Here is a 57,671-nt window from a genome sequence, read left to right on the forward strand (position 1 = left end):
GGCCTTCCTGCGGGCGTCAGTTTTCCTTTCCGGCGTCCGGGGCCGAGGCGATGCGGACCGCGCACACTTTGAACTCCGGGATCTTGGAGACCGGGTCCAGCTTGGCATTGGTCAGGCGGTTGGCGGCGGCTTCGGCAAAGTGGAAGGGGATAAAGACCGTCCCTTTGCCCATGCGCCGGCTGACCTTGACCCGTGCGGTGATCTCGCCCCGGCGGGAGGTGACCGTTGCCATGGTTCCGTCGGCAAGGCCCAGGGCCTTGGCATCGCTTCCCTCCATCTCCACGAAGCATTCCGGTGAGCGTTCGTTGAGCCCCTTGGATTTTCGGGTCATGGTGCCGGTGTGGTAGTGGTAGAGGACCCGTCCGGTGGTCAGGGCCAGGGGGTAGTCCTCATCGGTGACCTCGGCAGGCGGTGTCCAGGCGATGGCGTGGAAGGTGCCTTTGCCCTTGGCAAAGGTGCCCACGTGGAGCCGGGGCGTGCCGGGGTGGTCGGCCGTGGGGCAGGGCCAGGGGATGCCTTCGTCTTCAATGCGGGGGTAGGAGAGGCCGGAAAAGCTGGGGGTGACGGCGGCCAGCTCAGTAAAGATGGCTTCGGCTGAAGTGAACCCCATGTCGGTTCCCATGCGCCGGGCGATGTCGCAGACGATCTCCCAGTCCGTGGAGACCCCGTCGGGACCGTCCACGGCTTTTCGAACCCGCTGCACGCGTCGCTCGGTGTTGGTGAAGGTGCCTTCCTTTTCTGCAAAGCACAGGGCCGGCAGGACCACGTCGGCTGCCCGGGCGGTTTCGGACATGAAGATGTCCTGAACCACGAGGAACTCCAGGCTGCTGAAGCCTTTTTCCGTGTGGTTGAGGTCGGCTTCGGAGACCAGGGGGTTCTCGCCGATGACGTAAAGGGCCTTGAGTTTTCCGTTGATGGCCGCATCCACCATGTCTGTGGCGGTGAGGCCGGGGGTGCGGGAGAGGCCGGTAACGCCCCAGGCTTTTTCCATGGTTTGGGCATGGGCCTCTTCATGGACCTTTCTGTAGCCGGGGTAGACGTCGGGCAGGCCCCCCATGTCGCAGGCGCCCTGGACGTTGTTCTGTCCGCGCAGGGGGTTGACCCCGCCGCCTTCGATGCCCACGTTGCCGCAGACCATGGCCAGGTTGGCCAGGGCTTTCACGGCATCGGTGCCGTTGATGTGCTGGGTGATGCCCATGCAGTACAGGATGGACCCCTTTTCCGCTCCGGCGTAGAGCCGCGCCGCGGCAATCAGGGTCTCTTCGGGGATGCCAGTGATTTTGCGTACGTACCCGGGCGTGAAGGGGGCCACGGATTTTGCCATGGCGTCAAAGCCTTCGGTGCGTTCCAGGATATAGCGTTTGTCCTGAAGCCCTTCTTCAAGGATCACGTGGATCATCCCGTTGATCCAGGCAATATCGCCACCGGGCCTGGGGGCCATCTTGAGGTGGGCGTGCTTTTTCAGGGTGATTTCCCGGGGGTCTGCCACGATGAGCTTTTTCCCGCCGAACTTGGCGGCCCGTTTGATGGCCGCTGAGATGACGGGGTGGGTCTCCGTGGTGTTGGAGCCCGTTACAAGGATGACATCCGCCTTCTCGATATCCGAGATGGGGTTTGTCATGGCACCGCTGCCGAAGGAGGCGGCCAGACCGGCCACCGTGGAGCTGTGTCACAACCGTGCGCAGTGATCGACGTTGTTTGTTTTCAGCACCGTGCGGGTGAATTTCTGGGCCACGTAGTTCTCTTCGTTGGTGACACGGGCCGAAGTGAGGACCCCCACGGCATCGGCATGGACGCCTGCGATTTCTTTGAGGCGTCGGGCCGTAAGGTCCAGGGCCTCCCCCCAGGAGGCTTCCCGGAACGAGCCGTTCTCTTTGATGAGGGGGGTGGTGAGACGGCGATCCGAAGCGATGAAGTCAAACGCGTAGCGTCCTTTGACGCAGAGGCTCCCGAAGTTGGGGGCGGCCTCTTCGCAGCCGGAGACATGCCAGACCCTGTTGCTTTTGACATGCAGGTTCATCTGGCAGCCCACCCCGCAGTAGGAGCAGGTGGTCCTGACGGGCTCGGTTTCGGAGATGCGCGGCACCATGCGGGCGTCCCTGGGGACCAGGGCCGCCACGGGACAGACCTGGACGCACTCACCGCAGAACACGCAGTCCGAATCCTTCAGGGGCAGATCGCCCTTGGTGATGATTTTGGTCTGGGCGCCCCGGTAGCCGAAGTCGATGGCTTCGTTAACCTGGACCTCGTTGCAGACCTGGACACAGCGCCCGCAGAGGATACACTTTGAAAAATCCCGGAGGATGAACGGGTTCACCGCCTCCATGGGGTAGGTGACGCCGGTGTCTTTGAATGAGGCGCCTTTGACCTTGTAACGGAAGGCGAGTTCCTGGAGACGGCAGCTGCCGGAGGAGGGACAGACCAGGCAGTCGTCGTGACGTCCCGAGGAGAGCATCAGCTCAATGGTCATGCGCCGGGAGCGGATGATCTCGGGGGTCTCGGTGCGTACCGTCATTCCGTCTTCCACCGGGACGGTGCAGGCGGTGAGGAGGGTACGGGCACCCGCCACGTCCACCATGCAGATCCGACAGGCCCCGGTGGGCATACTCCCCTTGAGGTGGCAGAGGGTGGGGATATCAATGTGGTTACGCTTTGCAACGTCCAGAATGGTTTCCCCATCGGTAAAGGGAAGGCTTTTGTCGTCGATGACGATTCTCTTCTCTTTGTGTTCCATCTCCAAAATCTCACCTTCTGTTATGCATTAGTCGATGGCGTCAAAGGGGCATTTGTCGTAGCAGCTCATGCACTGCACGCATTTGCCTGTATCAATGACGGCCACCTCTTTTTTCTGCCAGGCAATGGCGTCGGCCGGGCAGGCTTTGTAACAGAGACCGCATTTCTTGCATTTGTCGGGGTCCACGGTGAACTTGAGGAGGGCCTGGCAGGTTTTGGCCGGGCAGCGTTTTTCGAAGATGTGGGCCTTGTACTCGTCCATGAAGAAACGCATGGTGGAGAGCACGGGGTTGGCGGCGGTCTGGCCGAGGCCGCAGAGGGCCGAGTTGCTGGCCACTTCGCTGAGCTCTTCCAGGGACTTGAGGTCGCTCTCCTCTCCTTTACCTTCGCAGATTCTTTCTAAGATCTCAAGGATCCGGCGGGTGCCCTCCCGGCAGGGGGTGCACTTGCCGCAGGACTCCTCCTGGATGAAATCCATGAAGAAGCGGGCCATGTCCACCATGCAGGTGCGGTCGTCCATGACGATGGCGCCGCCGGAACCCATGATGGCACCGACCTTGGCGATCTCTTCATAGTCGATGGGGGTGTCCAGGTGCTGTTCGGGAACACATCCGCCGGAGGGGCCTCCCAGCTGCACCGCCTTGAACTTTCGTTTTTTGGGGATGCCGCCGCCTATATCGTAGACCAGGGTGCGGATGGGAAGGCCCATGGGCACCTCCACGAGGCCGATGTTGTTGACATCGCCGGAGAGGGCAAACACCTTGGTCCCCTTGCTTTTTTCCGTCCCCACCGAGGCGTACCATTCGCCGCCCTTGAGGATGATCTGGGGCACGTTGGCAAAGGTCTCCACGTTGTTCAGGATCGTGGGCTTGTCCCAGAGGCCTTTCTGGGCGGGGAAGGGGGGACGGGGCCTCGGCATGCCGCGCTTGCCTTCAATGGAGCGCATGAGGGCGGTCTCTTCGCCGCAGACAAAGGCGCCTGCGCCCTGGTAGATCTCGATGTCGAAGTTGAAGCCCGACCCCAGGATGTCGTCGCCCAGCAGGCCGTACTCTTTGGCCTGGGCAATGGCGATTTCAAGGCGGCGGATGGCCAGCTGGTATTCGGTGCGGCAGTAGATGTAGCCTTTGGTGGCGCCGATGGCCTTGGCCGCGATGGTCATCCCTTCAAGGACCACGTGGGGGTCGGATTCCAGGATGCTTCGGTCCATGAAGGCGCCGGGGTCCCCTTCGTCGGCGTTGCAGAGGACGTATTTTTCATCCCCGATGCTGGAGTGGGCGAATTTCCATTTGAGGCCCGTGGGGAAACCGGCACCACCGCGGCCCCTGAGGCCTGAGGAGAGCATCTCTTCGATGATCTCTTCGGATTTCATTTCATTTAAGGCCTTGGCCGATCCGAAGTAGCCTTCCCGGGCGATGTACTCGTCGATGACCTCCGGGTCGATGGCCCCTTTGTTTTTCATGGCCCGGTAGACCTGATTGGAGAAGAACGGGATGTCGTCGATATGGGGGATCTTCTCTTTGCTCATGTGCTCTTTGAAGAAGAGACGGGGGACGGGGCGGCCTTTGAGGAAGTGCTCCTCCACCAGTTCTGGAACATCGTCAACGGACAGTTTCTGGTAAAAAATGCCTTCGGGCTGAACCAGCATCACGGGGCCCACGGCGCAGAAGCCGTTGCAGCCGGTCTCCACCACTTTTATTTCATCTGCGAGCCCGCGGTTGATCAGCTCGGCGTTGAGCGCTTCCTGGAAAGGCTTGCTGCCGGTGGCGTGGCATCCCGTGCCGCCGCACAGCATCAGCTGCATTCTTGTTTTACTCATCTCTTTCTCCTGGGTTGGAATCGCTTGTAAAGGCTTCGAAGGCCGCCTGGCTGTCAGCCTTCACGGTATGGATGACATGTGTGTCATGCTGTTTAATGGGTGTGGCCTGTCCGGTGCCGGATTCCGCATCGGCAGGCCCGTGGCCACGGCGTGTTTACTGGTATTCCTCCAGGATGCCCGTGACATCTTTGGGATCGACGTTGCCGTGTATGTCCTCATTGACGATCATGACCGGGGCCAGGCCGCAGGCACCCAGGCAGCGGACGCCCTCCAGGGTGAAGCGGCGGTCCTCCATGGTCTCGCCTTCGGACAGGCCGTATTTGTTGCCGATGTGGTTCATGACCTCTTTGATGCCCTTGACATAACAGGCCGTGCCGGTGCAGGCCTTGATGATGTTTCGTCCTTTGGGCTTCAGAGAGAAAAGTGAGTAAAAGGTTGCCACACCGAAGACCTGGCTTGACGCCAGTCCCAGGCCCTGGGCGATGTAATCAAGAAGGATGGGGGGAAGGTAGCCGACGGTATCCTGACAAAGGCGCAGGACAGTGATGAGCGAACCGGGAACGGCGCTGTTTTCATCAATGATGGTGTCGATGCGGGGCCACATCTCAGCGGTGATATCCGGATGCTCGGGATGGTGATCCATAGCCATGGGCAAGTCTCCAAGCCGAAGAACCGTGCTCTTCGATTACGTGTGATTTAGTAGGGTTGTCGTATCGTGACTGTGGTTTATGACATGAACGCTGTTTAGGGCATTCGGTGTCATTGATTATGTATCATTAAAGATGAATAATTGCTTGCCGGGGAGAATGCAAGGGAAAATTCGAATTGGCATTAGAAATTGAATACCTTCCAGGTAATTACTTTCCATTGACAGTGGTAGGTCAATGAAATATAGCATGAAAGGTCATTCTTCAGGATTTGCTGCATCTAACCGTCTTTTTTTTCGCTCTATTTGTGACCGATTCGATGATCATGCCAGGGGGGATTTTTTCCTCTGTGCCGGTTTGACCTTGACATCCGTTTCAGGGTAGAACGGCGTTTAATGTGGACATCCCGGTTTATCGGGGTGGCCGCCACGACAGATCAACCGGGGTCGAAAGATGAAACTTGCTGATATCGTCAATGTGCTGGATGCCAAGCTGCTTGCAGGAGAGCAGCATCTGGACAGGGAGTTTGAGATCTGCAGAGGCAGCGACCTCATGAGCGACATCCTGGCCTATTTTGCCGATGGGGGCGTTGTGCTGACGGGTCTTCCCACCTTGCAGGCGGTGCGCACCGCTGCGGTCTCCGGTGTGGGCGGGCTTGTGTTTGTCCGTGGCAAGCAGCCATCTGGGGACGTGGTTGCCCTTGCTCGCAAAGAGGAAATTCCCTTGATGATGACCAGCCTTTCCATGTTCGTGGCCTGTGGCAGGCTTTACTCCAGCGGCATGGCGGGTCACAACGGGGAGCGGTAGATCACCGGTACCAGGGGGCAAGGCACAGGGCCTGTTTCAGAACGGGCTGCCCGCCTTGTCCCTGCACGTGGTTCCAGGGTGTGTGTCATAGATGAAGGCTTTTTTGGAGTTGTGCAACTATGGATCGACTCAGGCGGACCTATCCGGTGCGGCATGGGGATTTTAACCACGCCGGCGAAGCGTCCATTCATGTGAAGAACACGTTGAAGTCTCTGAATTTTCGCCCGGAGCTGGTCAGGCGGGTCTCCATCTGCGGCTACGAGGCGGAGATGAACCTGGTGATGCACGGGGGCGACGGGGTGTTGTCGGTGGTGATCTCTCCCCAGGAAATCCGGCTGGATGTGGAAGATTCGGGGCCGGGGATCGAGAACACCGAGCTGGCCATGCAGGAGGGATACTCCACGGCCAGTGACGAGTATCGTGAGATGGGATTCGGCGCAGGTATGGGGCTGCCCAACATGAGGCGGAACTCCGATGACCTTGTGGTGGACTCTTCCCCGGGACAGGGTACGGCGGTGACCATGCGGTTCACCGTCGGCGGAGGGGGATGATGCACATCGAACATGACGGGGCCGGCTGCTACGTCAGCTTCGATACGGCGTTGTGCGACGGGTGCACGCGGTGCGTCAGGGGGTGCCCCACCAAGGCCCTGCGCGTTCGGAAAGGCAAGGTCGTACACAAGCAGGAGGCGTGCATCGGGTGCGGCAACTGTCTGCGCATCTGCCCCATGGGCGTCGTGCGTGCCGCCACCACCGAGCTGTCCCAACTGAAAAAGAGCCGCATCTCTGTGGCCCTGGTGACTCCCATTCTTTACGCCCAGTTTCCCGGCGTCCTCCCCAAAGACATCTTAAAAGGCCTCAAGCGCCTGGGATTCCATCATACCGTGGACATGTCCTATTTTTTTGAGATGTTCCAGTTTGCCACGGAAGAGTTTATCCGCCAGAACCGCCGGACCCAAGAGGCCCCCTGGCCCCTGATTTCGCCCGTCTGCCCCGTGGTGCTGCGATTGATCCAGACCCGGTTCCCGAGCCTTATTCCCCACATTCACCCCATCAAGCGGCCCGTGGCTCTCATGGCCAAGAAGGTGACCCGCATCCTGAGCAAGCACTACGGGGTCAACGAGGGCTTTATCAGCATGGTCTACATCAACCCCTGTCCCACCAAAAAAGGGGACAACCCCTCTACGCCGGATCAGAGCTTTACCAATGGCGGCCCATACGCTATGGGTATTTGTGATATCTATTCCCGGTTGGCCAAGGAGGTGGAGCATGTGCGAAACATCGAGGCCATCCCCATGGCCTTTGCCAGCTACGAATTTGAGCAGTGCACCTCAGGGGACGGCCTTCTCTGGGGCATGAGCGGCGGAGAAACCGTTGCCTCCGATATTGAAAAATCCCTGTCCGTTTCCGGTCTTGACGAAACGGTGAGCATGCTTGAGAAAATCGAGATGGGACTCTTCCGCGATACGGAGTATATCGAGCTTCGTGCCTGCACCGAAGGGTGCCTCGGCGGGGCCCTGACGGCCATCGACAAGTACCTTGCAAAGAGTGCCAGCCAGCGGATGATCACCCTTCTGGGCACGGGCAAGCGCCTCAACCGGGATCGCATCAACCGGCTTTACGAAAAAGAGTGGTTTTTTTCCAAGCGGGCGGAGCAGGGCGGCTTTGAAGGCGATGGGTTTGCAAGCACCCCCTTTACCATTGAAGAGATGCGAAAAATCGACGGGCTGATCCAGCTGATCAACGGCCGGGACTGCGCCGCCTGCGGTGCCCCGGACTGTCGCACCTTTGCCGAGGACGTGGTGCGTGGAGAGGCCCCCGTGGAAGCCTGCCTGCTCCTTCGGGCCAGGGGGCTGTCCGGGGAACAGGTGATGACATTTATCAACAGCAAGGAGTGCGGGCATGCGTGTCAGGGACTTGGTTGAACGATACGGCCTGGAAGTGGAAGCCGGAGAAACAGGGCTGGACCGGGAAGTCCGGTTCGGGTACTGCGGAGATCTTTTAAGTGAAGTGATTGCCCATGCGGGCCAGGCCTCGGTCTGGATTACCGTGCAGGGGCACCAGAATATCGTGGCCGTGGCCGTTCTCCGCGAGTTTGCGGCGGTGGTCATCGCCTCGGGGAACCGCCCCGACAAAGAGACCTGCGCCAAGGCAGAAGCCGAAGGCATTCCACTTCTCACCTGGAAGGGCAATGCCTATGAGCTGGCCGGTCAACTCTACGGCGAGGGGCTCGGCTGCCCATGAAGCGCCTTACCGCCGACCTGCATATCCACACCTGCCTGTCGCCCTGCGGGGATCTCTCCATGGACCCCAGACGGGTGGTGGAGATGGCCCTTGGGGCCGGTCTCGACCTCATCGCCGTTTGTGACCACAACAGCACGGGCAACTGTGCTGCCGTGATGCAGGCCGCCGAAGGGTGTGCCCTTTGTGTCCTTCCCGGGTGCGAGCTCTGTACGGCCGAAGAGATTCATGTGGTGGCGCTCTTTGAAACCCTGACGGCGGCCCGAGACTTTCAGGGGTACATAGATGCCCACCTGGCGGGGAGCAACACCCCGGAGGTGTTCGGGTACCAGATCGAAGCCGATGCCGACGGCCAGTTTACGGCAGAGTGCACCGATTTTCTCATCGGCGCCCTGGACCAGGGGGTGAACGAGGTGGTGGCGGCGGTGCGGCACACGGGAGGGCTTGTGATCTGTGCCCATATTGATCGCCCCAGCTTTTCCGTGATTTCCCAGCTTGGCTTTATGCCGCCGGATCTTGTCCCCGATGCCGTGGAGGTGACCCTGGCCGGCATCCACGGAGACTTTCCCTTGTCCCATGCCGCCGGGTTCCCGGTGATCACCGCCTCGGATGCTCATTTCCCCGAGGATGTGGGGCGCTGGACCACCCTGTTTGACATGGACGCGCCGGTGTTTGCCGAACTGGCCATGGCCCTTCGCGGCGAGGGCGGCCGTGGCGTTGCGGGGTATGGGGAGAACATCGCCTCCGGCTCTTCGAGGAGGACGGCGTGAAGGAAATTTCCCTGCATATCCTGGACGTGGTGGAAAACGGCATCGCCGCAGAGGCAGACCTTATTACGCTCATCGTGGATGAAGCGGTGGATCGCAATGTGCTTTCCCTCACCATCTCAGACAACGGCAAAGGCCTGTCACCGGAACAGCAGGCCAAGGTGGCGGATCCCTTTTTCACCTCCCGCACCACCCGTCGTGTGGGCATGGGGCTTTCGCTCCTGAAGGCGGCTGCCGAACGGTGTGGCGGTGGGTTTTCCTTTACATCCGAAGAAGGAAAAGGCTCCCGGGTCTTCTGCTCTTTTTTGCATGACCATATCGATCGGGCCCCTTTGGGGGATATGGCCATGACCATGGAGGTGCTCATGGCAGGGTACCCGGAGGTGGATTTTCTCTATTGCCATCTGTACAATGGGCGTGAATTTGAGTTTGACACCCGAAAGATCCGACAGGAACTCGAAGGGGTTCCCTTAAGCGAGCCCGCCGTGCTCAGGCACCTGAAAGCGGGCATCGAAGAAGAGTTGGAAAAGATCAGGACGTAGAAGATAGGTGATAGGTGATGGAAAAAAACGGGCACGTCCACCATGTGGCCCCATCACCCATGACCTATATTCTATGACCTATGTCCCAAATAACCTGACTTATCTATAACCCCCGATTATCCGATGGGAAGGAGACGTTGATATGGCAAAGCTCTCTGTGGCAGATCTCAAAGCACTTAAAGAAAAGGTAGCCAAAGATATTTCACTCCGTGAGGGAAAGGCCAGGGTGCTTGTGACCGTTCACATGGGGACCTGCGGCATCGCATCCGGTGCCCGGGCCGTCATGGACGCTCTGATGGAAGAGATGGAAGCTGCGGATCGCAGCGATATTCGCGTGATGGCCGCGGGCTGCCTGGGCATGTGCAGCAGCGAGCCCAATGTGACCGTGGAGATCGACGGCGAGCCCCCTGTGGCGTATCAGTTTATGGATGCCAACAAGATGCGCCAGGTGTTCAAGCGCCACGTTATTCTGGGGGAGGTGCAGCCCGATTTCGCCATGGCGACCATGTAGCCCCAGGGCATGGGTGCCTGCGGCAGCCGGAGGTCTTGCGCAGCAGTTTTGGAAGACCCGTCATTAAGGCGGCAGGGCCGAGTGGGCCCCTGTCGCCTTTTTTTGGGTGTCTGAACAAAGATTTTCCATGGTGCTGCCTGTCCCTTGTGTGAGATGATGCGATATATGATTGACGGGGACGTGCCTTTGGACTCAACCCGGAGGAGACAAACAAGGTGCCGGGCAAGACAAGAGGAGAAACGGACGCGATGAATATCATTGAAAAATCACTGGCCATTGCACTGACCGCATACAGCGGTCGGCAGGATCAGGCCGGAGGGCCTCCATTCTTCATCCCCTTCGGGTCATGGCGAGGATGACCACGGAGGATGAAATGGCCGCAGCCCTTCTTCATCAGGTGGTTGAAGGGTCGACATATACGTCAAAGGGCCTGATGGAGGCAGGGATTCCCTCCCATGTGGTGGGGGCCGTGGAGTGCCTCAGCCGGGTGGAAGGGGAAAGCGACGAGAATTTCATTTCCCGGGTCCAGTCCAACCCCCTGGCCACGGCCGTCATGATCGCCGACCTGAAGGACCACATGGATCTTCAGAGGTTCAACCGCCTGGGGGATGAGGAACTTGCCCATGTGGCCGGGTATCACAAGGCCTGGAAGCAGCTCACCCAGTCATAAGGGACCGCAATCCACCAGGCTGTTGACCTGGCAGCGACCCCCTGCCGACCATTGAAAATGACCCTTTCAATGGTCGCCCCACCCCTTTCCCCCATCGTCAGAATTCTTCTTTGGTTTTTCAATGTGCCAGTGTTCCAGATCCGTTCCATAAACTTAAAGCCCATTCGGCCTGCCTGGGCGGCTGCGCCCAAAAACATTCAGGCTGTGCGGTTCATCAGCTCTTCAAGGATGGTATGAGAACACCGCTGGTGACCCTTTATCTGTACGATGGAGCGCAGCGACTCTATCACCTATGACCTACCACCTGTTTTCTATGGCCTTCTTTTCCCTATTTCATCTTGTAGGTAAAGGCGATCATCATCTGGTTTCTGTCTTCCATCTGCAGGGCTGCCTCAAGGCCGGCGCAATCGAGGTTTGCATTGATGGCCTCTTTGGTCATGCGGATCCCCATGGGATTTTTCTCACCCATGATGGTGGCCAGCTCCATGGCGGTATCTATCATGGACTCTTTGGGGACCACCCGGGAGGCAAAACCCAGGGAAAGGGCGGTGGTGGCGTCCATCCAGTTGCCGGTGAGAAGGTACTCATAGGCCCTTCCTGCCCCGATGAGCCGGGGCAGGAAATAGCTTGAGGCCATGTCCGCCCCGCCCAGGCCGATGTTGATGTAGGCTGCTGAGAACCGGGCATTTTCACAGAGTATCCGGATGTCCGAGGCCATGGCCAGGGAAAAGCCGATGCCCGCGGCCGCCCCGTGAACGCAGGTGATGATGGGCTGGGGGATGCGGCGCATGGCAAGGAACAACCGGCTCATGCGGGCCTGGGCGTCGTAGGCTTTGACAGGGCTCATCTTGAAGATTTCCGGGGCGTAGGCCGCGGTGTCGAGGCCCGCGCAAAAACCCCTGGACTCTCCTCCGTCGATGATGATGGCCGTGGTCTCCTCATCGTATCGGCGTTCCGCTAAAAAGGCCTCAAAGGCCAGGACCATCTCCAGGTCAAAGGCGTTGTATTTGTCCGGCCTGTTCAGGGTAAGGCGGCCGATGCGTCCTTCTTTTCTATAGATAAATGGCTTCATGGGGGCTCTCCTTTCTGGGGTCGTTTGATACATCGAGAAAAACCAGGCTCACAGGGTCAAAGCGCATTCGCAACCAGCTTTCAAGGTGGCTCACCTTGCCGCCGGAGGCAGCCAAGTTAAAGATGCCTCCGGCGGCCCTGCCGGGGGCCAAACTTTTAAAAAGTTTGACAAACAGGTCTTAAGCAAGCCTTCCCAGGCTCCGCCGAAATAATTTCCATTTTTTCACATTAGAAAAGTTTTTTGCGGAGCTTTTTTTTCAAAAAAGCGACCCGCCGGAGGCAAACTGAATAGTTACAAAAAGCTTAATAAACAGGTTTTAAAAACAGATTCGGCTTAATCTGAATCAATAGCGAATGTGATTTTCCCTGAGGAACGAAGGGAAAAGCGCATTCGCAACCAGCTTTCGAGGTGGCACACCTCGCCGCCGGAGGCATTGTTTTTACTGAGTCCTCTTGATCCTGCGATTCATCCGAACGTTAACCATAGAAGGCCTTCTTTTTTAGTCCGTAAAACAATCCACCTCGGTTTGAAGGCTCAGGGGCGGCTGGGCCAGGGTCACCGACAGCGGCCCGATTTTCGGGAGTTCGTGGCTGAAATAGTAGCGTCCCACAGCCAGCTTTCCTTCGTAGAAGGCGCGGTCTGACTTCCGGATGGTTTGCGCGGCGAGTTTTTCGGAGGCGACCGCCATCTGGGCCAGCCATTGCCAGGCGACGGTCACAAGGCCGAAGAGCTCAAGGTAGAGGGTGGCGTTGGCAAGGAAGGCCTCCGGACCTTTTTCCATGGCCACGTTCCCCAGGGTCATGGTGGTGGCGGCCAGAGTGTCTCTGGCCTCGGCCAGGGCTTTGGTCATCGCCCGGAGCTCAGGGTGGCCCTTGGCCTTTTCCATGGTGCTCTCCATCTCCCGGTCGAGAAGCTGAAGGGCCTTGCCGTTATTCATCACCACCTTTCTGCCAAGAAGGTCCATGCCTTGGATGCCCGTGGTCCCTTCGTGGATGGCGTGGATCCGCATGTCCCTGAAGTGCTGCTCCACGGGGAAATCTTCGCAGTACCCGTACCCTCCGAAGCACTGGATGCTTGCGCTGGTGGAGAGGATGCCCATTTCAGCGGGGAAGGTCTTGGCCACGGGGGTGAGGAGCTCCAGAAGGAGTTTGCAGTCGGCTTGTTCTTCATCGGGTGCAGAGTGCATGCGGTCCTCGTACCGGCTGCATTGAAGGATGAGGGAGAGGGCCCCTTCGGAGACGGCACGCTGGAACAGGAGCATGCGTTTGACATCTTGGTGTTCGATGATGGGGATGGGCGCTCCCCCGGGGCCGTCGGTGAGGCGGCGGCCCTGTCTGCGGTTTTTGGCGTAGTCGAGGGAGGCATGGTAGGCCGCCGTGGCAATGGCCGTGGCCCCTATGCCAACCTCCAGCCGGGCTCCGTTCATCATCTGGAACATATAGGAGAGGCCCCGGTTGGGTTCGCCCACGAGGTGCCCCGTGCAGTCGTCCTTGTCGCCCAGGGAGAGGGCGGTGATGGGCGCCCCCCGGTATCCCATTTTGTGGAAGACCTGGGTGACGGTGACATCGTTTGACACGAGCTCGTCCTTGCCGTTTTTCCTCAGCTTGGGCACGGCAAACAGGGAGATCCCCTTGACGCCCGCCGGGGCACCGTCGATGCGGGCCAGCATGAGGTGCACCACGTTGTCCACCCCGTCATGGTCCCCCGCGGAGATGAAAATTTTTTCTCCCTTGATGCGGTAGGTGCCGTCTGCCTGCGGGGTGGCGGCGGTGGTGAGGTCGCCCAGGGAGGTCCCTGCTTCAGGTTCGGTGAGGGCCATGGTGCCCTGCCATCGTCCCTCCAGCATGGGGAGGAGAAATTGTTTGTGTAAGTCCTCCGAGCCAAAGGTGAAGATAAGATTTGCCGCGCCCGTGGTGAGCCCGGAGTACACAGACGCCGAATAGTTGGCCGAGGCGAACACAAAGCAGACCGCATGCAGCAGGCTTGGCGGCATGTTGTCCCCGCCCCACTCTTCGGGGAAAATGGCAGAAATCCAGCCGTCTTTTCCCAGGGTGGCGAGGATGGATCGCACATCTTTGTGCACGGCAACGGTGCCGTTTATCAGCTCAGGCGGGTTTCGGTCCATCTCTTCGAAGATGGGATGCAGGGCCTTTTTGGCAAAATCAAAGGCGGCATCCAGGACCATGTCCATGGATTTGCGGGAGTGTCCGTTGACGGGGGAGCCCGGGGGAAGGGACTCCGTGCCCACAACCTCGTGGAGGGTGAATTTCAGGTTGCGCATACTCATGAATTTGTCTGCCATGATGAGCCTCTGTGTCTTGGGTTGATTTTCTCCGGTAGAACTCCGGCGGCATGGTCGTGAAGAGCAACTTGTATGCCAGTTTCAAGAGCTCCTGTTTTGGGGCACAGTGTGATTCCGTCTGGTGAATATCCGCGATATGTAGTAGTCCTTTTCTTTGGTATGTAGAACATCCACTGTATTTCGCGGGAGCGCCCATGACACAGGACGAGAGCAGACTGATTCGGGATATCACCCAGTGCCTTTACAGCAGCCTTGAGATCGAAAAATCGCTGCATGAAACCCTCCTTTTACTCAAAGAGTATTTGCCCCTGGATCTGGTCCACGTGTTTGTGCTGGACACCTCCGCCCAGACCTTGCGGTACCTTGCCGAAGCCACGGTGAAGCGCGGGACCCTCATTGACGAGAGGATTCAGCTCTCCTGGGACCATTTCAAAGAGATCCGGGACTAGGCCCACGGGGACGTCCGGATTCTGGAGAGTTCGGAGAGCCCGATGCTCAAGAGTATCCACGCCCATTTCCTCGGTCATGTGGAAAAGCCGCTGTATTCGAGGAAAAATGATTTTTCCGTCATGACCATGGGCTTTGATATCGTTCCGCCCCTGGTGGGAGGGTTTGGGATGGTTGTGGGTGGAGACCACGCCTACGGGGCCTCACACCTCAACTGGATAAACCTCATCCGGCGCCCCTTGATCGGTGCGGTGCTGAACCTTCTGCACCACCGGGACCTGGTGTGCGAGAACGAGCGCCTCTCCTCCGAAAAAAAGCAGCTGGAGCATCGCCTGGGCCATGACGGTGACGGTCGGATCATCGGCACCGATTCCGGGCTCAGGGAGGTGTCGGCCATGATCCATCAGGTGGCGACCCTGGACAGTCCTGTCCTGATCCTTGGAGAGACCGGTACCGGAAAAGAGGTGGTGGCCAATGCCATCCACAGGGCTTCCGGGCGGAGCAAGGGCCCCATGATCCGCGTGAACTGCGGTGCCATTGCCGAAGGCCTTTTGGACAGCGAGCTTTTTGGCCACGAGAAAGGGGCATTCACCGGAGCCACCCGCCTGAAACGAGGCTATTTCGAGCAGGCCGATGGGGGCACCATTTTTCTGGATGAGATCGGGGAACTCCCCCCGGCTGCCCAGGTCAAGCTGCTGAGGGTGCTTCAGACCCTGGAGTTCAATCGGGTGGGGGGCAGCTGGCCTGTGTCCGTTGATGTGCGCGTGGTGGTGGCCACCAACCGGGACCTTTTTGCCATGGTCAAAGAGAAGCGCTTCCGTGAGGATCTCTGGTTCCGACTCAACGTTTTTCCCATCCGGGTGCCGCCCCTGAGGGCCAGGATGCAGGATATTTCTGCCCTGGCCTCGTATTTCGTGGGCCGAAAGTCGCGGGAACTGAACATGGAGCCTCCCCCCGAGGTCACCGATTCGGCCGTGCGCCAGCTCACCGCCTACGACTGGCCCGGCAACATCCGGGAACTCCAGAATGTCATCGAACGAGCCCTCATCATCGGCAGGGGACGCCACCTCTCCTTTGACAACCTCCTCTGGGAGCCCGGGGCGGCTTCGGACAGTGCCGTGTCCGGGGCTACCGCCGAAGGCTTCCCCTCCATGGACCAGGCGGTGACGGATCACATCCGGGCCGCATTGTCCCTGGCCGGGTGCAAGGTGGAAGGCCCGGGAGGGGCCGCAGAGCTCCTTGGGATGAACCCGTCCACCCTGAGGAGCCGGATGAAGAAACTGGGGGTGGGGGTAAAACAGGTATTAGATAAGACAGGTCATAGGTGATAGGGGAATTCTGGTTTCTGGCCCTTGGTATCATGGGGCTGCGCGTGGCCTGCACCGCCCGAGGACAGATAACGGAATGAGTACGCGGAAAGATCGCAAGAATTGCAAATGAGATCGCAACAATTGAAAAGACACACGGGGTGTTGATGCCTATCGTAGCCGCATGTCGGGAGACACATCTATCGGATGTTTCCCATGGGTTGCACCTTAAAAGGAGTAAGGCATCATGTATCATCCCAGGTTCAAAGGCGATCACTACGGCATGGGGCTCAGATTCGGCGGGCTTCTGAAAAAAAACGGCATTGCACTTTTCGGTATGACAGAACTTGACGAGGTCCAGCGTGGCTACGGCATGGCGTCCGAAAACATCGTCAGAAAGTTTTTCCCGGGTGCGTGCGAAGAGATGCGGGGCCTGGCAGATGGCCTGGGCGTTTCCTATGAGACCTTTTCAGCGTGGCTCCTGTGCATCAGTGTTTGCCTGGAGGTTCAGGGATGCTCCATGATCGCCTGCAAAAGAGAGGGCCGCGTCGTGTTCGGGAGGAACAACGATCTTCCCCCGGTATTTCGAAAAATGAGCAGCAGCGCCTTGTACGCGCCGTCGGGTGGGTATGCCTTTATCGCCAACTCATCGGCCTTTGTGGGCGCCGAAGACGGCATCAACGAAAAAGGGCTGGCCGCGGGCATGACGTATGTGTGGGGCAGCGAGCTGAAAGCCGGTTTCAATTCCATGTTTTTCGTTCGTTATATCCTGGAACGATGCGCCACCGTGGCCGAGGGCCTGAAAGCCCTTGAGGAGATTCCCATGGGCGGCGCATACCACCTGATCCTGGCGGACAGGGACGACATGGCGCATGTGGAGTGCAGTCCGCAAAAGATGCGGGTCCATCGCGGGGAGGTGGCCGTTGCCACCAATCATTTTGTGTCCGAAGAGATGGCTCCCTGTGAAGAGACGAAGGACCTCTACCAATCCTACGCACGGTACAAGACGGCCTCCGATGCCGTGGGTGATGGCTCCCGTGCCGTAAGCGTCGACAATGTCAAAGGGCTTCTGGGCGGAAAGCGGGGGTTCATGTGCCAATACGAAAAAGCCCTTGCGTTTGATACGGTGTGGTCGTCAGTCTATGATCCGGCCAACAGGAAGGTGTACCGGGCAGAAGGGAACCCCTCAAGGTGCCGGTACAGGGAGGATGTTCGTTTTGAGAAGATATGTGCTTTTTAGCATGGTGATGCTTCTGGTTGCAGGCGTTGCGTATGCAAATGAGGTTGAAAATAAATTCATCCGGGCAGGGCTTGTGGACGTGCATCGTATTGACGAGACGATTCAGGTGGATCTGGTGAATTCCGATGCCGGCAAAAATTATTTCCGGGAAGATTTCTATGCCGGCCTCAAGGCGGCGTACCTGAGAAAAGAGGTTGCCGTCAAGCTTTCCAAAGCCCAGAAAGGGCTGAAGGCGCGTCACCCGGAGTACTCCCTGCTTATCCTTGATGCGGCGCGTCCAAGGAGCGTGTCACGGTTGATGTACGACAAAATGAAGGGGACGCGGTTCGAAAAATTCGTGGCAAACCCTGCCCGGGGCTCCATGCACAACTACGGCATTGCCGTGGATATTACCATCGTGGACGGCCGCGGCAACGAGCTGGACATGGGCTTTACCCCGTTTCGGAAGAGCAGGCTCCAACTCTGCGCCATGTTCGCCATGAAAAAGCTCGGACGCACCCTTTCCCCGGCGCAGCGCAACAATCGAAAACTCCTCGCCGATGTCATGGCGGGCGCGGGTTTTTTACCCCTTGCCTTTGAATGGTGGCATTTCAACGGCATGCCCAAGGCGGAAGCACGGGCCAGGTATCACATCATAGAGTAAGGCATAATAAAAGAGCCTCCGGCGGCAAGGTGTGCCACCTCGAAAGCAGGTAGCGACTGCGCTTTGCCCTTCGTTCCTCAGGGGAAATCGCATTCGACCCCTCCTGAGGTGGCTCCCCTCACGTTCCGTTTTTTTCAATTGCTTTTTTGAGGGCCCTTGCGGCCTTTTTCGGATCATCTGCGGCGACAATGGCTGAGACCACGGCGATGCCATCGGCCCCTGCCGTCATGACGCCAGCACCGTTTGACAGGCCGATGCCTCCGATGCCGACCAGGGGAATCCGTATGGCTTTACGCATCCGCCTTACCCCTTCAAGGCCCAAGGGCGGGGCGGTGTCCGTCTTGGTGGGGGTGGCAAACACGGGGCTGATGCCGATGTAGTCCCCCCCGTCCCTTTCTGCTGCGAGGGCATCTTCCTGGGATTCCGCAGAGATACCGATAAGGCTTCCCTCAGGAAGAAGGCATCTGGCATCGCGGATGTGCATGTCGCTCTGCCCGAGGTGGATCCCGGAGGCGCCCACGGCAAGGGCCACATCCACCCTGTCGTTGATGATCAGGGGAACCCCTTTTTGATCCAGCCATGCCTTTAGCGCGCGGGCCTGGTCGATGAACTCCCGGGTGGAACAGGCCTTTTCCCGGAGCTGGACGCAGGTCACCCCGCCGGAGACGGCCTTCTTGACGATTTCAAGGATGCTTCGTTCCTTTGCCAGGCCCCGGTCCGTTACCAGGTAGAGGGAGTAGTCCACGGGGCGGTTCATCGGGACAGCTTCCCTGTCTCTCCGGCAGTTTCGGCCGGGGGCAGGACGTCGATGTGGCATTCGCTTTTGAGTTCCTCGGGGGTGAGGGTGTACAAGGCGTCGAGGAGTGCGATCATAAAGCTTCCGGGGGCCGAGGCCTGTTCTCCTGCCCGTTGCCCGGCCAGCCCGAAAAAGGCCAGGGCGGAGCAGGCGGCGGTGAAGGGATCGGGGTCCACGGCCGCAAAGGCACCGGCAATGGCCGTGGCCGTGCAGCCCGTGCCCGTGACCTTAGCCATGAGGGGGTGACCGCCCAGGATCCGTGCCGTGCGGGTGCCGTCGGTGACGATGTCCTCCGGGCCGGTGATGGCGATGGTGACGCCCAGCTCCGTTGCAAGATCTGAGGCCATGTTGGCGGCATCTGCAACGGTATCCACGGCATCCACGCCGCGGGTTCCGGAGCCTTCCTGTTGCAGGGAGAGGATCTCTGAGGCGTTACCCCGGATGAGGGTAACGCCGGCCTCCCGGATGATGCGGGTGGCGGTGCGGGTCCGCAAGGTGGTGGCACCGGAGCCCACGGGGTCTAAGATAACGGGCGTTCCCATGGCACGGGCCCTGGCACCGGCCGTGATCATCGCCCGGATCCAGGGATCGCTCAGGGTGCCGATGTTGAGAACCAGGGCGCCTGCAAAGGAGACCATCTCCTCCACCTCGTTTTCCGCATGGGCCATTACCGGTGAGGCCCCTAAGGAGAGAAGGGCATTGGCCGTGTAGTTCATCACCACGTAATTGGTGATGTTGTGGACAAGGGGGTTGGATTCCCTGATTCGTGACAGATTCTCAGCTGCTTTTAGGGCAAGGTCATTCACAATGCTAATCCTTAAATACGATGGGTTGAAAAACGGCTGAGGAGGGCTTGAAAGGAGGGATGCTTCCCTCAAAAAAAAGATCGACGCTTTTCGCAATTCCCTTCGCCGGTATGATCCGGATCAGGTTCGACGGGTATGATCTCAGGCCTTAAGCCACCCCTGCGTGTGCGGCTTTTTTGAGGGCCGCATCGTGTGATGCCTGTTCATATAGGTTGGTCCGGCCCGGTTGTCAACTCATTCGCCCTTCATCACGGCTTCCCCCCTTGCCGCCGAAGTTATTCCGGTTAAAGCCAAGCGAATCCCATATGCCCTTCATCGTGTTTCTATAAGAATGAAATGGGCCTCTCCTGCATAAACGGATGGCATATGCCACACATCACGCGAATGCCCCGAGAACGATCGCATAATGGCTGCCTCAATGCATTTGCCATAGGATTTCAAGGTACCCCCACTTTGCCGGCGGAGACAGTCCGGTTAAAGATGTCTCCGCCGGCCAAACTTTTGATAAGTTTTTAAAAACAGATTCAGTTCAATCTGAATCAAAGGCGAATGTGATTTCCCCTGAGGAACGAAGGGGAAAGCGCATTCGCAACCTGCTTTCAAGGTGGCACACCTTGCCGCCGGAGGCTTCTTTTTGTTTTTTCCCTGAGCCTTTTGGGCCCCCCCTATACAATTGGATCATTTTGCAGCCGAGGGCAACGCGGTGCGGCTTGCCGTGACCCAGTTTTCCCCGGAGGCATTCTGGTGCAGCACCTCGTCCAGGGGGGTGCCCACGGAGCCCGACGGGGGTTTGATATCAAGGAGGCTTGCAAGGGTCGGGGCGATATCGTACGGGGTAACGGGCCGGGCGATGCGCTGGGCCGGGATGCCGTAGCCTGCGAAAAAGAGGGGGACATAGGTGTCGTAGGTCCAGGGCGAGCAGTGGATGGCGGCAATGTCCGTGGTGGTGTCCATTTCGTAGTAAAAGTACCAGAACTGGTCTGCGATCACATGGATGTTGCCGGAGCGTTTCCCATGGAAATTGTTTAAGATCGTCATGTTGGTGCGGGTGGGGGCAACGGCCCCTTTGAGCAGGTCGGTGCGGGTCAGGGCCCCGATGATCCCCGGGATGCGGGTGATTTCTTCTGCAAGTGTCGCTTCTACCCGGGCAACGCTGTACTCGGTTTTTCCGATCTCGTCTTCGTTGAGATAGACGTACGGGTGTTCGTAAAGCCGGATGACCGTTTCTGGAACGTTCAATCGCTTTTTCAGTGCCTTTGCCAAGGTGTCCTTGACGATGGTCGCAGAGGTGAGGCGGCCCACCTCAAAGCCCAAGCTTGCCATGTATTCTGGTGCTTCGCACATGCCGTGGTCGGAAGAGAGAATGATGAGCGTCCGGTCCAGGCCGACCTGCTCGTCCACATAGCGGAACAGGTCGGCAAGCAACTTGTCGACCCGAAGGATGTTGTCTTCTACCTCCAGGCTGGATGGACCGAACAGGTGGCCGATGTAATCGGTGACCGAGAAACTGACGGCCAGAAAGTCGGTGTGGGGGCCCTTGCCCAGTTTTTCTTCTTTGATGAGGGTCTTTGCAAAGTCTGCGGTCAGCTCATCCCCGAAGGGGGTGGCGATGAGGGAGGCATAGAAGTGCGGGGCGTTCCCCTTGACCGGGTGCGGGAAGGTCGTTCCCAGTCCGAACATGTCCACTTCAAAGGGGCGGTCGTCATCCTTTCCGAAGACGTAGGTGGATGGATCGTGCAGGAGCTCCCAGGCTTTGTCCTTGTATGTGTCGGCGTGTTTTTCTCCGTTCCACTTTGTAACCCAGTCGGGGTATGTTTTGTAGTAATAGCTGCTGCTGACAAAGGAGCCGTCGCCTTTGGAATACCAGAAGGCTTTGCCGGTGTGGCCCCCCGGGAGGATGGCGCCCCGGTCTTTGATGGAGACGCTGAACATCCTGGATCGGCTGTTGTTGGAGAGCATGAGCTCATCGCCGATGGTGGAGGACAGTATGTTCGTGGGGGCACGGCCCTCGCCTTGGGCAGGTTTTTTTCCGATGAGCGGGTAGCGATCATCCTCGCAATTGTAAATGACGCGTCCTTTGTCCTTGTCAAACCAGTTTCCGGCGACAATGCCGTTGTGGGCCGGGTACGTGCCGGTGAACAGGGCGGCATGGCCCACGGGTGTCTCGGTGTCGGCATGGCGGAAGTGGGCGTTGGTGTAATGGGTTCCCTGCTGCATCAGGTATTGCAGGCCCCCCTTGCCCAGGCGGTCTTTGTATCGCATGGGAAAATCGCCGCGCATCTGGTCGATGGTGATCTGGAGGACAAGGGCGGGTTTCCCCTTGGCCGTTTTTGCATCGGCCCCAGTGATCAAGACAAGCATCAGGAGCGGGAACATCCAAAAAATGAGTCGGTTTGCTTTCATGGGGGTGTCCTTTTCTTGGGTGGCGGGGTCTGGTGATGGGTCAAAGAGCCGAGGTGTCTGTGGCATGCCGTGGTGCCCGGGAAACGAAACATGTGGCGGTGTTTGTGGTTAGTGAGAGAAACATTGTTGTGTGTTGTGATGGGTGTATTTTTTTAGCAAAGGCATCCTGTTCTGTCAATGCATTGCGGGCAGGGCCGTGATACCGGGTGACAGCGCTTTCATGGAGGGCATCGGCATCTTTTGAGGTAGGTTTCTCACCGCAACTTGATTCTCAGGTTGTCCTCGGGTAAGATGTAACTCTGTTCAACCACAGGGATTTTGGCGGTACCTTTCGGGTGTGGCCTCCCTGGCATCGCGTGCCCATGTTTACTCCTTCTTATGTCTCGCCAGTGTTTCCCTTCAGGCGGGCGCGCACAGATATCCCCCCCGGGGCAACATACATGCTCCTTCATCGACGCCTCATTACGGCGCTTTTTCCTGTGCATGTGCCGTTTTTTCCGGACGTGCCCTTGGCCTTCGGGAAGGGACGGCTCCTGTTCGATCACCACCAACCAAGGAGATGATGCATGGATACGTCCACCTCGTATCTGGGAATGTCGATCAAGAACCCTATTATCGTGGGCAGTTCCGGATTGTCCGGCACCGTGGAAGGGGTCAGGCGCCTTGCAGAAAACGGTGCAGGGGCCGTGGTGCTGAAATCCCTTTTTCAGGAAGAGATCAACCTTGAAAGCGACAAGGTGATTCGGGACACCAAGGCCGCGGATGCCTCGGTTAAGTATTTTGACTACGATGGTCGAAAAAATCCCATTGAGTTTTACGGGTACAAGGTGCGTGAAGACAACCTGAACAGGTACACCACCTTGATCCGTGAGTCCAAGGCGGCCGTGGACATTCCCGTCATTGCCAGCATCAACTGCTATTCAGACTCCCTGGAGTGGATCGCCTTTGCCCGGGAGCTGGAGAGAGCCGGAGCCGATGCCCTTGAACTCAACATGTTTTTCCCCCCAACCCAGTTCAGCCAGGGTCGCAAGGACAAAGAGGAACTCTACTTTAAGATCATAGAAAAAATCCTGGGGGTCGTGACCATTCCGGTGGTACTCAAGATCTCCCACTATTTTACCGATCTCGGGCCGATGATCCAGAAACTCTCCCGCACGGGGGTTCACGGTCTGGTGCTCTTCAATCGGTTTTTCAGCCCCGGGGTGGACATTAAAAAGGTCGAAGTGGTTCCCTCTTATCTGTTCAGCACGCCCTCGGAGATGGCCCTGTCCCTTCGCTGGATCGCCATCATGGCCGAAAAGGTGGATTGCTCCCTGGTGGCCTCCACGGGTGTCCACGACGGCGAAGGGGTGGTCAAGCAGATCCTGGCCGGAGCCGACGTGGTGCAGGTGGTATCGACCCTCTACAAAAACGGGGTCAAGCACCTGGGGGTGATGATCGAGGAGCTGGAGACGTGGATGGGCAGCAAAGGGATACAAACCATCGCCGATTTTAGAGGGCGGCTTTCCCAGGAGAAGAGCAGCGACCCATCGGTCTACGAGCGGGCCCAGTTTATGAAGTACTACGCGGATAAGAAACGGCTGACCGTGAGGTAAGGGTCGGTACAAAACATACAATAGCGATGCCGCCAGCCTGGCGGGCATCGGTGTGTGGTTGGGGATTCTATCTGCCAAAAGGGCTGAACACGGGGGAAATTGAGGAAAGATCGGTTGCCTGACTGATCTGTGACCATGCGGGATGTGCGATTGCTACAGATTTCCTGTGGTTGCATGAACCTTCCAAAATCAGGGGACTTTTTCCTTGACCCCCGTGCATTGTTTGGCATACGCCATTTCTAAGATCAGGTTTTTTGTATTTAAAAAATGCGCAATACGAAATCCTGACGCATTGTTTTGATGCGTTCGTTAATTCATCAAACAGGAAGATGCGATATGCCAGACATTTTAGAGGTCGTAAAGAGCAGAGACCCTCACCAACCCGAGTTCCTCCAGGCCGTAACCGAGGTGGTGGAATCGGTGGCCCCCGTCCTTGAGCAGAACCCCGAGTATCGCAGGCACAATGTGCTGGAGCGCATTGTGGAGCCCGAGCGGGTGATCATGTTTCGTGTGCCCTGGGTGGACGACGACGGGCAGGTCCAGGTTAACCGTGCGTTCCGCGTCCAGATGAACAGTGCCATCGGTCCGTACAAGGGCGGGTGCAGGTTTCACCCCTCCGTGAACCTTGGTATTTTAAAATTCCTTGCCTTTGAACAGGTCTTTAAAAATGCCCTGACCACCCTGCCCATGGGCGGGGGAAAAGCCGGTTCCGACTTCGACCCCAAAGGCAAATCGGACAACGAGGTGATGCGGTTTTGCCAGAGTTTTATGGCGGAGCTCTTTCGTCATATCGGTCCCAATACCGATGTCCCTGCAGGGGATGTGGGGGTGGGGGCCCGGGAGGTCGGCTACCTGTTCGGCATGTACAAAAAGCTCACCAACGAGTTTACCGGGGTGCTTACGGGCAAAGCCCTGAACTGGGGCGGCAGCCTGGTGCGTCCGGAGGCAACGGGGTACGGCGCTGTTTACTTTCTGGAAGAGATGCTCAAGCTTCGGGACCAGACCATGGAGGGCAAGGTCGTCACCATCTCCGGGTACGGTAATGTCGGGACCTATGCCATCGAGAAGATCAATGAGCTGGGCGGTAAAGTCGTCACCCTTGCAGATGAGTACGGCTACGTCCATGACCCCGAGGGGATCAAGGGAGAAAAGCTCGCCTTTATGGCTGACCTCTGGACCATCTACCGAAGGCCCGCCAAGGATTATGCCGACAGGTTCGGCTGTGAGTGGGTTCCCGGCAGGCGACCCTGGGAGGTTCCCTGCGATGTGGCCATGCCCACGGCCCTTGAAAACGAACTGGACCTTTCGGATGCCGAAACCCTCGTGAAGAACGGGTGCCAGGCCGTGGTGGAGGTGGCCAACATGCCCTGCACCCTGGAGGCGGCCCATTATTTTAAAGAGAAGGGTGTCCTTTTTGCCCCTGCCAAGGCGGCCAACGCCGGAGGGGTAGCCACCTCGGGCCTTGAGATGAGCCAGAACAGCATGCGCCTCTCCTGGAGCCGTGACGAGGTGGACAGCCGTCTCAAGGGCATCATGAAGAATATCCATGCCACCTGCCTGCATGCCGCCGAACAGTACGGCATGCCCGGCAACTATGTGGCCGGTGCCAATATCGCCGGGTTCATCAAGGTGGTGGATGCCATGATTGACCAGGGGGTGGTGTAAGCCACCTGAATACGATACAACGCCTTGCCATCTTTCTGAACTGAAAGCAGGTGGTGCGGAACCGGGCGATCCGATTTGTTGAGCCCTTTCCGCACCCCCTGCATCGTTTGTCCTGCCTTTTTCCCCTGACCAGCACGCCGAGCCAGACACATTACCAGCTTCCTGCCTGACGGCCCGACATTTTCGGCCGTCCCTGTGGCCACTCTTTGGATACGCCATGGCCCCCTGTGGGTGCCGTTTTCCTCCAACCGAGGTGTGTATGCCCTTTAGACGCATCAAGACGATATCCCGCCGCCTCAAAGGCTCCCTGGCTGCAAAGCAGCTGTTTTATATCCTTATCTTCAGCTTTTTTATCACCTTTGTGGGGACCAGTTTCAATCTTTTCCTGGAGTATAAAAAAGACCTGAGCGCCGTGGACGACCAGTTTACCCAGATCAGGGAAGGACACCTGGAGAGCCTTTCGGGGAGCTTGTGGCAGCTCGATGACCTTCAGATCTCAACCCACCTCAACGACATGCTCACCATGCGGGACCTGATCTATCTGGAAATTCGTGAGAACGGAGAGGTGCTGTTTTCAGCGGGGCGATTGAAGGAGGGTGAGCAATGGGTGCGAAGAGGGTTTGATATGTTTTTTTCCCACGGGGGCCAGCAGCGACATATCGGGGTCCTTGACGCCTATGCTTCCCTTGAAGGGGTCCACCAGCGACTGTTCGAACGCCTCTTTGTCATTCTGGTGACCCAGGCGTTTAAAGTCCTTTTGGTCTCCATGGTTATTCTTGCGGTGCTTCACCGGGTGGCAACCCGGCACATCTCAGCCATCGCAGGGTACGCCACATCCATACGGCCCCATGAACTGGGCACGCGGCTGGAGCTGCCCAACCGGGAGGTTGATCCGGAGTACCCGGATGAAATCGACGAACTGGTGTCGGCGTTGAACCAGATGCGGCAGCGCCTGTTCCACGATATGGAGCGGCGCCAGGCCGTTGAGCACCAACTTGCCCGGAACCGCGCCCTGCTGGATGAAACCCAGAAGCTCAGCAATATCGGGGGCTGGGAATACCATGTGGACGACGAATTGTTTCTCTGGACCAATCAGCTTTATGAGATCCACGGGCTGGAGGTGGACCCGACCGTGGATCATTTTGAGGTCTCCATTGCCTGCTACAGCAAGGCCGATGGGGAAGCGGTGGGCCGGGCGTTTACTGAATGCATCGACAGGGGCCGTCCTTATGATCTGGATTGTGAGATCACCACGTGCAAAGGGGAGAAGAAGTGGATTCGCACCACGGGGCGCCCCGTCTTTGAAGGGGACAGGGTGGTCCGGGTGGTGGGCAACATGATGGATATTACGGAGTCCGTCAAGGCCGAGGAGGCTCAGCGACGCTCCCTCAAAACCCTGATGACCGTTTTGGACAGCGTGGATGCCATCATCTGTGTGTCGGACACCGACACCTTCAGGATCCTTTTTATGAACAAGGCCATGATCGAGAGTTTCGGGGAGGGGCTCACCGGTCAGGAATATCATGCCCTGTTCATGGCCGGTCGGGAAAAAGCGGGGCCCCCGGGGGTGTCTCCCCGGGCGGGCATCCCGGACCATGCCGGGGCCCTTGTGTGGGAAAGCCGCAACCAGGCCGGGGCGTTTTACATCAACTACGAACGGAGCATCCAGTGGGTGGACGGGCGGCAGGTACGGTTCCACCACGGGGTGGACATCACCCAGATCAAAAAGATGGAGGAGGAGCTGCGCCAGTCCCACAAGATGGAAGCCATCGGTGGGCTGGCCGGGGGCATCGCCCACGACTTCAACAATATTCTCTCGTCGGTCTTAGGCTACACCGAGCTGGCCTTGGATGACGTCCCGCCGGAAACACGGCTGGAGGGCTATCTCCAGGAAATTTACTTGGCCGGGACCCGGGCCGTGGCGCTGGTGCGACAGATCCTCACCTTTGCCCGCCAGGGCGACGAGGAGATGGTGGCCATCCAGGTGAAGCCCATCGTAAACGAGGCCCTGAAGCTGATCCGGTCGTCCATTCCGAGTACGGTGGAGATCACCCGGGATATTGAGAGCGAGTCCCTGATTTTCGGAAACGCGACCCAGGTGCACCAGATTCTCATGAATCTGTGCACCAATGCGGCCAGCGCCATGGAAGGGGAGGGCGGGGTTCTGGATGTGAAGCTCTTTGATACGGCCCTTGGCTACGGGGGCACCCCGGTGCCGGTCTCATTGCTCCCCGGGAATTATCTGAGCCTGAGGGTCGCCGACACGGGCTGCGGGATTCCCCCGGAGGTGATGCCGTCCATCTTCGAGCCCTTTTTTACCACCAAGGCCCCGGGTGAAGGCACGGGCATGGGCCTTGCCATGGTCCACGGCATCGTTAAGAAGTGGGGAGGGGAGATCAAGGTGGAGAACAACACGCCCCGCGGGGCTGTGTTCACCGTGTACCTGCCCATTACCGAGGAGGAGAACGAGCCGTCGGAACCGCTTCCGGAGGACGACACCCTGCCCACGGGGGGGGAGCGGGTCCTGGTGGTGGATGACGAACCTGCCATTGCACGGATGATCGGCAAGATCCTGGGGCGCCTGGGGTACACCGCGGTGATCCGGACCGACAGCGTGGAAGCCCTGGAGCTTTTCCGGTCGGGCCCGGAACACTTTGACCTGGTGATGACGGACATGACCATGCCGACCATGACCGGGGATCTGCTGGCAGCAGAGATGCTCCGCATCCGACCGGAGCTTCCGGTGATTCTCTGCACCGGGTACAGCAACAGAGTCACCGACGCGGCCCTGGCTGAGATCGGGATCAAGGCGTTTATGACCAAGCCCATTGTCAAAAAGGAGCTGGCGCGTGTTGTCAGAACGCTGCTGGATGAGGCGGGAAAGGGGGCCGGGTCAACGTGACAGACGACCTTGCCGGGATCGGCTTTTGCTTGACGGTGTTTCTGGTTTCTGACATAGCTTGGGGTGCAGTGTGTCGTTTTTATACGGTAAATCAGCGGTGGGTGAATGGGATATCAGAGAGTTTTCACGTTTTTGGCCCTGTGGCTCCTTTTTCTGGGCGGACAGGCGGGCGCCACGGAGGCAGGGAAGTCGGCCCCGGTTCGTCAGGTGCTGGTTCTGAACTCCTACCACCCGGGGTATGTGTGGGCAGACTCGGTCACAGAGGGTCTACGCTCGGTGTTTGACGGCCGGGGGAGCTCCCTTCGGGTCAGTTTTGAGTACATGGACACCAAGCGGTATCGTCCCGATGAGATCTTCGAGACCTTGAAAGAGGTGTACCGGCTGAAATACGGGGCCGTGCGTTTTGATGTGATTGTGGCCGCAGACAACAACGCCCTGAATTTTCTCCTCCAGAACCGCCATGAGCTGTTCCCCGACACCCCGGTGGTGTTTTGTGGGATCAACGGCTTTGACGAGTCGATGATCGCCGGTCACACGGGGTACACCGGTGTGGCCGAGGACTACGATCTGGCAGGCACCCTGGACCTGGCCCTGTCCATGCACCCGTCGACGCGGTATGTGGCTTATGTGAGCGGTGCCTCCACCTCCAGCCGCATCAACCGGAAGCGGCTCCTTGAGATCATTCCGGCCTACGAAGAACGTGTGGGCTTCATCGATCTCTCCCTGAAATCACTGGATGCGTTGAAGGCATCCCTTGCCACCCTTCCCGACGAGACCCTGATTCTTTATCTCTCCTACTACCTGACCCCCGAAGGGGTGAGGCTGACGGTTCCCGAGAGCACCTCCCTTGTGTTCAACCATTCCGGGCGACCGGTATACTCTCCCTGGGAGTACACCCTGGGCAGCGGCGTGCTGGGGGGGCGAATGCTCAGTGGTCGCAGGCAGGCCGAAGAGGCCGCACGCATTGCCCTTCGGATCTTAAGCGGCGAGCCTCCTGCGGAGATCCCCGTTATTCGCCACAGCTCCATCCAGCCCATCTTCGATTACCGAATCCTTCGCCATTTTTCCATTTCCCACAACTCCCTTCCCAAGGGAAGCCTGATCCGTAACGAGCCGGTGACGGTCTATTACCAGTACAAATACGTCATCTGGGCCACCCTGATCTTTCTTGTGTACCAGTCCGTCACCATTGCGGTGCTCATGCGGATCATCGCGCGGCGCAAGAGGGCGGAGGCCCGGGAGAAAAAACTGGAGGCGCAGTTGCGCCAGTCCCACAAAATGGCGGCCATCGGCACCTTTGCAGGGGGCATTGCCCATGACTTCAACAACATCCTGGGGGGGCATCACCACCTGCACGGAGCTGGCCGTGGAAGAGGTGGGGGAAGAGGGACCCGCATACGAAGACCTGACCCATGTGCTCAAGGCGGCACAGCGGGGCAAGAGCCTGGTACGCCAGATCCTGGCCTTCAGCCGGGACAAGGATCAGGAGAAGCAGCCCGTTCAGATGAAGCAGCTGCTCAAAGAGTGCAGCCAGCTCCTGAAAAGCTCCATTCCGGCTACCATCGATGTCCGCCTCGATCTCCAGGCCGAGTCCGGCCTGGTGCTTGCCGACCCCACCCAGATCCACCAGGTGATCATGAACCTGTGCACCAACGCCAGCCATGCCGTGGAAAACCAGAAGGGCCTCATTGAGATTACCCTGGATTCGGTGGACCTGGACAGGAACGTGGCCCTTATCCACCCGGACCTTTCCCCGGGGCGCTACTCGCGCCTCAGCGTCCGGGACAACGGAAAGGGGATTCCTCCAGACGACATGGATCGGATTTTTGACCCTTTTTTCAGTACCAGGAAAGAGCGGGGTGGCACCGGCTTAGGGCTCTCCATGTCCCACGGCATTGTCAAGCGGCACCAGGGGGCCATCACCGTGGCGAGCCACCCCGGTCGGGGGACCATTTTTTCCGTGTACCTTCCCTGTGCCCACGGCACGGAGCCGATGAAAGCCGGGGCTGAAGTACCCTTGGAGCGAAAGGGCAAGGAGAGGATCCTTCTGGTGGATGACGACGAACAGATGATCTACGGCACCGAGAAAATGCTGTGCCGTATGGGCTACGAGGTGGTGGCCCATACCGGGAGCCTGGCCGCGTTGAAGGCCGTCCGCACGGATCCCGGCGGGTTTGACCTGGTGATGACCGATCACATGATGCCCTATCTCAACGGCATGGAGCTGGCAAATGAGATCCGGGCCCTCTGCCCGGAGATGCCCATTATCCTGTACAGCGGCTACCAGGACGGCACGGTGGACATCACCCCGGGGCTCCTTGAACGCCACGGCATCCTGGCCTTCATGAGAAAACCCTTTAACCGGGCAGAGCTTGCAAAGACCATCCGTAATGTGCTGGTTGCGTGATATGGGTGCATACTGCAATTCGAACAGTCACGTCTTTGTAACTATCTAGTTTATGCCTTCTATGGCTAAAGTCGGATGAACGACAGGGGCAAGAGGGCTCAGAGTAAAAACCAAGAAGATGCCTCCGGCGGCAAGGTGTGCCACCTTGAAAGCTGAATAGTAATATATTTTTTAAAGATCAGAGGTGATGTACCCATGGCAACGGTCCTGATTGTGGATGATGATGAAACCCTCTGTTACTCCCTTTCCAGGGTGATAACGGCCAAGGGGCACCTGGCAGTGACGGCGAAGACCCTGACGGAGGGCCTCGACAAGGCCCGGCAGGCCTCCTTTGATGCGGTGTTTCTCGATGTGCGGCTGCCCGACGGGAACGGCCTGGAGGCCATCTCCGAGCTGGAGCAGATGCCCTCCTCTCCGGAGGTGATCATCATGACCGGCCTGGGAGACCCGGACGGGGCAGAGCTGGCCATGATCAACGGGGCGTGGGACTACCTTGAAAAGACCTCCTCCACCCGGGAGATCTCCCTCACCCTTGCCCGAGCCCTTCAGTACCGGGAGGAGAAAAAGAGCGCCGCGGCTTCGGCGCCCGTGGTCTCCCTGGTGCGGGAGGGTATCATCGGGAGCAGCCCCGGGATCAAGGGCTGCCTGGACCTGGTGGCCCGGTCGGCGGTGAGCGACGCCAATATCCTGATCACAGGGGAGACGGGGACGGGCAAGGAGCTCTTTGCCCGGGCCGTGCATGAAAACAGCGCTCGCAAAAAGGGACCCTTTGTCATCGTGGATTGTGCCTCCATTCCGGAGACCCTGGTGGAGAGTCTGCTCTTCGGACACAACAAAGGGGCCTTTACCGGAGCGGAGCGGGCGCGCACCGGCCTTATCGTGGAAGCCCACGGGGGCACCCTTTTCCTGGACGAGGTGGGGGAGCTGCCCATGGCCCTTCAAAAGGCGTTTTTACGGGTACTTCAGGAGCGTACCGTGCGCCCCCTGGGGAGCCGGCATGAGGTGGAGAGCCACTTTCGCCTGGTGGCCGCCACCAACCGGAACCTTGAGGCCATGGTGGACGAGGGGACGTTCAGGAAGGACCTTTTGTATCGTATCCAGTCCTTTACCATGGAGCTGCCCGCCTTAAGGGACCGCACGTCAGACGTCAAAGAGATTGCGGCCTATCACATTCACCGGTTCTGCGATCGCTACGGCATGGATTACAAAGGGGTCTCCGCCGATTTTTACGGTACCCTGGAGGCCCATGCCTGGCCGGGCAATGTGCGGGAGCTGGTGAACATCCTTGATCAGGCCCTGATCTCGGCACGGCATGAATCCACCCTGTTTCCAAAGCACCTGCCGCCCCGCCTGAGGGCCCGGGTGGCCCGGGCCAGGCTCGGCTCGGCACCCCGGGATGACGAGAGCCCTCAAAACGGTTACAGCCTGGATGAGATGCCGACCCTGCAGGATTATCGCGATGCCGTGAGCCGGGAGGCGGAAAAGCGGTACCTTGATGACCTGATGCGGGTCACCGCCGGAAACGTCAAAAAGGCCTGCGATCTGGCAGGTCTTTCCAAATCCCGCCTTTATGCCCTGTTGAAGCAGCACGGGCTAAAGTGAAGGCAGGTGACAGACCGTAGATGAAAGGTTAATACGTCACTGTTCAGCGTATGCCTCCGGCGGCCCTGCCGGGGGCCAAACGTTTAAACAGGTCTTAAATACGGATGTGTTTTGACCCGAGGAACGAGGGGGCAAAGCGCATTCGTAACCCGCTTTCAAGGTGGCTCACCTTGCCGCCGGAGGCTCTTTTTTTGGGGGCTGAATAGTCGCGTAAATACAGTGCTTTTTGCATCCCTGAGCCCATGCACCTGGCCGGAAAGCCCTCGGCCTGTAGGGTGCACTCTGTGCACCATGTTCGGGTATCGGGGCGTTCGGATTTATCCGGGCATGGGAGAAGCACCAGGCCGTCACGTTGGTTCCCGTCTATCCCCCCTCCCTCATTCCTGCCCCCCGGGAAAAAGTCCTGCCCAGCAGGAAAAAGCCCGCTTTTCTGAAAAGCGGGTTTTTTGCGTTTGGTGCCTAATTTATCGAATATATGCCGCATCTAAAAAAACGGGCCTGCTGGTACGGGGGCTGCAATACATCCTGGCACATGACGCATTCGCACCATGGAGGTGCAGGATGAACCGGAGGGGAAGGATATCAGGATGGATTACAATGCTGAAAGTTTAGCGCTTCACGCAAAGAGCGTGGGCAAAATCGAAGTGGTCTCCAAGGTTGCCATCGGGACCCGGGACGACTTGAGCCTTGCGTACACCCCGGGGGTGGCTCAACCGTGCCGGGAGATCAGCGACGTGAAGGATGAGGTCTACCGGTACACAGCCAAGGGCAACCTGGTGGCGGTGGTTACCGATGGAACCGCGGTTCTGGGCCTGGGGGACATCGGCCCGGAGGCGGCCATGCCGGTGATGGAGGGCAAGGCCATTTTATTTAAAGAGTTTGCCGATGTGGACGCGTTTCCCATCTGCCTTGCCACCTGCGATGTGGATGAGATCGTGCAGTCGGTTAAGATGATCGCCCCCACTTTCGGGGGGATTAACCTGGAGGACATCTCAGCGCCACGCTGCGTGGAGATCGAAGAGCGGCTCAAGGCAGAGCTGGACATTCCCGTTTTCCATGATGATCAGCACGGCACCGCCATTGTGGTGGCCGCAGCCCTTATCAACGCCTTGAAGGTGGTGGGCAAAGAGCTCGCCGACATTCGGGTGGTGGTCAACGGGGCCGGAGCCGCCGGAGGCGCCATCATCAAGATGCTCCTGGACCTGGGTGTCACGGATATTCTCGCCTGCGACAAAAGCGGCCTGCTTCGGGAAGGAGATGCGGAGAACCCGCCCCATCTGGAGGCCCTGGCCCGGAAGACCAACCGGGGCAAGCGCACGGGAGACCTGGCCGATGCCATGGTGGGTTCCGATGTCTTTATCGGGGTCTCCGCGGGCAACGTGGTGAGTAAGGAGATGGTTGCCTCCATGAACCCCGGTGCCGTGGTGTTTGCCATGGCCAACCCCACCCCTGAGATCATGCCCGACGATGCCCGGGCCGCAGGAGCTGCGGTGGTGGGCTCGGGGCGTTCCGATTTCCCCAACCAGGTGAACAACGTCCTGGCCTTCCCCGGTATTTTCAGGGGCGCTCTGGACGCCAGGGCAGGGGAGATCAACCCGGCCATGACCCTGGCCGCAGCCTACGCCATTGCCGGGATCATTGGAGAGGACGAACTGTCCGCAGAGTATGTCATCCCCGACGCCCTGGACCGGCGCGTGGGCAGGCAGGTGGCCGATGCTGTGAAGCAGGCGGCGTATGAATCCGGTGCAGCCATCAGGAAATAACGAACCAAGGAGAGATGACGATGTCAACAGCAACGACCGCCGTTATGCCCGCACAGGGCCTTCGTGACTACAAGATCATGGGGATTCCCCTTCCATTTTTTCTCGTTTTAACCGGTGTGGTGTTTCTCACCACCTACCTTCAGGTGCTGCCCAAGGGCATGGTCGGGGCCTTTCCCCTGATGATGGCCCTGGGTGCTATTTTCAATGAAATCGGCGACCGCACTCCCGGCATCAAGGACTACCTGGGAGGCGGCCCCATCCTGATTATTTTCGGCTCTGCGGCCCTGGTCACCTACGGCGTGCTGCCCCAGCCCTCCGTGAAGATCATGACCAGCTTCATGAAGAGCGAGAGCTTCTTGAGTTTTTACATTGCCGCCCTGATCACGGGCAGCATCCTGGGCATGGACCGAAAGCTCCTGATTCGTGCCTCGGTGAGGTATCTGCCGGTGATTCTGGGCGGGGTGGCCGTCTCCATCGTGATGACCGGTACCGTGGGGATGCTCATGGGCTACGGTTTCAAAGAGGCCATCCTCTACATCGCCATTCCCATCATGGGCGGCGGCATGGGCGCAGGGGCGGTTCCCCTGTCCCAGATCTTCGGCAGCACCCTGAACCTCGATCCCGCAGCCATGATGTCCCGTATGGTTCCCGCCCTGGCCCTGGGCAACGCCTTTGCCATCGTGGCCGCCGGTATCCTGGACAAGATCGGTAAATCTTCTCCCTCCCTGACGGGCAACGGTACCCTGATGAAGAATCAGGACGCCGTGGCCGAGGAGAAGGAAGAAGAGCCCACCATTGATTACCAGCTCATGGGCATCGGGCTGCTCATGGCCACCACCTTTTTCGTCTTCGGCAAACTCCTCGGGAGCTTTATCCCCCTGCACTCCTACGCTTTGATGATCATCAGCGTGGCCGTGGTCAAGGCCCTGGGGATCCTCCCCCGCAAATACGAGCTGGGTGCCTTCCAGTGGTTCCGTTTCGTCATGGTCAGCATGACCCCGGCCCTTCTGGTTGGCATCGGCGTGGCCTACACCAACCTGAACCAGGTGATTGACGCCTTCTCCATTCAGTATGTGGTTCTGGTGGCCGTCACCGTTGTGGGCTCCATCATCGGCTCCGGCTTTGTGGGCCGCCTCTTCGGTTTTTACCCCATCGAAGCGGCCATCACCGGCGGGCTCTGCATGGCCAACATGGGCGGCACCGGCGACGTGGCGGTTCTTTCTGCCTCCAAGCGCATGGACCTTATGCCCTTTGCCCAGATCTCATCACGCATCGGCGGGGCCTTTATGCTGATCCTGGCTACAGCGGCACTGAAAATGATTGTCTAAGACACCCCTCACGTGACAACGGATAACAAAACACCCTCCGGCAGTGAGTCGGGGGGTGTTTTGCCGTTGGGTCCGGTGAAAAAAAACGTCTCTAACCGGCAAAGCCTCCGGCGGGTCGCTTTTTGAAAAAAGCTCCGCAAAAACGTTCCGGTTGCATCACGTTAAAACAGCCGGTTCGAATCGTTGGTAAGACCTGTTTGTCAAACTTTTTAAAAGTTTGGCCCCCGGCAGGGCCGCCGGAGGCATGTTTGAGCTGACTAGTGACGTTTTTTTATAAAAGGCAGGCTTGCCGGGGGATGACAAAAAGTACTGTGATCTCACAGGTCTCTTTCATGCGGGAGCCGATGTTTTGTTGAGACGCCCTGCGTTTTTCCAAATAAGCGCGGGACATGGCACGCCACCTTGAGGTAAAGAGGGACCCGAATCCATGGATTCAGGTAGTTTGTTATAAATGATCGCAATGACTCCGGTCGGATAATGAGCACTTCGGAGCGGAACGGACCGGAGGGGAAGGAAACGGAAATGGATTACAACGCGGCGAGCTTAGCGCTTCACGAGAAGAGTGTGGGTAAAATCGAGGTGGTCTCCAAGGTGGCCGTCGAAAATCGGGATGACTTGAGCCTTGCATACACCCCCGGGGTGGCCCAGCCATGCCGGGAGATCAGTGGCGAGCGGGACGAGGTGTACCGGTACACGGCAAAGGGCAACCTGGTGGCGGTGGTCACCGACGGAACGGCCGTACTCGGTTTGGGGGATATCGGCCCGGAAGCCGCCATGCCGGTAATGGAGGGCAAGGCCATTCTATTTAAAGAGTTTGCCGACGTGGACGCCTTTCCCATCTGCCTTGCCAGCACCGATGTGGAGGACATCGTCCAGTCCGTGAAGATGATCGCCCCCACCTTCGGTGGCATCAACCTGGAGGACATCTCCGCGCCCCGCTGCATGGAGATCGAAGAGCGGCTCAAGGCCGAGCTCGATATCCCCGTTTTCCATGACGATCAGCACGGAACGGCCATTGTGGTGGCAGCGGCCCTTATCAACGCCTTGAAGGTGGTGAAGAAAAATCTTTCCGAGATCCGCGTGGTGGTCAACGGCGCCGGAGCCGCAGGGGGAGCCATCATCAAGCTGCTCCTGGACCTGGGCGTTTCGGACATCCTGGCCTGCGACAAGAGCGGAATCCTCTGCAAGGGTTGCGGAGACAACCCTGCCCACCTGGAGGCCCTGGCGTGCCTGACCAACCAGGGAAAATGCACAGGGGACCTTGCCGATGCCATGGTGGGGGCCGATGTGTTTATCGGGGTCTCGGCGGGCAACGTGGTGAGCAAAGAGATGGTGGCCTCCATGAACAAAGGCGCCGTGGTGTTTGCCATGGCCAACCCCACCCCCGAGATCATGCCCGACGATGCAAGGGCCGCCGGGGCCGCGGTGGTGGGCTCCGGACGCTCGGACTTTCCCAACCAGGTGAACAACGTCCTGGCCTTTCCCGGTATCTTTCGGGGCGCCCTGGACGCCCGGGCCCGGGAGATCAACAGCGCCATGACCCTTGCCACCGCCTACGCCATCGCAGGTATCATCGAAGACGATGAACTCACCGCCGAGTATGTCATCCCCGATGCCCTGGACCGCCGGGTGGGCAAGAAGGTGGCCGAAGCCGTGAAACAGGCGGCCTTTGAGTCGGGCGCCGCCACGCAGAAGTCATAAAAAAGCGCCTCCGGCGGCCAAGCTTTTGAAAAGTTTGATAAACAGTTTTTTTGATTGGTACCGAAGCTGTCGGAGACACCAAGACTGAATCATTGGGCGTGATCAAAGTAAGCCTCATACCCAGGCAATTGAATTGCCTGGGTATGTTTGTTTTGGCTTTCACCACAGTGCATGCCACGTCTCATCTCCACGAACTTCACACGAATGCCATTGCGATTTGCCCTGAGGAACGAAGGGCGAAGCGCAATGGCAACCAGCTTTCGAGGTGGCTCACCTCGCCGCCGGAGGCATGCTTTTTGTTTCTCCTGCGGCTACCCTTACTTAAGCAAAGGGCTCTCCCGAGCCGATGGTCACCTTTTTTAAATTCCCCATGGCTTTGAGCATAAACAGGAGAAAGGCCCCGGATCCGATGATGATCATGAAATCGGGCACCATGCGGGTGTTTCCGATAATCCGGACGATGTCCCTGGACCAGAAGGCGTCGGAGCGGGCGTGCCAGAATCCGTGGTTGATGTTGTCCAGCACCTGGAGGATCCCCGTGGGCAGGAGGGTGGCGGTGAACATGACAAAGAGCCCGATGTTGATGCTCCAGAAACAGAGCTTGAGCAGGTTCGGGCTCCAGCCCTTGTCTTCCACCAGGCCGCGCATGGAAAACAGGGAGAGACCGATGCCCAGGATCCCGTAGGTCCCGAACAGAGCGGTGTGGCCGTGGTTGACGGTGAGGTAGGTGGCGTGCTCGTAGTAGTTGACCACCGGGGTGGTGATGGAGAGTCCCATGACGCCTGCTCCCACGAATTCCCAGCAGATGGCGGCCATGAGGAACATCAGGGGGTATTTGTAAGGAAAATCGCTGCCTCCTTTGACCAGGGCGCTCTGGCCGTGCCACACCTCGGAGAGGAGAAGGAGAATGGGAACGGGTTCCAGGGCCGAGATGGTGGAGCCCAGGGCGAGCCAGAGGGACGGCTCGCCGAACCAGTAGTAGTGATGTCCCACGCCGATGATACCCGCAAAAAGGGCCAGGCCCACGGTGAGATAGACGGCCCTGAGGCCGGCCTCCAGGCGCACCAGCCCGAGGTTGACCATGACAAAGGCCACGGCGGCGGCTGCGAAGAATTCAAAGGCTCCTTCCACCCAGGTGTGGACCACCCACCAGCGCCAGAAGTCGGCGATGGTGATGTGGGTCTGGGGGTCGTAGGTGAGCCCGAAGCTGAAAAATCCCACCACGGCCACTCCGGAGTAGGCCAGGAAGTTGGGGAGCCCCCATTTGTCCTGGCCTGCCTTGAAGTGGTCCTTCAAGGCCCTCACCACCAGAAAAAGCCAGAGAATGAGGCCGATAAAGAGAAGGATCTGCCAGAGCCTTCCCAATTCAAGGTATTCCCATCCCTGGTGTCCCAGCCAGAACCAGTAGTCGGCCAGTTTTCCTTTGATACCCAGGACCTCGCCGGTGAGGCTGCCCACGGCAACCACCAGAACCGCAAAGAAGAGCAGGTCTACGAGGAATCCTTGTCCTTTGGGCTCCCGGTTGCCCACCATGGGGGCCACGAACAGGGTCATGCCGATCCAGGAGACGGCAATCCAGAAGATCGCCAATTGAAGGTGCCAGGATTTGACCCAGTTGTAGGGGATAAAGGCGGCGATGGCCTTGAGGCCGTAAAAGGAGTCCGGGCTCACGGTGTAGTGGGCCATGAGCCCCCCGACGTTGACCTGCACAAAGAAGAGGGCCGCCACCACCAGGAAGAATTTGGCGGCTTTCTTCTGGCTGGACGAGATGGGGGCACCGGCCAGGGCCATGGCAGGTTCCGGTTTATAGGGAAGGGCTCCCTTGTTGAACCCGTATTTGTGGTAAAGGTAGATCATTCCCCCCAGGCAGAGACCGAAAGCCACCAGGGAGATGGCCGACCAGACCAGGGACTTGCCCGAGACCGCGTTTCCCACGCTGGGGTCGTGGGGCCAGTTGTTGGTGTAGGTGTGGGTGTCTCCGGGGCGGATGGTGCCCGCGCACCAGGCCGTCCAGAAGAAAAAATCGGCCAGGTTCCGGAGTTGGGTGGGGTCTGTGATGGTGCCGGGGTTGATGGGGCCGTTTTCGTCCCCGTCGGTGAAGAGCCGGTGGTAAAAATCGCGATTTTTAAAAAGGGCGGCCACCTGGAGAGGCGTCAGGGTGAGGGTGTCGCTCTCTTTGTCGTAGCGGTTGGTCTTGATCTGTTTGATGACCACCGCGTCCACGGCACCTCTCTCTTCCGTTGAGAGATTGGCGTAGTTTTTCCGGAAGCGCTGCAGGGCCATCACCTCCCGCATGGTCACCCCCATGTTGTGCAGGGCCTGGGCGGTGAAGTCGGGACCCCGGTAAGTGCCGTGGCCCCAGACGCTGCCCAGGTCCATGAGGCCGAAGCGCTGCCATACCTGCTGGCCGGCCATGATGTCCCCTTTGCCTGAAAGGGGCTGGCCGTACATGGATGCGACGGTGCCGGGGTAGGGGGGGAGGTCTTTTTTGGTGTAAACGAATCCGATCAGTGCAATGGCAATGGAGCTGAAAATGGCGATGAGAAAATAGAGCTTCATCCGTTGGCTGAGCATGGCACACCTCATGAGAAGTTAAATGGAGACGTTAGGGGATTGCGCTTGTGCGGCCGCTGGGGCCTGTGGGGACATGCTGGCAGGAGAAGGGCTCCGGAGCATCTGCCGGTGGCTCAATGGGTTGAATTTAAGAGATAATACTCTTTTTGGTGGGGGGAGTCAATGTGGCATGCGGGCAGGAAGTTAAAAGGGAAGATAAAAAAAACGCCCTGTGTGCCCATACGGGCACAGGGCGTTTATATTTATACGGTCAAGCCGCCGAGGGAAGGCCCCTAAGCAGCATGGAACCTGGGTTGGATCAGTGGCAGCCGCCTCCGCATCCGCTGCAGTCGCTGGGGGAGCATCCCCCTGCCGGCTGCTGGGTGGCTTCCTTGGTGATGCCCACAACCTCGATGTCAAAGGTGAGGGTTTTTCCGGCCAGGGGATGGTTTAAATCCACGGTGACCTTCTCGTCATCCACGCTGATGATGACAGCGGGAACCTGCTGGCCCTGGGGGGTGGAAAGGGCAATGGCCTGGCCCACCTGGGGGTTCATTTCCGGGGGGACGTCGGAAGCGGGGAAGTCCATGGTGTGCTCGTCGGAACGCTCGCCGTAAGCATCTTCAGGACCCAGGGTGAAGGTTTTCTTGTCACCCACTGTCAGGTCCATCAGGGCAGCTTCAAATCCGGGGATCAATTGGCCGGTTCCCATCTGGACTTCAAGGGGATCGCGTCCTTCACTGCTGTCAAACACTTCACCGTCGGCAAGGGTCCCTTTATATGCTACCTGAACGAACAATCCGTTTTCTACTTTTTCCATGGGGTCTCCTTTTTGGAAGACTTGTGATGGCCCGGGGGGTAACCAGACCGGGTGAAGGCGGTTTCCGGGGCATCCATAGGTATCCAACCCTTGAGCCGTGGACCCGCTTTTAAAGGGATAATACAGCAAAAGAATTGATGAGTCCTGGGTCATTAATGTTCCGCAGGACATGAACTCCCGTTAAAGATAGGCTTGATAAATCGATTGTCAAGGAAGGTTTGTGTACAGCCGGTCTGCCCTACATATCCCCGAACAGGTACTGGACGATGGAGAGTGCCGCCAATGGGGCTGTTTCGGCTCTCAGGATGCGCGTTCCCAGCCCGGCGATGAGAAAGCCCGCCTCTTTGGCCATGTCCGCCTCTTCCCGGGTAAATCCCCCCTCGGGGCCGATGATCAGGGTGATGTCGGTGAGGCCGTTTGTGTCCAGGGCTTCGAGCTGTTTAAAGGAGACCTGGGCCTCTTCCCAGAAGAAGAGCTTCAGGGTGTGGGGGCCGGAGGGCAGCTCCTGTAGCAGGGCTTTCAGCTCGGTGGTACGGCAGATGGCAGGGGCTGTTGTGCGGCCGCACTGTTTGACGGCTTCACCGGCGATCTTCTCCCAGCGGGCCTCGCGTTTTTCCAGCTTGTCCCCTTTGGGCCGGGCCACCACGCGGCTGGAGAAAAAGGGCTGGAAGGCCGCCATGCCCAGCTCCGTTAAGTGGCGCACCAGATCGTCCATTTTCTTCTCTTTTAAAAAGGCCTGGCAGAGGGTGATGGACGGCAGGGAGGAGACGGCTTCCTCCCGGGAGGCGGTGAGGGTCACGGCGACGCTTTTTTCCTGGATCTCATCGATGACGGCATCGTATTCTCCCCCCTGGCCGTCCAGGAGAATGATGTGGCCGCCGGTTTTTAAACGGAGCACTCGGATCATGTGCCGTGCCTCGTCTCCTTTGATGATGCCGTGGTTTTCCGTGATGTCCTCTTTCTTGATAAAAAAGCGTCTCATGGGGCTTTTGCGTTCCTTTTTAGCTGAAAAAGCCGGGGCGAAACCGGCGATGGCCAATGGGCTGAAATGCGCGCTGTTACTGTCTGTAGTAACGAATTCGGGTGCCGGGAGCCTCCCCCGGGCTGCACCTTTCGGTAAATAACATCTTGACAACCTCATTTCCATAGATTAATTCTTCACGAAAGTTTTATCGCTAAGTGTGACGGAAGGCGATGTTCGCCTTTCGCATGTGCAGACCAAACGTCATGTGGACAAAGAGAAAAAAATGATTCGATTTTTTAGCGCATTTTATTATTTTTATTACTGGTATCACATCGGTGTACCCAGGCATGCGCTGAACCACACACACTTGTAAGCGTAAAACAGCCGTGGGTAGACCAAACACAAGGTCCCACGGCACTCCAGATCAGCAAAAAGAAGCATCCAGGCCGTGGAAGATACCTTTCACGGCCTTTTTTTATGCTTCGAACCCTCGGGCGCCTCTGATGAGAGGGCCCATCCTCTGGAGGAGAACACCATGAGCAGCATCGGCAAGATGATTCGTTTTGAACGGATTTTCAACAGATCCACCGGCCGCACCATCATCGTCCCCATGGACCACGGGACCACCGTGGGCCCCATCAAGGGGGTCATCGACATGAAAACCACCATCCAAAAGGTCGCCAACGGGGGCGCCAATGCCATTGTGGAGCACAAAGGCCTCGTGGCCGAAGGGCTTCGCGGCACCGGCCCCGACATCGGCCTGATCATTCACCTTTCCGCTTCCACCTGCCTTTCCCCTTTTCCCAACGCCAAAACCCTGGTCTGCAGTGTTGAAGAGGCCATCAAGCTCGGGGCGGACGCCGTCTCCCTTCACCTGAACCTTGGCGATGCCGACGAAAAGGAGATGCTCCACGACTTTGGCCGGGTCAGCGCCGACTGCCGCACCTGGGGCCTGCCACTTCTGGCCATGTGCTACGCACGCGGCGAAAAGATCACCAACAGCTACGATGTCAATTTCGTCAAGCATGCGGCCCGTGTGGGCGGTGAGCTGGGGGCGGACATCGTCAAGGTGAACTACACGGGGAGCCCCGAGAGTTTCCGGGAGGTCACCGAGGGGTGCAACGTGCCCGTGGTCATCGCCGGTGGCGAAACCATGGACTCCGATCGCGAGATCCTGGAGATGGTGAAGGGCTCCATCGATGCGGGCGGTGCCGGTATCTCCATCGGTCGCAACGTGTTCCAGCATCGCGACCCCGAAAACCTTGTGAAGGCCATGCACATGATCATCCATCAGGGGCTGTCCGTGGAAGAGGCCCTGGACCATTTGGAGAGCATGGCGTGAGAGCCAGTGGCTTGATAAAACGATACAGACGATGACGGGACGTGTTCACGGGAAGACGGCCCACAGCGTTTGGCCTGAATGAGATTATTATTTTCGATCCCTGACAGCAGGATGTACTTTAATTAAAGGACGGTTTGATGATGAGAAAAATATGGGTGAAAGCAGACCCCTGGGACAAAGAGCTGGTGCTCACAGCCCTGGAATCCGGAGCTGATGGCATCATGGTGCCCGACGGCTGCTCGGAAAAGATCAAGGAGCTGGGCCGCGTCACCACCATCTGTGCCGACGGCGATCTGGTGCCGGGCAAGGATGTGGAAATTTTCACCATCACAAGCGGCGACGACGAGGAGGCGATCTGCCGCCTTGCCGCACAGAAGCTGGTGGTTCTGGAATGCACGGACTGGACCATCATTCCCCTGGAGAACCTCATCGCCAAGGGAGCCGACGTGGCCGCCCTGGTGCACTCCTTTGACGAAGCCCAGCTTGCCTTCGGCATCCTGGAAAAAGGGGTGAAGCAGGTGATGCTCGATACCCGCGACCCCATGGAACTGAAAAAGACCCTGGACCTTCTCAAGGGAGAGACCGGGAGCCTGTCCCTGGTGGAGGCGGAAGTCATTGACGTGAAAAACATCGGCATGGGTGATCGCGTCTGTGTGGACACCTGCCGGAACATGGAGAAAGGGGAGGGCATGCTGGTGGGGAATTCAAGCAGCGCGCTGTTTCTGGTCCATGCGGAGACCGTGTCCAACCCCTACGTGGCCCCGAGACCTTTCAGGGTCAACGCCGGTGCCGTCCATGCCTACACCCGCGTTCCCGGCGGGCGCACCCGGTACCTGAGCGAACTGGAGGCCGGCGATGAGGTGGAGATTGTCAGCCACGACGGCACGATCTCAAGCGCCGTGGTGGGCCGCCTTAAAATCGAGAAACGGCCCATGCTCCTGATCAAGGCCCGCATCGGAGATAAAGGGGTGGCCACCATCGTGCAGAACGCCGAAACCATCCGCCTGACCTCCCCCGAAGGCGAGCCCGTATCCGTCGTGACCCTTGCGCCGGGGGATCGCGTCATGGCCTTCCACGAAGAGGGCGGGCGCCATTTCGGTCACAAGGTCGACGAAACCATTACGGAGAAGTAACCACCATGGATAAGCCTCAACCCGATGGGGATCCCTTTGAAAAAGAGCTGGCCGGGCTGCGGGAGAAGATCGACGGCATCGACACCCGGATCGTGGCTCTCATCAACGAACGCCTGGACGTGAGCGCCTCCGTGGGGGACCTGAAACGCCGTTACGACAGCAAGGTCCTCGACAGGTCCCGTGAATCCCTGATCATGGACCGCATCTGCCGCCTGAATCAGGGACCGGTGGACAACACCGTGCTCCAGTACATCTTCAGCGTGATCATGGCGGCGTCCCGGGAACTCCAGAAGCCCCTGACCATCGCGTACCTGGGCCCGGAGGCCACCCACAGCCACCTGGCGGCCCTGAACCACTTTCGCCACTCGGGGCGTTTTGCCCCCTACCGCAACATTGCCGAAATTTTTGCGGAGGTGGAACGCGGAGGTTGCCAGTACGGGGTGGTGCCCGTTGAAAATTCCATCGAGGGGGCGGTGACCCACACCCTGGACCTTCTGTTTGAGTCGGATGTCACCATCACGGCGGAGTACTACCAGACCATCAGCCACGACCTTCTCTCCCTCTGGGGGAACCTTGACGAGGTGGAGGTGGTCTACTCCCATCCCCAGCCCTTTGCCCAGTGCCGGAGCTGGCTCCAGCGGAACCTGCCCGACGTGGTGCTGGAAGAGTGCAGCAGCACGGCCCAGGCCGCCCTGAAAGCCGCGGCCAATCCCAAGTCGGCGGCCATCGCCAGCACCAAGGCCGCCCAGGTGTATGGTCTGAGGGTGGTGGAGTCCAAGATCGAGGACTCCTCCCGCAACGAAACCCGGTTCCTTGTGCTGGGCAAAGAGGAGCAGGCCCCCACCGGCGACGATAAGACCTCGGTGATGTTCGTGACCTCCCATATCCCCGGTGCCCTGTTCACCACCTTGGAGCCGGTGGCCGATGCCGGGCTCAACATGGTGAAGCTGGAGTCCCGGCCCACCAAGCGGGAGAACTGGAGCTACTTCTTTATCATGGACATCGAAGGCCACAAAGACGACGCCCGGGTGAAGCGGGTGCTGTCCACCATGAAGGGGCTCTGCCTCTACCTCAAGGTGCTGGGCTCCTACGCCAAGGGTGCCCACGGCGGGTACCGAAGCGCCGATGAAAGCCCCCGGGAGGTATGACGGCCATGGGGATCGATGCAAAAACACGGCTTTTCGGGGTGTTCGGGAACCCCGTCACCCATAGCCTGGGGCCGGCCATGCACAACGCGGCCTTTAACGCCTTGGGTCTGAACGCCGTCTATCTTGCCTTCGGCCTGGATGAGGCCAAAGGGGCCGCAGAGGCCATGAGGCATCTGAACATGGGGGGGGCAAGCGTCACCATTCCCCACAAGACGGATATCATGGCCCATCTGGACGAGGTGGACGACACCGCCCGGACCATCGGCGCGGTGAACACCATCGTCAACCGCGACGGAAGGCTCCTGGGGTCCAACACGGATGCGGAAGGGGCCATGCGGGCCCTTGAGACCCAAGGCACCATCGCCGGAAAAAAGGTGACCCTCATCGGCGCAGGCGGTGCCGCCCGCGCCATCGGGTACGGGATCCTTCAAAGAGGCGGCGCCCTTGTGATCGCCAACCGCAGCGAAGAGAAGGGGCGGGCCCTGGCACGTGACCTGGGGGCCGGGTTTTCCCCCCTTGCCTCCCTGGATCTGGACGGGGTGGATATCCTTATCAACGCCACCTCCGTGGGCATGGTTCCCCGCATCGAAGCCATGCCGGTGTCGGTGGAGGGCCTTACCCCCCGCACCCTGGTCATGGACATCGTGTACAATCCCCTGGAGACAGCCCTTCTGGCTGCGGCCCGGGCCAAGGGGTGCCCCACGGTGGACGGCACGGCCATGTTTGTCTTCCAGGCCGTGGCCCAGTTTGAACTCTGGACCGGCCGGACGGCCCCGGTGGACCTCATGCGGCGGACCGTTCTGGAGGCATTGAACAGTGAGTAGTGAATGGCTACGCCGTGGCATGAGCGCCCTTCGGATTTCATGAGGGATGTTGTAAAAAAATATCAGCGGCCTCCCACGGGCGCAGCCCGTCAGCGAATGTGACAACCCGAGGTACGAGGGGTGGAGCAGTCGCGAACCTGGGGTCCAGGGGATTATCCCCCGGCCGCCGGAGGCATTTTTATAATCGATTTTCTCAGATCACAGATGAGGCAGACCATGAGAGAGATAACGCCCGGCATGGGCAGAGACAATATGGCGGTGACCCTTCCGGGGTCCAAGAGTTACTCCCACCGGCTGCTCATTGCAGCGGCGCTGGCAGAAGGGGAGAGCCGGATCACCGGGCTCTTGCGGAGCGAGGACACCCTGTTGACCCGTGACGCCTTAAGGGCCTTCGGGGCGGTGATTGAAGACGACGGGGAGGCCATGGTGGTGACGGGCACCGGCGGCAGGTTTCAAGCCTGTGCCGAGCCGATTTACCTGGCCAACTCCGGGACCTCCATGCGGCTGCTTACCGGCATCGCCGCCCTGGGTCAGGGAGAGACGGTCCTGACCGGGACAAAGCGCATGGGGGAGCGGCCCATTGAGGATCTCCTTGTGGCCATGCGCCAGGCAGGGACCCCGGCCCAGTGCGTGAACCCTACCCAGTGTCCCCCTGTGAAGGTGACGGGGGGCCATTTTGAGGGCGGCAAGGTGACCCTGGACTGCCGCATCAGCAGCCAGTTTCTCTCCTCCCTGCTCCTGGCCGGACCCTACGCCCCCAAGGGGATCGAGGTGACGGTGGCAGGCGAGCTGGTCTCCAGGCCCTATGTGGAAATCACCCTGGATATCATGGCCCGCTTCGGCATTGAGGTGACCCACGATGACTTTCAGGTCTTTCGGGTGGCACCGAATCAGAGCTACAAACCGGGAACCTACCACTGCGAGCCCGACGGCTCCAATGCCAGCTACTTCTGGGCGGCGGCGGCCGTTACCGGCAAGAGCGTCAAGGTGATGAATGTCACCAAAAAATCCCGTCAGGGGGACGTGGGCCTTGTGGACGTGCTGGAGAAGATGGGGTGCACCGTTACCCACGAGGACGACGGCACCACCGTCACCGGGGGCGAGCTGTCCGCCGTCACCGTGGACATGGCCCTGATGCCCGATGTGGTGCCCACCCTGGCCGTGGTGGCGGCCCACGCCAAGGGGACCACGGTTATTGAGAATGTGGCCCACCTGCGTGAGAAGGAGTGCGATCGCCTGGGTTGCGTGGCCGTGGAGCTCCGAAAGATGGGCATCGACGCCGTGGCAAAGGAGAGCAGCCTGGAGATCACCGGAGGCACCCTGACGGGCTCCGAGGTGGAGACCTATGACGATCACCGCATGGCCATGAGTTTTTCCGTTGCCGGACTCACGACCCCGGGGGTTCGGATCCTGGATCCCGGCTGCGTCAAGAAGTCTTTTCCCTCCTACTGGGACGTGTTTGATTCGTTGCAGTAAACAGGTACGGCGCCTGTGGCACAGGCATTATTTAGAAACCCAAGACACAGCGAGGCAACCCTTACATGTTCAACAACATCTACCTGACAGGCTACCGATGCACGGGCAAGACCACCGTGGGAAGGATCCTGGCCGAGCGCATGCACCGGCATGTCGTGGATACCGACGGATTTATCGTCGGTTATGCCGGGGCCAGCGTGGATGAGATCGTAAAAAGGGACGGATGGGAAGGGTTTCGAAAGCTGGAGCGGTTTGCCCTGAGGCAGGTGGCCGATGGGGAAAAAGCGGTGGTGGCCACCGGGGGCGGGATTGTGTTGAGCCCTGAAAACAGGCGCCTCATGCGCGGCTCCGGTGTGGTGATCTGGCTCAAGGCCCGGGTCCACACCCTGGCCCGGCGCATGGCCGCCGATGAAGCCACCGCCACCCAGCGGCCGTCCCTCACCGGGGCCCGGGTGGAAGATGAGATCGCCTCGGTCCTCGCCGAAAGGGATCCTCTGTACCGTGAGGCCGCCCACGTGACCATCGAGACCGACGGCATGTCCCCGGACGAGGTGGCCGAAGAGATCCTGCGGCAGGTGAAAGACGTTTAAGACAAGCTTTCTATGGTTGAAGTAGGCAGGAAAAGCCTGCCTCCGGCGGCCAGGGGATGATCCCCTGGACCCCAGGTTGCGAATGCCTTCTCCCTTCGTTCCTCAGGGCGAGGGCATTCGCGAAGGCTTTTGGGGGGATTGAGCAAAATCTGTTTGTCAAACTTTTTAAACGTTTGGCCCCCGGCAGGGCCGCCGGAGGCGTCTTTTACCAAGCTGCCTCCGGCGGCGAGGTGTGCCACCTCGAAAGCAGTTCGTATTTATTTTGATTTTTGACCGGGCGATGCCCGACGCGAGTGGGAAAATATTCGCATACCAGGGAGATAGATATATGGCAGGCAACACCCTTGGCGGTTTGTTTCGCATAACCACATGGGGCGAATCCCATGGAGAGGCCGTGGGCGTGGTGATCGACGGCGCTCCGGCAGGGATTCCCTTTACCGAAGGCCACGTCCAGGCGTGGCTCGATCGCCGGAAGCCCGGGAAGGGCAAGACCAGCACCTCCCGCAAGGAGCCGGATCAGGCGAAGATCCTGTCGGGGACCTTTGATGGCAAAACCACGGGGACCCCGGTCTCCATCATGGTGGCAAACAAGGACGCCCGGTCAAGTTCCTATGCCGATATCATGGACCTCTACCGGCCCGGCCACGGGGACATCACCTACGATGCCAAATACGGGATCCGGGACTACCGGGGCGGGGGACGGGCCTCGGCCAGGGAGACCGTGGGACGGGTTGCCGCGGCGGCACTTGCCCATGAGATCCTCAACGCTGCCGGGATCTCCGTGCGTGCCGCAACCGTTGAACTCGGCGGGGTGAGGGCCCAGGCACGCGACTATGCGAGCATGGCGGAAAACCCCTACCTCTGTCCCGATGCCGAGGCCGCCGAGGCCATGGATGCCCGGGTGGATGAGGTGAGGCGTCAGGGCGACTCCCTGGGAGGGGTGGTGGAGATCATCGCCGACGGCGTGCCCGCAGGCCTGGGCGAGCCGGTATTCGAAAAACTCGACGCCGCCCTGGCCGGGGCGCTCATGGGCATCGGCGCCGTCAAAGGGGTGGAGATCGGTGACGGCTTTGAGGCGGCACGGCTGACGGGCTCTGAAAACAACGACCCCATTACCCCCGAAGGGTTTGCCAGCAACCATGCAGGGGGCGTGCTGGCAGGCATTTCAAGCGGAGCTCCCCTGGTGATGCGTGTGGGGGTGAAACCCATCCCCTCCATCACGCGGGAGCAGGCCACCATCAACACCAAAGGGGAGCCGGCAACCATTCGGACACGCGGTCGCCATGACGTGGCTGCCATTCCCCGGGTAAATGTGGTGTGCGAAGCCATGGTGGCCCTGGTCCTGGTGGATCATTTCTTAAGGCAGAGGGCGGTGGCATGGAACAGGTAACCCTTGGGATCGTCGGAGGAAAAGGGGGCATGGGGCGTCTTTTTGATGCCTGGTTTGTCAGGCGGGGCCACCGGGTGCTCCTGGCCGATGTGGACACGACCACCACGGCCGAAGAGCTCACCCGGCGATGCGACCTTATCATGATCGCCACGCCCATGGATGTGGCGCCGACCGTTGCCGAAGCGCTGGGCCGCCGCATGTCCCGGGAGCAGGGGCTCTTTGACATCTGTTCCCTTAAAGAGGAGATCACCGCTGCCATGCTTGATGCCACCTCCTGCGAGGTGGTGGGGACTCACCCCATGTTCGGGCCCCACACCGATGGGCTTTCCGGGCAGAACATTATCCTTAGTCAGGGCCGGGGGGAGCGGTGGCTCACCTTCCTTGAGGCGGAATTCTCCGCAGGGGGGGCCAGGGTCTCGCGCATGACCCCCAAAGACCACGACCGGTCCATGGCCCTGGCCCAGGGGCTGACCCACGTCGTCACCATCGCCATGGGCCGGACGCTTCAAAAACTCGGGGTCACCCCGGATGATGCCCTCTCCTATGCCACGCCCATCTTCAAGCTGAAGAACGATCTCATCGGGCGCCTCTTTGCCCAGGACCCCGACCTGTATGCGGCCATGGTGGGGGACAACCCCTATGTGGCGGAGATGGTGGAGACGTTTGGCGGTGCGCTTTCGGAGACCGCACGGGAAATGGTGGACGCCGAGCGACGCGGGGCTCTGGATTACATGGCGGATATCCGTGGGTTCCTGGGGCCCTGTTGCGAAGCCGGCCTTGAGGAATCCAACAAAATCCTGAAGTCCATGGTCTAATCCACCCCCTGCGGCATGGGCACTCAAAAAGCCGGAGGGGAACACCCGGTAACGGGGCATTTGATTTTTAGGGCAGGGTCTCACCCCGTTTCGCTGGGTTTGCGATGCGTTTTTTCAAGGGGCGCAGGGGGCTGGCTACTTCCCACACCATCAAAACCGGCTGCATGTTTTCCTCGCTTCATTTGGGGAAATGTGCAGCTTTTTTTGTTCCGGTCCGGTCGGTGGATTTTTTGTTCCCGTTGAGCAATCGGGGTTGGTGGTGTGGCGCCGGCTGTGGCGCGTTGAGGAGACGGGCCTCTTAAATAGAAGGCAATTAAGGAATGGGGTTGATAATGTTACCGCGAGAGGCTAACATGAGTTTGTCCTTATAAACCATGTTTCACTCCTGCTCAACCCACTTTCCATGGAGGACCCATGACCGAGACCACTTACCAGGATAAACCGTGGCTCAGCAGTTACGGGGAGGGCGTTCCCTCCCATGTGGACTATGAAGAGATTTTCCTCACCGATTTTCTGGAGCGCTCCGTAAGCGAGTTCCCGGACAACCCCGCCCTGAACTTCCAGGGGTTTCGCCTCTCTTACCGGGAGACCGACCGGATGGTGAAATCCGTGGCCGCGTGGTTGAAGTCCATCGGTGTCGAGAAGGGCGACCGGGTCGCGGTGCTTTTGCCCAACGTCATTCCCTGTCTCGTGGCTTACTATGCCATCATGCGTGTGGGGGCCATCTGTGTGATGAACAACCCCTTGTACACAGACCGTGAATTGCTGCATCAATTCAATGACTCCGGGGCGCGGGTCCTCTTTACCCTGGATCTTCTGGCCGACCGCATGACGGCTCTTCGAAGCAAGACCTCCATCAAAGAGATTGTCTACACCTCCATCGGTGACTACCTTCCCTTTCCCAAGAGCCTCCTCTTTCCCCTGGTGGGGAAGCGGAAAAAACTGGCCGCCGACGTGGCTCCGGCCCCGGACGTGATGAAGTGGAAGGAGATGGTTGCTGCCAACGCACCCACGGAGTTTCGTGAGACGTTGAGCCTGGACGACGTGGCCATGTACCAGTACACGGGGGGGACCACCGGCCCCGCCAAGGGGGTGATGCTTACCCACCGCAACCTCTCCTTTCAGATTCAGCAGGCCAGCGTCTGGTTTTCCGAGTTCGACAGGGGAGGCGAGTGCTGCATCGCGGCCCTGCCGTGGTTTCATATCTTCGGCCTCACCTGTGCCCTGAACTATCCCGTGTCCATGGGCTGGGAGATGGTCCTGGTGCCCAAGCCCCAAGGGCCTCAGCTTTTGGAGACCATCAGCAAATTCAGGCCCACCTATGCCCCCCTGGTGCCCACCATGTACATCGGCATGCTCAACGATCCGGCCATTGATCGCACCGACTTAAGCTCCATCAAAGGGTGCTTCTCCGGTAGCGCCCCCCTTCCCCTGGAGGTGACCAAAGAGTTCGAGAGGCGCTCCGGGTCTGTTATCGTGGAGGGGTTCGGCATGACCGAATCCAGCCCGGTGACCCACATGAATCCCTTCAGCGGCGGCAAGCGGAAGGTGGGAAGTGTCGGGATTCCTGCCCCTGATACCGAGGCCCGGGTGGTGGATCTCACCGACGGGGAGACCGATATGCCCGTGGGCGAGGTAGGAGAGTTGTTTGTGCGGGGCCCCCAGGTGATGAAGGGGTACCACAACCGCCCGGACGCCACGGCCGAGTCCCTCACCGATGGCTGGTTGCATACAGGCGATATCGCCCGGATGGACGAGGAAGGGTACTTTTTTATCGTGGACCGCAAGAAGGACATGATCCTTTCCGGGGGATACAACGTCTACCCCAGGGACATTGATGAGGTCTTCTACGAGCATCCCAAGGTGCAGGAAGTCTGTTCCATCGGTGTTCGTCATCCCCACAGGGGGGAAGCCGTGAAGGCCTTTGTGGTGCTGAAAGCAGGGGAGAGCGCCACGGAGCAGGAGATGATCGATTTCTGCAGCGACAAGCTGGCCAAGTACAAATGGCCGGTGGCCGTGGAGTTTCGTGAGGCCCTTCCCAAGTCCACGGTGGGCAAGATTTTGAGAAAGGACCTCCGGGAGGAAGAGGAGGGGAAAAGCGTCAGCGCAAAAGGAGCCTGAGCCTCCGTCCGCGGGTGCCTGACGGGCCCGCGGATAACCGACCCATTGTGTTTTGCCGTGAAGGAGAAGCTGCCTGACAGGGATCCCTCAGGTTCCATGGGGTGTTACCGGCTGTGAAAAATGTTTTATAAAGATAACTTGATAATGTGAGTGTGCTGCGCCAAATCCTGTTGACAGGGCTTCGTCACTCCCTTAATTCATACGCCTTACGATCCGACTTATTAATCCCAAGTATAACGTGTGGAGGACAGGGCGTGACCAGCAAGGTGACATACCAGAGCAAGCCGTGGTTGAGCAGCTACGAAACGGGGGTTCCTGAATCCCTTGAGTTTGAAAATATTTTTATCGCTGAGTTCCTGGAACGCTCGGTGCGTCGGTTTCCAGACAATACCGCCTTGGTTTTTCAAGGCTTCAGGGTTTCGTACCGCGAGTTCGACACCATGGTGGGGTCCATGGTGGCCTGCCTCCGGGGGATGGGGATTAAAAAAGGGGACAGCGTGGCGATTCTTCTGCCCAATGTGATCCCCTGTGTGGTGGCCTATTATGCCATCATGCGCTTAGGGGCCGTGGCCGTCATGAACAATCCCCTGTATACCGACCGGGAGCTGACGCATCAGTTCAACGATTCCGGTGCCGTGATGCTCATCACCCTGGACCTGCTGGCCGATCGCATGGTGGCCCTTCGCGAGAAGACGGGCATCAAGACGATTATCTACACCTCCATCGGGGATTACCTGCCGTTTCCAAAAAATCTGTTTTTCCCCCTTGTGGCCAAGCGGAAAAAGATGGCCGCCTCCGTTACCCCCGCCCCGGACCTTTACAAGTGGAAGGAGGTGCTCGCCTCTCATGCCCCGTCTGATTTTCGTGAAGAGCTGCACTGGGACGACGTGGCCATGTACCAGTATACCGGGGGCACCACGGGCGTGTCCAAGGGGGTCATGCTGACCCACCGGAACCTGAGCTGCCAGGTGCAGCAGCTCACGTCATGGTTTTCAGGCCTGGTTGACGGGGAAGAGATCTTTATCGGCGGGCTTCCTTTTTTCCATATTTTCGGGTTGACCACCACCCTGAACTTTCCCATCGCCATGGGGGCGGCCATCGTGCTGGTTCCCAAGCCCCAGGGGGCTCAGCTCCTTGAAGCCATTCGGAAGTTTCGGCCCACCTTTTCCCCCCTCGTGCCCACCATGTACATCAGTATGATGCATGATCCCGCCATCGAAAAGACGGACCTTTCCTGCATCAAAGGCCTGTTTTCGGGCAGTGCCCCCCTTCCCGTGGAGGTGATCCGCGAGTTTGAAAGGCGTTCCGGGGCTGTCATCGCCGAAGGCTTCGGCATGACCGAATCATGCCCGGTGACCCATATCAACCCCTTTGACGGCGGGCCCCGGAAAGCAGGCAGTATCGGGGTGCCCATCAGCAACACCGAAGCCCGTATCGTTGACCTTGCCGACGGGGTGACCGAGATGCCGGTGGGGCAGGTGGGTGAGCTTGTCATCAGGGGGCCCCAGGTGATGAAAGGGTACCTGAACAATCCCGGTGCAACCCAAGAGGCCCTGGCAGGTGACTGGCTCCACACAGGGGATATCGCGAAGATGGACGAGGACGGCTACTTTTACATCGTGGACCGCAAGAAGGACATGATCATCTCCGGGGGCTACAATGTCTATCCCCGGGATATCGACGAGGTGCTCCACGAACACCCCAAGGTTCAGGACGCCTGCTCCATCGGTGTTCCCCACGCGCACCGGGGGGAAGCCGTGAAGGCCTTTGTGGTGCTTAAGGATGGGGAGAGCGCCACTGAGCAGGAGCTGATCGATTTTTGCAGCGGCAAGCTGGCCAAGTATAAGTGGCCGGTGTCCGTGGAATTTCGGGGGGAACTTCCGCGTTCTACGGTGGGAAAGATTCTGCGAAAGGACCTCCGGGAGGAGACCCTGGGCGGGGGCTCCCGGGATGATGAAGAGTGACCTCTCCCGAAGGGCACACTCTGCGGGGCGCGTCGAATAGAATACCTTGTTTAATCAGTCGCTAGTGCGCGTAAAAAATGTTTAATAAAAATAACTTGATAAAGTAACCTGGCAACGCCGAATCCTGTTGACACCGAATCGCCACTCCCATAATTCATACACTTTAGAAATGACTTTCAACGCCAGTATGAATATATGGAGGACAGACGCGTGACCAACAAAGTGACTTACCAGAGCAAGCCGTGGCTGAGCAGTTACGAAACAGGGGTTCCGGAATATCTCGATTTTGAACAGCTTTTTATCTCGGATTTCCTGGAACGTTCGGTGGGTCGATTCCCTGATAACACCGCTTTGAATTTTCAGGGATACAAGGTCTCGTACCGTGAGCTTGACCGCATGGTACGCTCCATGGTGGCCTGCCTTCAGGGGATGGGGGTCAAAAAAGGGGACAGCGTGGCGATTCTGCTGCCCAATGTGATTCCCTGTGTCGTGGCCTACTACGCCATCATGCGCTTAGGGGCCGTGGCTGTCATGAACAACCCCCTGTATACCGATCGGGAGCTGACGCACCAGTTCAACGACTCCGGTGCCGTGCTCCTCATCACCCTGGATCTTCTGGCCGAACGGATGGTGGCCCTCCGAAGCAAGACAGGCATCAAGAAGATTATTTACACCTCCATCGGAGATTACCTGCCCTTTCCCAAGAACCTTCTCTTTCCCCTGGTGGCCAAGCGCAAAAAGATGGCCGCGTCCGTCAGCCCCGCCCCCGACCTTTACAAGTGGAAGGCGATGATCGCCTCCCATGCCCCGTCGGATTTTCGCGAAGAGCTGGACTGGGATGACGTGGCCATGTACCAGTACACCGGGGGCACCACCGGTGTCTCCAAGGGGGTCATGCTCACCCACCGGAACTTAAGCTGCCAGGCCCAGCAGGCCACAGCCTGGTTCCCCGGCCTGGAGGAGGGCGCCGAGAGTTTTGTGGGGGCCCTGCCGTTTTTCCATATTTTCGGCCTCACCACCGCCATGAACCTGCCGGTGTCCATGGGATGGGGGATCGTTCTGGTTCCCAAGCCCCAGGGGCCGCAGCTCCTGGAAGCCATCCAGAAGTATCGCCCCACCTTTGCCCCTCTGGTGCCTACCATGTACATCAGCATGGTCCACGATCCCGCCATAGACAAGACCGATCTGTCCTGTCTCAAAGGTTGTTTTTCCGGCAGTGCCCCCCTGCCCGTGGAAGTGATTCGCGAGTTTGAAAAACGTTCCGGTTCCGTCATTGCCGAAGGTTTCGGCATGACCGAATCCTCTCCGGTGACCCACGTCAACCCCTTCCACGGGGGGCCGCGAAAGGTGGGCAGCATCGGGGTGCCCATCAGCAACACCGAAGCCCGCATCGTGGATCTTGCCGGCGGGGTGACCGAGATGCCGGTGGGAGAGGTGGGAGAGCTTGTGGTCCGGGGCCCCCAGGTGATGAAGGGGTACCTGAACCGTGAGGACGCCACCGCCGAGACCCTCTGTGACGGCTGGCTCCATACCGGGGACATTGCGAAGATGGACGAGGACGGCTATTTCTACATTGTGGACCGGAAAAAGGACATGATCATCTCCGGCGGGTACAATGTCTATCCCCGGGACATCGACGAGGTGCTCTTCGAGAACCCGAAGGTCCAGGAAGCGTGTACCATAGGCATCCCCCATGCCCATCGCGGGGAAGCGGCCAAGGCCTTTGTGGTCCTGAAGGAAGGGGAGACCGCCACCGAAAAAGAACTCATCGACTACTGTTCCGGCAAACTCGCCAAGTACAAGTGGCCGGTGGCTGTTTCATTCCGTTCAGACCTTCCCAAATCCACCGTGGGAAAAATCCTGAGAAAAGACCTGAGGGACGAAGAGGTCGCCAAAGAGACGGAAGAGGAAAAATAGTGCCCGGGACCACGCGGCAGACCGGCGGCGCCAATGAATTATGATACCGGCGTGTTGCGGGAGATGTGTCCGGTAAAGAAAAAGGGTCCCTTTTCAAGGGGCCCGTCAAGGGGGGCGAGAAGACGCCCCCCTTTTTGTTTTTTAAGGTCTTTCAACGCTCCTGAATACAGGGTGTAAAATGACTTTTTTGTTTTGAAAATTAAGGGATTCGAGAACGGCCGAAAAGGAAAATACCTTGCAAAATAAGGCCTGATCGTATATTTCCCATACGTTTCAGATTAAACCACTACACCTTAAGGAGACTGTTATGAAGAGAGCGGTTGTTTTCCTGATTTGTCTGTTCGCCATGACGACCATGGCCTTTGCAGGAGACGGATCCTTTGATCGCGTCAAGAAAGAAGGCAAGCTTGTCCTCGGCCTGGATGACTCATTCCCTCCCATGGGATACAAAGTCGCCGACGGCACCATTGTAGGTTTTGACATCGACGCCGCCAAAGAGGTCTGCAAGCGCCTTGACATTGAGCTGGCCCTGCAGCCCACGGCATGGAAAGGTGTGATCAACTCCCTGTATGCGAAGAAATTTGACTGCATTTGGAACGGCATGACCATCACCAAAGAGCGTGTTGCCCGTGTCAACTTTACCAAGCCCTATATCCTCGACGGTCAGGTCGTGGTGGTTCGCTTTACTGAAAAGCGTTTTGCCGATTACAAGGATCTCGGCGGCATGATCGTCGGTTGCCAGGAAGGCTCTCCCGCTGTTACCGCGGCCAAGAAGCTTCCCAACGCCCCCAAGGCCATCAACGAGTACGAAGACAACCCCAAGGCTCTTCTGGACCTCAAAGCGGGTCGTCTTGACGCCGTGGTTATCGACAACGTCACCGGCCGTGACGCCATCGCCAAGCAGGTGGGATCCTTCAAGACCCTGCCCGGTTTTATCAGCAAAGAGCCCTTTGGTGTGGCCTTCAGAAAAGAGGACAACGAGCTCCGTGGCGCTGTCCAGAAGGCCTTAGACGAGATGGTGGCCGACGGGACCATGGCCAAGATCTCCGAAAAATGGTTCGGTGAGGACATCACCGATCCCACCAAGTGGTAATTGATACCCGACCATAGAAAGATCCCGGGGAGAGGGCGGCGATGCCGTCCTCTCCTGTTTGGTGAGTACGCCCCACCATCGGTTCTCAGTGTGACTGAGACCGGTTATCCACGCTACACAGCCGTCAAATGAAGGCGAGACATATCCATGAGACCCACGATACGCAGAGGCTTTCTGCTTTTTATATGGCTGGTTCTGCTGGCCCTGCCGACAGCGGCCCTTGCCGCAGGTGACATCAACCCGGACAAGGTGTTCAGGGAGGCGAGCAACCTCATCGCCACCGGTGATTACCAGAGCGCCCTTGAGGTTCTGGATCGGATTCCCGCACCCAGCGGCACCGACAACGCCGGGGATTTTGTCAAGAGTCGCATCCAGAAGGCCCAACTCTACCATGCCCTGGGCATGTCCGATGAGGCAGAAGCCTCCTGCAACGAGGTGCTGGCCCTTTTTCCCGATCACATGGAGGCCAAAAACGTCCTGGCCTCCCTGGCCAAATCCAAAAAGCCCAAGTGGGTTCTCTTTATCGACGACATGAAGATGTTTCTGCCTTCCCTTATCCAAGGGGCGGGCATCACGCTTTTTCTTGTGGTCATCACCATGGTTATTTCGCCCATCGGAGGGCTTCTCATCGCCCTGGGGCGCATCAGCGGCCTGCCGCCCATTCGCGGGTTCTGCTGGTTTATTATCTGGTTTTTCAGGGGGACGCCGCTTCTTCTGCAGCTTTTCTTTATTTACTACGGCCTGCCCTCCCTGGGCGTGACCCTGTCCCCCACCACCTCGGCCATCATCGGCCTGGGAATCAACTACTC

General features: G+C 58.9%; 45 protein-coding genes and 1 riboswitch (1 of these 46 cut by a window edge). Of the genes, 34 read left to right on the forward strand and 11 right to left on the reverse strand.

Features of this window, described 5'->3' with window-relative positions:
• Positions 1-16: 16 nt before the first annotated feature.
• The 3 genes from fdhF to BLQ12_RS09030 all read right to left on the reverse strand — a co-directional run bounded on the left by fdhF (position 17) and on the right by BLQ12_RS09030 (position 5,198).
• Positions 17-2,734, reverse strand: a complete 2,718-nt coding sequence (gene fdhF, locus BLQ12_RS09020; RefSeq protein WP_092210316.1) for a formate dehydrogenase subunit alpha — start codon at positions 2,732-2,734, stop codon at positions 17-19.
• Positions 2,735-2,761: 27 nt separating this feature from the next.
• Entirely contained in the window at positions 2,762-4,549 is a 1,788-nt protein-coding gene (gene nuoF / locus BLQ12_RS09025; RefSeq protein WP_092210317.1) for an NADH-quinone oxidoreductase subunit NuoF, read from the reverse strand.
• Positions 4,550-4,703: 154 nt separating this feature from the next.
• On the reverse strand, positions 4,704-5,198 hold the full coding sequence (locus BLQ12_RS09030) for an NADH-quinone oxidoreductase subunit NuoE family protein (RefSeq protein WP_092210318.1): 495 nt from the start codon (positions 5,196-5,198) through the stop codon (positions 4,704-4,706).
• A gap of 451 nt (positions 5,199-5,649) precedes the next feature.
• Here BLQ12_RS09030 and BLQ12_RS09035 point away from each other — a divergent pair, with 451 nt between their 5' ends.
• The 8 genes from BLQ12_RS09035 to BLQ12_RS09070 all read left to right on the forward strand — a co-directional run bounded on the left by BLQ12_RS09035 (position 5,650) and on the right by BLQ12_RS09070 (position 10,733).
• Positions 5,650-6,003, forward strand: a complete 354-nt coding sequence (locus BLQ12_RS09035; RefSeq protein ID WP_092210319.1) for a DRTGG domain-containing protein — start codon at positions 5,650-5,652, stop codon at positions 6,001-6,003.
• A 119-nt stretch (positions 6,004-6,122) separates the two neighbouring features.
• Complete coding sequence (locus BLQ12_RS09040; protein WP_092210320.1) at positions 6,123-6,554, forward strand: ATP-binding protein; 432 nt, start codon at positions 6,123-6,125, stop codon at positions 6,552-6,554.
• Positions 6,551-7,927 (forward strand): [Fe-Fe] hydrogenase large subunit C-terminal domain-containing protein, encoded by a 1,377-nt coding sequence (locus BLQ12_RS09045; RefSeq protein ID WP_092210321.1) that lies wholly within the window; start codon positions 6,551-6,553, stop codon positions 7,925-7,927. The genes BLQ12_RS09040 and BLQ12_RS09045 overlap by 4 nt, the downstream gene beginning before the upstream one ends.
• Entirely contained in the window at positions 7,905-8,246 is a 342-nt protein-coding gene (locus BLQ12_RS09050; RefSeq protein ID WP_092210322.1) for a DRTGG domain-containing protein, read from the forward strand. Before BLQ12_RS09045 ends, BLQ12_RS09050 begins: the two co-directional genes overlap by 23 nt.
• The gene (locus tag BLQ12_RS09055; protein ID WP_092210323.1) at positions 8,243-9,013 is read left to right on the forward strand and encodes a PHP domain-containing protein; all 771 of its coding nucleotides are present in this window, start codon (positions 8,243-8,245) and stop codon (positions 9,011-9,013) included. The genes BLQ12_RS09050 and BLQ12_RS09055 overlap by 4 nt, the downstream gene beginning before the upstream one ends.
• Positions 9,010-9,552 (forward strand): ATP-binding protein, encoded by a 543-nt coding sequence (locus tag BLQ12_RS09060; protein ID WP_092210324.1) that lies wholly within the window; start codon positions 9,010-9,012, stop codon positions 9,550-9,552. Before BLQ12_RS09055 ends, BLQ12_RS09060 begins: the two co-directional genes overlap by 4 nt.
• 142 nt (positions 9,553-9,694) lie before the next feature.
• The gene (locus BLQ12_RS09065) at positions 9,695-10,063 is read left to right on the forward strand and encodes a (2Fe-2S) ferredoxin domain-containing protein (RefSeq protein WP_092210325.1); all 369 of its coding nucleotides are present in this window, start codon (positions 9,695-9,697) and stop codon (positions 10,061-10,063) included.
• Positions 10,064-10,436: 373 nt separating this feature from the next.
• Complete coding sequence (locus BLQ12_RS09070) at positions 10,437-10,733, forward strand: hypothetical protein (RefSeq protein WP_092210326.1); 297 nt, start codon at positions 10,437-10,439, stop codon at positions 10,731-10,733.
• Positions 10,734-11,061: 328 nt separating this feature from the next.
• Here BLQ12_RS09070 and BLQ12_RS09075 read toward each other — a convergent pair whose 3' ends face one another.
• Both BLQ12_RS09075 and BLQ12_RS09080 read right to left on the reverse strand, forming a co-directional pair.
• Positions 11,062-11,805 (reverse strand): enoyl-CoA hydratase/isomerase family protein, encoded by a 744-nt coding sequence (locus tag BLQ12_RS09075; RefSeq protein ID WP_092210327.1) that lies wholly within the window; start codon positions 11,803-11,805, stop codon positions 11,062-11,064.
• 499 nt (positions 11,806-12,304) lie between these two features.
• Positions 12,305-14,107 (reverse strand): acyl-CoA dehydrogenase family protein, encoded by a 1,803-nt coding sequence (locus BLQ12_RS09080; protein WP_092210328.1) that lies wholly within the window; start codon positions 14,105-14,107, stop codon positions 12,305-12,307.
• Positions 14,108-14,301: 194 nt separating this feature from the next.
• Here BLQ12_RS09080 and BLQ12_RS09085 point away from each other — a divergent pair, with 194 nt between their 5' ends.
• The 4 genes from BLQ12_RS09085 (at position 14,302) to BLQ12_RS09100 (ending at position 17,744) form a co-directional block, all read left to right on the forward strand.
• Complete coding sequence (locus BLQ12_RS09085; RefSeq protein WP_092210329.1) at positions 14,302-14,556, forward strand: hypothetical protein; 255 nt, start codon at positions 14,302-14,304, stop codon at positions 14,554-14,556.
• A gap of 42 nt (positions 14,557-14,598) precedes the next feature.
• Positions 14,599-15,882 (forward strand): sigma-54 interaction domain-containing protein, encoded by a 1,284-nt coding sequence (locus tag BLQ12_RS09090; RefSeq protein WP_092210330.1) that lies wholly within the window; start codon positions 14,599-14,601, stop codon positions 15,880-15,882.
• A gap of 226 nt (positions 15,883-16,108) precedes the next feature.
• Complete coding sequence (locus BLQ12_RS09095) at positions 16,109-17,101, forward strand: C45 family autoproteolytic acyltransferase/hydrolase (RefSeq protein WP_092210331.1); 993 nt, start codon at positions 16,109-16,111, stop codon at positions 17,099-17,101.
• On the forward strand, positions 17,079-17,744 hold the full coding sequence (locus BLQ12_RS09100) for a M15 family metallopeptidase (RefSeq protein ID WP_175469601.1): 666 nt from the start codon (positions 17,079-17,081) through the stop codon (positions 17,742-17,744). Before BLQ12_RS09095 ends, BLQ12_RS09100 begins: the two co-directional genes overlap by 23 nt.
• 118 nt (positions 17,745-17,862) lie before the next feature.
• On the opposite strand, the gene thiE is transcribed toward BLQ12_RS09100, so the two are convergent.
• The 3 genes from thiE to BLQ12_RS09115 all read right to left on the reverse strand — a co-directional run bounded on the left by thiE (position 17,863) and on the right by BLQ12_RS09115 (position 21,749).
• The gene (thiE, locus tag BLQ12_RS09105) at positions 17,863-18,501 is read right to left on the reverse strand and encodes a thiamine phosphate synthase (RefSeq protein WP_092210333.1); all 639 of its coding nucleotides are present in this window, start codon (positions 18,499-18,501) and stop codon (positions 17,863-17,865) included.
• On the reverse strand, positions 18,498-19,346 hold the full coding sequence (gene thiM / locus BLQ12_RS09110) for a hydroxyethylthiazole kinase (RefSeq protein ID WP_092210334.1): 849 nt from the start codon (positions 19,344-19,346) through the stop codon (positions 18,498-18,500). The genes thiE and thiM overlap by 4 nt, the downstream gene beginning before the upstream one ends.
• Before the next feature lie 79 nt (positions 19,347-19,425).
• Positions 19,426-19,517: riboswitch (TPP riboswitch) on the reverse strand.
• A gap of 507 nt (positions 19,518-20,024) precedes the next feature.
• Positions 20,025-21,749, reverse strand: coding sequence for an alkaline phosphatase family protein (locus tag BLQ12_RS09115; protein WP_175469602.1), 1,725 nt, complete (start codon positions 21,747-21,749; stop codon positions 20,025-20,027).
• A 566-nt stretch (positions 21,750-22,315) separates the two neighbouring features.
• Here BLQ12_RS09115 and BLQ12_RS09120 point away from each other — a divergent pair.
• The 9 genes from BLQ12_RS09120 (at position 22,316) to BLQ12_RS09170 (ending at position 36,712) form a co-directional block, all read left to right on the forward strand.
• The gene (locus BLQ12_RS09120) at positions 22,316-23,344 is read left to right on the forward strand and encodes a dihydroorotate dehydrogenase-like protein (protein WP_092210336.1); all 1,029 of its coding nucleotides are present in this window, start codon (positions 22,316-22,318) and stop codon (positions 23,342-23,344) included.
• A 336-nt stretch (positions 23,345-23,680) separates the two neighbouring features.
• On the forward strand, positions 23,681-25,009 hold the full coding sequence (gene gdhA, locus BLQ12_RS09125) for an NADP-specific glutamate dehydrogenase (RefSeq protein ID WP_092210337.1): 1,329 nt from the start codon (positions 23,681-23,683) through the stop codon (positions 25,007-25,009).
• A gap of 259 nt (positions 25,010-25,268) precedes the next feature.
• A complete protein-coding gene (locus BLQ12_RS09130; protein ID WP_175469603.1) occupies positions 25,269-27,911 on the forward strand; it encodes an ATP-binding protein in 2,643 nt (880 codons plus the stop codon).
• Positions 27,912-28,016: 105 nt separating this feature from the next.
• Complete coding sequence (locus BLQ12_RS27975; RefSeq protein ID WP_254782026.1) at positions 28,017-29,603, forward strand: hypothetical protein; 1,587 nt, start codon at positions 28,017-28,019, stop codon at positions 29,601-29,603.
• Entirely contained in the window at positions 29,548-30,318 is a 771-nt protein-coding gene (locus BLQ12_RS09145) for an ATP-binding protein (RefSeq protein WP_254782032.1), read from the forward strand. The genes BLQ12_RS27975 and BLQ12_RS09145 overlap by 56 nt, the downstream gene beginning before the upstream one ends.
• Before the next feature lie 195 nt (positions 30,319-30,513).
• On the forward strand, positions 30,514-31,920 hold the full coding sequence (locus BLQ12_RS09150) for a sigma-54-dependent transcriptional regulator (protein ID WP_092210342.1): 1,407 nt from the start codon (positions 30,514-30,516) through the stop codon (positions 31,918-31,920).
• Between the two features lie 587 nt (positions 31,921-32,507).
• Entirely contained in the window at positions 32,508-33,683 is a 1,176-nt protein-coding gene (locus BLQ12_RS09160; protein ID WP_092210434.1) for an NAD(P)-dependent malic enzyme, read from the forward strand.
• A 20-nt stretch (positions 33,684-33,703) separates the two neighbouring features.
• Positions 33,704-35,011 carry a 2-hydroxycarboxylate transporter family protein gene (locus tag BLQ12_RS09165; protein ID WP_092210344.1) on the forward strand — a complete coding sequence of 436 codons (1,308 nt, stop codon included), beginning with the start codon at positions 33,704-33,706 and terminating at the stop codon, positions 35,009-35,011.
• A 522-nt stretch (positions 35,012-35,533) separates the two neighbouring features.
• Entirely contained in the window at positions 35,534-36,712 is a 1,179-nt protein-coding gene (locus BLQ12_RS09170) for an NAD(P)-dependent malic enzyme (RefSeq protein ID WP_092210345.1), read from the forward strand.
• A 321-nt stretch (positions 36,713-37,033) separates the two neighbouring features.
• On the opposite strand, the gene BLQ12_RS09175 is transcribed toward BLQ12_RS09170, so the two are convergent.
• The 3 genes from BLQ12_RS09175 to BLQ12_RS09185 form a co-directional block, all read right to left on the reverse strand.
• Positions 37,034-39,286 carry a nitric-oxide reductase large subunit gene (locus BLQ12_RS09175; RefSeq protein WP_092210346.1) on the reverse strand — a complete coding sequence of 751 codons (2,253 nt, stop codon included), beginning with the start codon at positions 39,284-39,286 and terminating at the stop codon, positions 37,034-37,036.
• A gap of 298 nt (positions 39,287-39,584) precedes the next feature.
• Positions 39,585-40,085: an FKBP-type peptidyl-prolyl cis-trans isomerase gene (locus tag BLQ12_RS09180; RefSeq protein WP_092210347.1), complete on the reverse strand. Its 501-nt coding sequence runs from the start codon at positions 40,083-40,085 to the stop codon at positions 39,585-39,587.
• Positions 40,086-40,323: 238 nt separating this feature from the next.
• Positions 40,324-41,067, reverse strand: a complete 744-nt coding sequence (locus BLQ12_RS09185; RefSeq protein WP_175469605.1) for a 16S rRNA (uracil(1498)-N(3))-methyltransferase — start codon at positions 41,065-41,067, stop codon at positions 40,324-40,326.
• 517 nt (positions 41,068-41,584) lie between these two features.
• Between BLQ12_RS09185 and BLQ12_RS09190 the strand changes: the two genes are divergently transcribed.
• The 13 genes from BLQ12_RS09190 to BLQ12_RS09255 all read left to right on the forward strand — a co-directional run.
• Entirely contained in the window at positions 41,585-42,391 is an 807-nt protein-coding gene (locus tag BLQ12_RS09190) for a 2-amino-3,7-dideoxy-D-threo-hept-6-ulosonate synthase (protein WP_092210435.1), read from the forward strand.
• Between the two features lie 137 nt (positions 42,392-42,528).
• Positions 42,529-43,524 (forward strand): 3-dehydroquinate synthase II, encoded by a 996-nt coding sequence (locus BLQ12_RS09195; RefSeq protein WP_226859995.1) that lies wholly within the window; start codon positions 42,529-42,531, stop codon positions 43,522-43,524.
• Between the two features lie 5 nt (positions 43,525-43,529).
• Positions 43,530-44,672 (forward strand): prephenate dehydratase, encoded by a 1,143-nt coding sequence (gene pheA / locus BLQ12_RS09200; protein WP_092210349.1) that lies wholly within the window; start codon positions 43,530-43,532, stop codon positions 44,670-44,672.
• A gap of 5 nt (positions 44,673-44,677) precedes the next feature.
• Positions 44,678-45,496 (forward strand): shikimate dehydrogenase, encoded by an 819-nt coding sequence (locus BLQ12_RS09205; protein ID WP_092210437.1) that lies wholly within the window; start codon positions 44,678-44,680, stop codon positions 45,494-45,496.
• 216 nt (positions 45,497-45,712) lie between these two features.
• On the forward strand, positions 45,713-46,972 hold the full coding sequence (gene aroA / locus BLQ12_RS09210) for a 3-phosphoshikimate 1-carboxyvinyltransferase (RefSeq protein WP_092210438.1): 1,260 nt from the start codon (positions 45,713-45,715) through the stop codon (positions 46,970-46,972).
• A 65-nt stretch (positions 46,973-47,037) separates the two neighbouring features.
• On the forward strand, positions 47,038-47,562 hold the full coding sequence (aroL, locus tag BLQ12_RS09215) for a shikimate kinase AroL (protein WP_092210350.1): 525 nt from the start codon (positions 47,038-47,040) through the stop codon (positions 47,560-47,562).
• 328 nt (positions 47,563-47,890) lie between these two features.
• Positions 47,891-48,952, forward strand: a complete 1,062-nt coding sequence (gene aroC / locus BLQ12_RS09225) for a chorismate synthase (RefSeq protein ID WP_092210352.1) — start codon at positions 47,891-47,893, stop codon at positions 48,950-48,952.
• Positions 48,940-49,767: a prephenate dehydrogenase/arogenate dehydrogenase family protein gene (locus BLQ12_RS09230; protein WP_092210353.1), complete on the forward strand. Its 828-nt coding sequence runs from the start codon at positions 48,940-48,942 to the stop codon at positions 49,765-49,767. Before aroC ends, BLQ12_RS09230 begins: the two co-directional genes overlap by 13 nt.
• A gap of 414 nt (positions 49,768-50,181) precedes the next feature.
• Positions 50,182-51,888 (forward strand): long-chain-fatty-acid--CoA ligase, encoded by a 1,707-nt coding sequence (locus BLQ12_RS09235; protein WP_092210354.1) that lies wholly within the window; start codon positions 50,182-50,184, stop codon positions 51,886-51,888.
• Positions 51,889-52,142: 254 nt separating this feature from the next.
• Positions 52,143-53,852, forward strand: a complete 1,710-nt coding sequence (locus BLQ12_RS09240; RefSeq protein ID WP_092210355.1) for a long-chain-fatty-acid--CoA ligase — start codon at positions 52,143-52,145, stop codon at positions 53,850-53,852.
• 210 nt (positions 53,853-54,062) lie between these two features.
• The gene (locus BLQ12_RS09245) at positions 54,063-55,769 is read left to right on the forward strand and encodes a long-chain-fatty-acid--CoA ligase (protein WP_254782027.1); all 1,707 of its coding nucleotides are present in this window, start codon (positions 54,063-54,065) and stop codon (positions 55,767-55,769) included.
• A 307-nt stretch (positions 55,770-56,076) separates the two neighbouring features.
• A complete protein-coding gene (locus BLQ12_RS09250) occupies positions 56,077-56,862 on the forward strand; it encodes an amino acid ABC transporter substrate-binding protein (protein WP_092210357.1) in 786 nt (261 codons plus the stop codon).
• Positions 56,863-57,009: 147 nt separating this feature from the next.
• Positions 57,010-57,671 carry the 5' portion of an amino acid ABC transporter permease gene (locus BLQ12_RS09255; protein WP_092210358.1) on the forward strand. Its footprint extends 361 nt past the window's final position, so only the first 662 of its 1,023 coding nucleotides appear in the window; its start codon is at positions 57,010-57,012; its stop codon lies off the right edge, out of view.

Origin of the sequence: Desulfoluna spongiiphila, assembly GCF_900101345.1 — a bacterium.
Lineage (GTDB): Bacteria > Desulfobacterota > Desulfobacteria > Desulfobacterales > Desulfolunaceae > Desulfoluna > Desulfoluna spongiiphila.

What these genes read in the sequence shown, in the direction of transcription:
- BLQ12_RS09065 (WP_092210325.1), top strand. Translation starts at nt 9,695, where the DNA reads ATGGCAAAGCTCTCTGTGGCAGATCTCAAAGCACTTAAAGAAAAGGTA.
- BLQ12_RS09045 (WP_092210321.1), top strand. Translation starts at nt 6,551, where the DNA reads ATGATGCACATCGAACATGACGGGGCCGGCTGCTACGTCAGCTTCGAT.
- aroL (WP_092210350.1), top strand. Translation starts at nt 47,038, where the DNA reads ATGTTCAACAACATCTACCTGACAGGCTACCGATGCACGGGCAAGACC.
- BLQ12_RS09145 (WP_254782032.1), top strand. Translation starts at nt 29,548, where the DNA reads ATGAACCTGTGCACCAACGCCAGCCATGCCGTGGAAAACCAGAAGGGC.
- BLQ12_RS09095 (WP_092210331.1), top strand. Translation starts at nt 16,109, where the DNA reads ATGTATCATCCCAGGTTCAAAGGCGATCACTACGGCATGGGGCTCAGA.
- BLQ12_RS09055 (WP_092210323.1), top strand. Translation starts at nt 8,243, where the DNA reads ATGAAGCGCCTTACCGCCGACCTGCATATCCACACCTGCCTGTCGCCC.
- aroC (WP_092210352.1), top strand. Translation starts at nt 47,891, where the DNA reads ATGGCAGGCAACACCCTTGGCGGTTTGTTTCGCATAACCACATGGGGC.
- BLQ12_RS09050 (WP_092210322.1), top strand. Translation starts at nt 7,905, where the DNA reads ATGCGTGTCAGGGACTTGGTTGAACGATACGGCCTGGAAGTGGAAGCC.
- BLQ12_RS09075 (WP_092210327.1), bottom strand. Translation starts at nt 11,805, where the DNA reads ATGAAGCCATTTATCTATAGAAAAGAAGGACGCATCGGCCGCCTTACC.
- BLQ12_RS09230 (WP_092210353.1), top strand. Translation starts at nt 48,940, where the DNA reads ATGGAACAGGTAACCCTTGGGATCGTCGGAGGAAAAGGGGGCATGGGG.
- BLQ12_RS09160 (WP_092210434.1), top strand. Translation starts at nt 32,508, where the DNA reads ATGGATTACAATGCTGAAAGTTTAGCGCTTCACGCAAAGAGCGTGGGC.
- BLQ12_RS09040 (WP_092210320.1), top strand. Translation starts at nt 6,123, where the DNA reads ATGGATCGACTCAGGCGGACCTATCCGGTGCGGCATGGGGATTTTAAC.
- BLQ12_RS09185 (WP_175469605.1), bottom strand. Translation starts at nt 41,067, where the DNA reads ATGAGACGCTTTTTTATCAAGAAAGAGGACATCACGGAAAACCACGGC.
- BLQ12_RS09165 (WP_092210344.1), top strand. Translation starts at nt 33,704, where the DNA reads ATGTCAACAGCAACGACCGCCGTTATGCCCGCACAGGGCCTTCGTGAC.
- aroA (WP_092210438.1), top strand. Translation starts at nt 45,713, where the DNA reads ATGAGAGAGATAACGCCCGGCATGGGCAGAGACAATATGGCGGTGACC.
- BLQ12_RS09180 (WP_092210347.1), bottom strand. Translation starts at nt 40,085, where the DNA reads ATGGAAAAAGTAGAAAACGGATTGTTCGTTCAGGTAGCATATAAAGGG.
- BLQ12_RS09205 (WP_092210437.1), top strand. Translation starts at nt 44,678, where the DNA reads ATGGGGATCGATGCAAAAACACGGCTTTTCGGGGTGTTCGGGAACCCC.
- gdhA (WP_092210337.1), top strand. Translation starts at nt 23,681, where the DNA reads ATGCCAGACATTTTAGAGGTCGTAAAGAGCAGAGACCCTCACCAACCC.
- BLQ12_RS09090 (WP_092210330.1), top strand. Translation starts at nt 14,599, where the DNA reads ATGCTCAAGAGTATCCACGCCCATTTCCTCGGTCATGTGGAAAAGCCG.
- BLQ12_RS09250 (WP_092210357.1), top strand. Translation starts at nt 56,077, where the DNA reads ATGAAGAGAGCGGTTGTTTTCCTGATTTGTCTGTTCGCCATGACGACC.
- BLQ12_RS09190 (WP_092210435.1), top strand. Translation starts at nt 41,585, where the DNA reads ATGAGCAGCATCGGCAAGATGATTCGTTTTGAACGGATTTTCAACAGA.
- BLQ12_RS09235 (WP_092210354.1), top strand. Translation starts at nt 50,182, where the DNA reads ATGACCGAGACCACTTACCAGGATAAACCGTGGCTCAGCAGTTACGGG.
- BLQ12_RS09085 (WP_092210329.1), top strand. Translation starts at nt 14,302, where the DNA reads ATGACACAGGACGAGAGCAGACTGATTCGGGATATCACCCAGTGCCTT.
- BLQ12_RS27975 (WP_254782026.1), top strand. Translation starts at nt 28,017, where the DNA reads ATGGGATATCAGAGAGTTTTCACGTTTTTGGCCCTGTGGCTCCTTTTT.
- BLQ12_RS09035 (WP_092210319.1), top strand. Translation starts at nt 5,650, where the DNA reads ATGAAACTTGCTGATATCGTCAATGTGCTGGATGCCAAGCTGCTTGCA.
- BLQ12_RS09030 (WP_092210318.1), bottom strand. Translation starts at nt 5,198, where the DNA reads ATGGCTATGGATCACCATCCCGAGCATCCGGATATCACCGCTGAGATG.
- BLQ12_RS09070 (WP_092210326.1), top strand. Translation starts at nt 10,437, where the DNA reads ATGGCCGCAGCCCTTCTTCATCAGGTGGTTGAAGGGTCGACATATACG.
- BLQ12_RS09120 (WP_092210336.1), top strand. Translation starts at nt 22,316, where the DNA reads ATGGATACGTCCACCTCGTATCTGGGAATGTCGATCAAGAACCCTATT.
- nuoF (WP_092210317.1), bottom strand. Translation starts at nt 4,549, where the DNA reads ATGAGTAAAACAAGAATGCAGCTGATGCTGTGCGGCGGCACGGGATGC.
- pheA (WP_092210349.1), top strand. Translation starts at nt 43,530, where the DNA reads ATGGATAAGCCTCAACCCGATGGGGATCCCTTTGAAAAAGAGCTGGCC.
- BLQ12_RS09195 (WP_226859995.1), top strand. Translation starts at nt 42,529, where the DNA reads ATGATGAGAAAAATATGGGTGAAAGCAGACCCCTGGGACAAAGAGCTG.
- BLQ12_RS09130 (WP_175469603.1), top strand. Translation starts at nt 25,269, where the DNA reads ATGCCCTTTAGACGCATCAAGACGATATCCCGCCGCCTCAAAGGCTCC.
- BLQ12_RS09115 (WP_175469602.1), bottom strand. Translation starts at nt 21,749, where the DNA reads ATGAAAGCAAACCGACTCATTTTTTGGATGTTCCCGCTCCTGATGCTT.
- BLQ12_RS09175 (WP_092210346.1), bottom strand. Translation starts at nt 39,286, where the DNA reads ATGCTCAGCCAACGGATGAAGCTCTATTTTCTCATCGCCATTTTCAGC.
- BLQ12_RS09150 (WP_092210342.1), top strand. Translation starts at nt 30,514, where the DNA reads ATGGCAACGGTCCTGATTGTGGATGATGATGAAACCCTCTGTTACTCC.
- BLQ12_RS09170 (WP_092210345.1), top strand. Translation starts at nt 35,534, where the DNA reads ATGGATTACAACGCGGCGAGCTTAGCGCTTCACGAGAAGAGTGTGGGT.
- thiE (WP_092210333.1), bottom strand. Translation starts at nt 18,501, where the DNA reads ATGAACCGCCCCGTGGACTACTCCCTCTACCTGGTAACGGACCGGGGC.
- BLQ12_RS09080 (WP_092210328.1), bottom strand. Translation starts at nt 14,107, where the DNA reads ATGGCAGACAAATTCATGAGTATGCGCAACCTGAAATTCACCCTCCAC.